A 56674-nucleotide genomic window follows, 5' to 3' on the forward strand; every position below is an offset into this window, starting at 1 on the left:
TTGGATGGTGGGAAAAACTTTAGACCCACAAATGGGGGGTTTGGTATTCATACTGATCATCCCGGTTACTACTCTTCTTTTTTCGATATTATTGTAACCGATGAGGGGTTTTATTTAGGTAATTCATCATCTTCGCGCTTAAAAAATGATAGCCTTGATGATCCATGGTGGCAAAAATTTTATTTTGATCCTACCGATTCTAATTATGTCCATGATGATATAGGTGACGAAGAAATACCTTCAAATAATTTAAAAACCCCCTCGGGGCAAACTCGTTTTGATTGCAGTGCCCCTTCTATTTACCCTATTTCACAGGCAGAAAAATGATGAATACTAACCCCATTGGTTAGCTCCTGATAAAAGATCATCATTAACTTAAAAATAAAACAGCATCATCTTAATAAGGACAACCCATGTTATTACATCGATTTAAATTTCCCTTACTGTTTATTTTGAGTGCCACCCTATTAACCGGCTGTTTATCATTAAAAGAAAAAGCAGCAATTAAAACGGAGCAAGATAGAGCCGAACAACAACGTTTAATTGACGAGGAAATTAAAAGTTATGGTCCTCCCACCGTCATTTACCGTATTGATGACCACCGCTTTTTTACCTTAGAAAAATATAATGAAAGGCGCAGTGGCTCGACTTATTACAACAATACTCAAAAAGGAATACATCAAGAATTAATTCGATCCTCGGCTTGTCGTTATCAAGGTCGCTTAATCTGGGCAACCAAACGCGACGATGCTTTTGCTTTTCCGGGGGTATTGAGTCGTGTAACCAGTCGTTGCGCAGGAACAAAAACAGGTTGCGTTAACGTTATTCTTGTCACCTTGGATGATGGGAAAAACTTTAGGCCCACAAATGGGGGGTTTGGTGGTAATACTGATCATCCCGGTTATTACTCTTCTTTTTTCGATATTATTGTAACCGATGAGGGTTTTTATTTAGGAAAATCAACAGCTTCTCGTTTAAAAAATGATAATCTTGATGATCCTTGGTGGCGAAAATTTTATTTTGATCCCACTGATTCAAATTATGTCCATAGCAGTCTCGGGGATAAAGAATCCCCCTCTTCTGCACTAAAAACTCCCTCGGGGCAAACTCGTTTTGATTGCAGTGCCCCTTCTATTTACCCTATTTCACAGGCAGAAAAGTTATGAGCAATAGTAAGCCAACCCGTTGGCTAAAACCCAAAGAATGCCTTGATGGTAGTCAAGAATGGCGTTCTATCACCCATGCTGCCAATATTGGAGCAGAAATCCATGCTAAACCCCACTTACCCGGAATTATCATTTTTGTTCACGGGGTGAACTCAGAAGGAGAGTGGTATGAAGATGCTGAACGCGAACTTTGTTCAGGGCTTAATGAACGGTTAAATTTAACTAATACAGATTATCAATTAAAACAAAATGAATATTATGAACCCAAATTTATTTTAGATGAAAAAAATTATGATAATAGTCATTATATTTATGAAGAGCCCATTCGAACATTAAAAAAGTTAGGTAATTCCCCGGTGATCCGTTTTTATTGGGGATACCGTGCAACGGATGAAGATTTAGGTCAATATTGTATTCCATTAAAAAATAAAGCAGGAGAAAGCTACCACCGCTTAGTCAGTGAAATACTTAACCCCGAATACAGTCATGAAGATAAAAGATATTGGACCCCCGAAGATATAAAAAAATACAATATCGTACAAGAATACAATTCTCTGCCTTATCGTAAAAGACGCCTCTTTATTAATGAAAAAATTAAACATAAAGGCCCTTTTTTCTGGGGTGGAGGGCCATTTCAAAATGGCTGCAATAATTTAGTCAGTTTATGGAGTAAGAGTGGCTTTAGCAATCTCGCGATGTTATGGACTGTGATCCCAACGCCAATCCCTTTTAATGTACAAACCTTTAACCCTGAATCAGACCGGTTATTAACAAAGTCTCCTCCTCGTCACTATTATGCTCATGCTGTAAAACGGCTAGCCAATTTAGTCAAGAAAATACGTGAATACAATTCCCATGATACCGTTACCATTATTTCACACAGCCAAGGCACGATGATAGCGTTAGCCGCAGCAGCAATTGAAGCTCCTGATAGCCTCTTTGTTTTAAATTCTCCCTATGCTACCGAAGATAAATTTTTAAATAGCTACTCTTATATTTACAGTGAAAATATTGATCAAGCACAGCGTGAAGCCACGCTAAAAGCAATCATTGATAAGATTGCAAAAAACAAAAATAGATTAAAGGGATCGCCTTGTGGATATTCAAGTCTAGTTGTCGGAGAAAGTGAAGATAAAAAAAGTTGGACTCCTGATGTAATTATATATAAAGGGAATAAGCTTGATATTAGAGATAACGAGAATAAAGAAAATAAAAAAAATATCGAAATAAATAAGGAAAAATTCACTAAAGGTGAATTTATTAAAGAAAGAGATAATCACGGGCGGTTCTATATTTATTGTAATCCACACGATCGCGTAATGGGTTCATCACCGTTAGAAAGTATTGGTTGGTGCCCGCTTCCTAATACTAAAGAAAGAGGACAAATACAGCATCATCCATTATTTGACCTTGAGCATCCACCCTATATCAGAATGCTGGCACGTAATACGCCTTGTGGTGGAAAACCTAACCCCAAAACCATATTTACTGATGCAAATAGACGATTCAGTGATGGTAATATTTTCTGGGACAGTAATACCAAAACATTAGAAGGCTTAGCGTGGCCTGAACCTTCAGCGAATATTTCACTAAATATTAATGCCCCAGAAGTACCTCACCCTATTACACCAGCCGAATTGGCAACCTTTGATGAAGATTTTACCGTAATAGAAAAAAAAGAGGATAAACCAACCCCTGAAATTAATATCAATGCTGATAATCAGAAACAAGAGATACCTTTAGGCCAAGGTTATGGGCAAATTCTTTATGATGATGGATTAGATATCTACACTCCCAAAGATGCCGAATATTACTTCTATAAAGATCTCTATACCTATCAACATCGTATTTGGGTTGAACTCACCCCAGAAGAGAAGAAAATACTCCAGAATAATCCACTATTAGATCCTCAAGAAAAAAATGCAACTACAAAATATGAAACCTTAGAAGAGATGAGAACACGTATTCGCGAATATAATCAACGCCCTACTGATCATGGTACATTACCAAGAAATTCACTGTTTCTTCGTCGTGTAGTCACTTATGATTTACCTATTGGTTATTGTGAAATAGGTAGAAGTCCAGAAAAAATGGATGAGTTAAGAAAATATGCGGATTGACTAAGTGGCTTAGATGGCTATATGGAGAAAGGTGTATTAGATATACCTGAAATGCCCGAAATAATAAAAAAGCCATAAAAGAAAAAATATTAATTATCTAAAAATCACTTTAAATAAATCAGCACAATTAAAAGGAATAAGCCATGTTATTGCATCGTATTAAGTTCTCATTACTGTTTATTTTTAGTGCCACACTATTAACCGGCTGTTTATCATTAAAAGAAAAAGCCGCGATTAAAGCAGAACAAGATAAGATTGAGCAACAACGTCAATTAGCCGAATTACGGAAAACCTTTAAACCGCCCGTGGTCATTTACCGTATTGACGACCACCGTTTTTTTACCCTTGAAGAATTTAATGAAAAACGAGAAGGCTATACTTTTTATAACAACACACAAACGCAAGCCCACTTTAAAGTGTATAACGGTTCGGCATGTAACTTTCGTGGCCGTTTAATTTGGGCTGCCACACAGGATGATTATATCGCTTTTCCTGCTACATCCAGTAATTGGCATGGTTGCGCAGGTCGGCGTGATGGTTGCCAAAGCTCGGTTTTACTCTATTCTAAAGGAAAATTAATGCCACTCATTACACCGCTTGGGAATAAGACGCTTAATCCTGTACATGAGACCACTTATTTTACTATTGTGGTAACGGATAGCTATTATTATATTGGGGGAAGTTTTAATTCTTCTACCCAAAATATTCCACTAGATATTTCATATTGGAAAAAAGAGCCCTATCCAACCCTTGAAGAGATAAAAAATCGAACATGGAAACCTCATACTCTAGAAGCTCCCCTCTCTGGAATAAGAACACCTTCAGGACAAACCCGATTTGATTGCAGTGATCCTTCCATTTCCCCGATGTCAAAGCTAGGTGACTATGGGCGAGATTATATAATTAAAAAATAATATTTATCATCATACCGAAATAAAATAACACCATGTAAATAAGGATTATTTATGTTAAATCTCATTTGCCTAGTATTATTATTTTTTCATGGATAAATTAAGAGAGGGAATATTATTCCATTAAAGAAGGCAATATTTAATTGATTAAACAAAATATTATAATTAACAATATCAAAAAATCTATTTAGAGAAAATAAAATGAAAAATATTATTCGACTCGGTGACCCCACATCACATGGAGGTAAAGTTATATCATCAAGTTCTACTCTTATTGTTGATGGGAAAAGTGCCACTCTTCTTTATGATACTGTTTCATGTCCTCTACACGGAGATAATCAAATTATTGAAAGTAGCTCACATTATAATGAGGATGGTAAAGGAATTGTATTTGATGGTTGTAAGACACAATGTGGTGCTATTATTTACTCAACTTCTAATGATATGGAAATATAAATGAAATATTGGACACCTCCTTATAATCCACCACATTGGGTAAATAAACCATTTCCATTATTAACTGTAAGTAGCACAATACTATTTATAAATTTAATTTATTTTTTTATATTGAAATTTATAATAAAAACAAATTTTAATAGTTATATCATAAGTCATGATGGTGTAATATTATCTTCAGTTATTTTTTTAATTTCTCTACTGTTATTATCTTCATACACTCTATTTTGGGAAATAAAGAAAACTCTTTATATTTACTGGTGTTTTTGGCAAGCCGATTTACTAACTAAATGGATAAAGTTAAAGCAAGATAAGTTATATTTAATCTATTCAAATATAATATCTAACAACTCATCAATCATTTCCAACTTCAATAACGAAAACACATTTGAAAAAACAAAATCAAACAATAAATTAATAGATTTAGAAAGAGAAAATATTGTTGGTGAGGAAAGAGTTTTTTATATAGTAAAACTTTTAACAAATAGTATCAAGGATATAAAAATTAGTAAAAATGAAAACCATTTAATTATAATAAATAGTTTATTTGAACAGAGTGACTTTATAAAAAACAAATTAGAATCATTTTTTGATAACTACCTAAATAATTATGAGATCATCTTTCAAAAAAAACCAGACTATAGCAAACAATTAAATTTAATTAGAAGCAAGAAAGTAACTACATTTATTTTCTCAATCAACAACTATTCATTATCTACTAATGAAGAAAATGAATTTGCAAGTTTAATTATACTATCTCATAACCAAGGAAAGGGATTTTTAAAATTATTTCAACCAATGCCATTTAATATGGATAATATAGATGAGAGCATCAAAACAATGACATTAATTCAACAACAAAGTAATAAGGATATAAAACAGGTCAATTTTATTGATATTGAAGAAGTAAATTCAAGCAATATCTTAATAAAGTTAAGAAACGAAAAAAGCTATCAATTATCCTTAGAAAGCTATCCACAAGGTTATTTTTTTAATGAATATATAGACAATTACAAAGAATTATCCATATATCATTTAGTAGCACTAATTTCCCTATCAAAATTCAGAAAAAATAGCCAGCTTTTATTTTATAAACTAGATGGCATCTACTACTGCCAAACAATAGGAACTAAAAAATCATATATTAAAAATCATTATGCAAACATACCAAAATCATCATTCCCAATAGGTACAGTTCTTGTGGGTTTTTTCACTTTTATTTCCATTGTTATTAAAAATAACATTGAAAATGTAGAGTTTGATAATGAAAGAATAATCATTATTTCAACTTCGTTTCTTTTTACTATTATAATAATTAGTGTGATTAAAAAAATTTACATTAATTTTTACTGGAAATTTTATTTTTTAAAAACGCTCAATAAAAAATGGAATTTATAATGAAATCAAAAATAACTCGATATATTTCAATATTTATCATTCTTTCAATAATTATATTAACTACAATTGTATTTTTATTTGTCATATTTAATAAAGTATCGATAACTGCAACACAATCTTACTTATTAGTTTTTTCAATTACACTCTCTTTAATTGTCCTTTTTTTTCTTTCTCGTTATTTAAAACCCAAGATTACTATAGATATTGACGATGAAAATAATGATAAAGAAAATATAACCAACAAAAAAAACAACACCTTAAATATAAAAGAAAATGGTTCTTTTATTTACAAAACTAAATTATCAATCCAACTCCTTATTGGCACCTCCTCTTCTATTGAAAAACTCGCTCCTAATCTAACGACTGAACGCTGGCAAGAAAACAACGGTACGTTGCTTATCTATGGTGGCGATATCCATCAACCTATTGATGAAAATTTAATTCAAGATTTAAAACAACTGCGTCGCCGCCGTCCGCTTGATGCGGTTATTTGGGTCTCTGAGAATAGTCTATCGCAACAACCATTGGGCCATTCTTTATTTAATCACTTAAACCCAGCCAATACAGACATCGCAAGCCGTTATTTCCACCAGCTCTTTCGTCAATTACGCTGGCAGGCGCCTATTTGGCTATGGAACGTCAGTAATAACGGTGAAATAACCGCAGATGAAACACCTACAGTACTTTATTCTGTGCCATTAAAAACCACTTCTGAAGAGCTGTCTACTGACTTAAAAAAATGCTTACCTGCACTTATTGAGCAAGGCACACAAGCCGTATTACATAATCAAACACACACTTATTTATTAGCTTTAGCCCGTTTTTTACAGCATGAAGGATGTGAAGAACTCGCCAATAATTTAGCGCCACTTTTATCGGGTTATCGCTCATTACCCTTTGCGGGCATGCTCTTTAGTACACCTGTTCGTGAGAATCTATCTTCATCTTCCACGACATCGTTAAATAACCAATGGACAGAGAATACACACTGGAAAGCGCTACTCTCTGCAAATAAACAACTTCCACCACAATTAAAAGCTTCACCGTTAGGTTTAAATTCAAAACGTATTTTGCAATATACCGTCGCAACGGCCATGACGTTGTGGGGCATTGGTATGGTGGTCTCTTACTTTATGAATCGCCAATTAATTACTCAAAGCCAGCAACAAGCGCAGTTGGCAACAGACAATCACCAGTCTGAACTTGCGCGTTTACAAGCCCAATATGGATTGCAACAAACATTAGGGTTATTGAGTTATCGCGAACAGACTGCGGTGCCATTTTGGTTACGCTTTGGCTTAAGTAGTAACAATCAATTGCTCCATCATTTATGGCCGGTTTATAGCCAGTCCATGTTGCCATTATTACGTGACTCGACCCAACAGCGCCTCGAAGCTTATCTTCAAAGCTTTGTGCAGCTTCCACCCGAAAGTGCTGAACGCATAGAAGGCGCGCAATCTGCTTATCAAATATTGAAAGCTTATTTAATGATGAGTGAGCCGTCTCGTATCGAACCCACTTTTTTTACTGAAAATGTACTCAATATTTGGCATCAAAATGAAGATCTAAAAGACGGTGAATGGCAAACATTAGGCACTGAGCTATTAACCTTCTATGCCTCTCAATTGCCGTATCATAATGAATGGACTATCAAACCTAATCGTACTTTAGTCGCCGGAAGTCGCACTATTCTTATACGACAAATTGGTCAACGTAATGGTGAATCTGCGCTTTACCAAAAAATCTTACAGCAAGCCCAACATAACTTTGCGGATATGACGCTAGATGATATGACGGGGGATACCGATGTCAGTTTCTTACTCAGCACCACTGAAACGATACCCGGTATTTTTACGCGTAAAGCCTGGGAAGAGTCGATTGAACCTGCGATTAAAAAAGCCGTTCATGAAAGACGAGAAGAAATAGATTGGGTATTGAGTGACACACAAAAAGAGGCCGATATTGATATCTCACCTGAAAAACTGCAACAAAATCTCACCGAGCGCTATTTTAATGATTTTTCGGGCAGTTGGTTAAGCTTTCTCAATGGGTTACAGTGGCGAGAAACACAGAGTTTATCTGATACAATTGATCAACTCACACTTATGAGCGATATCAGACAGTCCCCCATTATTGCACTGATGAATACGCTTTCTTATCAAGGTAAAACCGGTCGCCAGCAAGAAAAGCTCGCTGACTCTTTTGTGAATTCCGCCAAAGATTTATTAAACAAAGAGCAACAACCAGTAATTAGCCAAAAAGCAGCGTTCACAGGCCCTCTAGAGCCTGTTTTTGCACCGATACTGGCTTTTACTGATCCGCAATCTGCAGTACAAAATAGTGATGCATTAAGCTTACAAGCTTATCTTACACGTGTAACGCGAGTACGTTTAAAACTCCAACAAGTAGTTAATGCACCTGATCCCCAAGCGATGTCTCAAGCCTTAGCCCGCAGTGTTTTCGAAGGAAAAACGGTCGATTTATCCGAAACACAAGATTACGGAAGCTTAATCGCCGCAAGCTTTGGTCAAGAGTGGAATGGCTTTGGGCAAACACTACTGGTACAACCGATATCTCAAGCATGGCAACAGCTATTAGCGCCGACTGCGCAAGGTATCAATACCCAATGGCGAAATGCGGTTGTGAATGACTGGAATAGCGCCTTTGGTGGACGTTATCCACTCAAAAATACGCAAAGTGAAATCTCACTGCCTCTTATGGCGCAATATTTACGCCCTGATAATGGGCGTATTCAACGTTTTCTTGAGACTCACCTTAGCGGTGTTTTACATAAAGAAGGGACGCACTGGGTACCCGATACCACCAATGCCCAAGGCTTAACGTTTAATCCCGAGTTCTTAAAAGCCTTAGATAAACTAAGCTACTTAGGGGATGTGGTTTTTGCGAATGGTGAAGCGCGTCTTTACTTTGAATTACGCCCTGGGACATCTCCAAACATCATGCAAACCCATCTTATGATAGATAAACAGTCTCTTATCTATGATAACCAACAACCGCAATGGCAGCGCTTTGTTTGGCCAGCAGATACCGTTGCCTCTGGTGCATCGCTCAGTTGGATCACAACGAATACAGGCACACGTATTTATGGCGATTATCGTGGCGTCTGGGGCATTATCCGTTTATTGGAAGATGCCAATATCACCCCTTATGCCGGTAACACCAGCAGTTATTCTGTCAGTTGGAAAACCTTAAATGGACAGTCACTTAACTACACCTTAAGAACAGAAATGGGTGAGGGTCCAATTGCACTCTTACAACTCCGTAATTTTGTGTTACCAGAAAAAATTTTTTTGGATTAAATAAAAATCACATTCCCTAATATCTCAAAAGGAAATACGCTCACTATGTCCTTATTGGATACCTTAATCTCATCATGCTTTGCTGATGATACAAACAAAGCGCAACAACTTGCTCAACAACAAATCAGTTTATGGGATCGTTGGCTATTACCCATTACGCCTAATCAACCTGTTGGTGATGATCCCAGCTATGAAGATGACTTTGAGCGAATGAAAGAAGAAGTTAATAAACTCTCTGGTGCCGATACGGAGCTCATTTGTTTACTTGCTGAAAAGTTGCTACTTAATACCTGCAAAGATATGCGAGTTGTAACTTATTATATTTGGGCACGCTTGCACAAAGAAGGTGAACACGGACTTGCCGATTCTTTGGGGCTTTTGGCTGGATTACTTATTCGCTATCACGACACATTATTACCGAGCCGAGCCACTAGTCGGAAATCTGCTTTAGAGTGGTTATCTGGGCAACGTGTTTTAGATAGCTTATCGCTTTATCCCGAGGTCGATCATAATGAATTTTCTCGTATTATCGCCTTATTAGCCAACATTGAAACAGAGCTTGGAACATGGAATGAAACTGAAAAGCCACAATTTTCAGGATTATATCAAGCACTCGAAAAACGCCTAGCTCAATCAGGCGGGACAAATTCATTAGTCCCACAAAACATTAGTCGGACTGATCCAACTTACAACAGTTCCACTTCTCCTTCAATTTCACAGAGCACACCAATAGAGACCATACAGTCGGGTCGTGAATTATTAGAACAATCCAAAATGCTCGCTAATTATCTACGTAATCAATCTCATGGTTGGTTAGCAGGACATAGATTAATGAAAGTGGTGAGATGGGATACGATCCATCAACTTCCACCACAAGATCAGCAAGGTCGTACTCGCCTTTCACCACCAAGAACCGATGCAAGAGCACAACTTAAACGCCTCTATTTACAACAAAGCTGGGGGGAACTGGCGGAGCAAGCGGATAAGCTTTTTGCAGAAGGTGTTAACCATTTTTGGTTAGATGTGCAATGGTATCTCTATCAAGCACTTAGTAAATCCCCTGCGCCTTGGAATGCATGGTCTGATATTATAAAAAACGATTTAAAACAATTCCTTACCCGTCTTCCTGATTTAGAGAAACTCTCATGGGAAGATGGCACGCCATTTGCCGATGAAGTCACATTAAGTTGGATAAAACAACAGATTATGGAAGAAAACTTTGATGTCATGCAAGGGTTATCAACCAATGTTCCTAATCAATCTGAAGATCAATCAATACTGGCATTAGAAACCGAAGCTATCTTACAAGCTGATAATGAAGGTATAGACGTTGCATTAAAATGGCTACAACATCGCCCTGACATCAGCACTTCAAGACAAAAATGGTTATTAAATCTCATAATGGCACGAATAGCAGAACAATTCGCTCGCCACGATCTGGCATTAAATTTATTGCGCGAACTCGATAAAAAAGCACTTTCTATGTCGTTAACACAATGGGAACCCAACTATATTTTTGAAGTGAAGGCACGACAACTTCATCTTTTCCGAGCCAAAATTCAACGTAACACCTCAGATAAATCCCGCATAGAACAACAGATGGAACTATTACTCAGTGAATTAACCGCTATCGATCCCGTTCGCTCTGCAATTTTATATTCCTAATCTTTTACTCGAAAAATCAAGGTATCAAATTAATGGATGATTTAACCCTTCGCTATTTTGATGCAGAAATGCGCTATCTTAGAGAAGCCGCCAAAGAGTTCGCGCAAGCACATCCCGATAGAGCGGCAATGCTCGATTTGGATAAAGCCGGCACCCCCGATCCTTTTGTTGAGCGTTTATTTGAAGGTTTTGCTTTCTCAATGGGGCAATTAAGACAAAAAATTGATGATGATTTACCTGAGTTAACAGAAGGTCTTGTCAGTTTATTATGGCCTCATTATTTACAAATAATTCCATCATTATCCATTGTTGAATTAGCCCCTGACATTCAAAAAATGAAAATGACGGATAAAATACCTGCTCAATTTGAGGTTCTTTCCCGCCCTATCGGTCCTAAAAAAACGATTTGTCACTATCGAACAACACAAGATTTAACGCTTAATCCAATAAAAATTGCTGCTGTAAATTTAACTACCGAGCCAGATGGGCGTTCAGCTATTCGGTTAAAATTTAAATGCAGTGAAATGATTAATTGGCCTGAAGTGAGCCTTCATGAACTCTCGTTTTATTTATCTGGCGATATTCCAACAACTAATGCACTGCATTTAGCATTAACTAAACAAGTTGCCAAAACTTATCTAAAGCTCCCTCAGTCAAAAGATAGAATAGCAATCCCTCTCTATTTTTCACCAGGAGGATTTAAGAATACAGACACTCTTTGGCCTAAAGGAGACACCACATTTAGTGGCTATCAATTATTACTCGAATATTTTTCTTTCCGTGAAAAGTTTATGTTTGTTTCACTTAATGGATTAGATGATATCCATTTTCCTGAAGAAACATCTGAATTTGAATTAGATATTGTTCTCAATACATTGTGGGATAACTCTCTTACATTAAATGAGGAAAATATACGTTTACATTGCATCCCCGTTATCAACCTTTTTAATATAGAAGCCGATCCACTGACTGTTAATAGATTGGAAAGTGAATATTTATTACGACCTCGTCGTGTTCAAGATGGGCATACTGAAATCTATAGTGTTGATAGCGTATATGGTTCTCAGCGTACAAATGAAGCGGTTTATGTCCCCTTTACTAGCTTTCGTCATCGTGGTGGTATGTTACGGCATAATGCACCTGAACGTTATTATCACACCCGAGTGAAGCGTGGTGTTACAGGTCTTCATGATACTTGGCTTATACTAGGAGGGGAACAACAAGAGATTGATTTAACAACTCAAACAGAAACCCTGTCATTACAACTTACTGGCACGAATGGGCAATTACCTCGCAAAGCACTACAAAGTACCTTACTTGATAGAACAGAACAAACCTTACAGATCCCATTAACGGTATGTAATTTGTGCAAGCCAACACTTCCTCTTTATCCTCCTTCAGAAGATCGCTTCCACTGGCGAGTACTAAGCCATTTAGGCTCTAGCTTTCTTAACATGATGGATAATGCTGAAGTATTACAAGGCACTCTCGCACTTTATGATTGGCGAGATGATGATATGAACCATAGAAAACTCGATGCCATTATTCATGTAGAACATCATTTAATTGAACGCTTTGAGAAAGGTTTTTTACAGCGAGGTATTGATATCGAAGTCACGATTGATAGCAATGGTTTTAATGGTGAAGGTGATATTCATTTATTTGGAGAAATGCTTAATCGCTTTTTTGCACTTTATGCTGATGTTCATCTTTTTAATCAATTAACGCTGATTATTTTGCCAACAGGAAAACGAATTCAATGGAAAGAAAGCCACAATCCACAGCTACCTCGCTAATTCAGGCTTTAGGTGAAAAATTACCTTATGTGAATTTCTACCGCTTTTGCCAATTACTTGAAAAATCCAACCCCGAATTACCTGAATTAGGGAGTTCTCATGATCCGAAAACTGATCCTATTCGTTTTCGCCCACATCGTGGCATGGGTTTTCCTGCCACAGAGATCAAAGGAACTGACCCCCTAGACAAATATCGAAAAAGCACAATACCAAGCTTACATACTACTTTTTTGGGACTTTATGGTATTACATCACCACTGCCAACAGCTTACCTTGACGATATTGCACAATACCGCGATGGTACAGATTCACTCACTGACTTTTTAGATATTTTTAACCACCGTCTTACTACCCAATTTTATCGTATCTGGCGCAAATATTCTTATCCTGCGACTTTTGGAGAAGGTGGATCAGATAAAACATCGCAATATCTTTATGGCTTAATTGGTTTAGGCATTCCAGGTTGTGCTAATCATGTGCAATCACCTTTATCTCGCTTTTTGGCACTATTAGGGATCTTACGTTTACCAACACGTACAGCCGAAGGTATTAGTGCATTAGTAAAATTATTAGCACCATCAACAAAAGTCAGTATTGTACCTCACGATCCCCGAAGAATTGCACTCGACACTCTCACAATCATGTCGTGCACACAACCTGCAACATTAGAAAATAAACCTGTTTTAGGTCGTTATGCTATTGATGTAAATAGCCAAGTATTAATAAAGCTACACACCGAAAACAAGGAAGAAGCAAAAGGTTGGTTACCAGATGGCAACATTTATCAGGATTTTATGGCATTACTTCGTGTTTATTTGGGATCAAGAGTTAATGCGCGACTACGTTTAACATTACCCAGACATTTATTACCTGATGCAACATTAAGTACCTCTAAAAATCAAGGGGTACAATTAGGTAGAACCGCTGTTATGCGGCCTTACAGCCAGATTGAAAAAACTCGCCCTGCATCTTTTATCACCATTGGACTTGGTTTTTATCAATATCTAACCCACCGCACTCAACATTATAAAAGTGATGAATATGGCAATTATCAATTTTAAATCGCAAACATTTCTTTCTTCTACTCGCAGATTAGCACTGCTATTTATCGTAACGTTTGCAATCGCAGGCTGTGGTTTAACACAAACCATCAGTGATGGTACTGTCTCTTTAACAAAATCTATTTTTTATAAACAGATCAAAATATTGCATTTGGACTTTACCGCAAGAGAAGCACTTAATACTGATGATAATGGTTCATCACTTTCTGTCATTGTTCGAGTATTTCAACTAAAGTCAGCAGATACTTTTAATAATAGCGATTATCTTTCACTGTTTAATCAAAATGACGACGTTTTAAAATCCTCTTTATTAGCACAAAAAGATTTACGTATTCGCCCTGGTGAATCTATTTCTCTCGATATGCCAATGGAAAAAGAAACTGAATTTGTCGCTATTGCTACAATGTTTCATACACCTAATGAAGCTAAAAACAACTGGCGAATTGTTATTCCTAAAAACGAACTCGATCCTGATAAAGCACGTAAAATTGAACTTTCTGAAAATACACTAATATTACAACCTTTGGATAAAAAATAACGATGTCACAACCTTCTCTCTATGAAATGCTAACGGGTTATTTTTCAGGAGGATTACCTGTTGATTCTATATCAGAAGAAGATCAGGTTATTCTTTCTATTATGGATAATATTCGTCGAATATTAAATTCACGAGCAGGAACATTAAAACATCTACCTGATTATGGGTTACCTGATATGAGTAAAATAATTCAAGGACTACCTGGAAGTTCACATAAAGTAATGTCTATATTATCAACAACATTACTAAAATATGAACCGAGAATAAAGTCAGTTACACTAGGTATATTACCTGAAAATGAATTTGGAAAATTATGTTATTCTTTAGATATTGAATTACATGAAAGAGGACTTATTCGTTATGGTACTGAGTTCTCACCTGATGGAAGAATATTTCTTCATCATTTAAAAAAACAATCTTATTTGTCATAATGTTATTTCTTACCCTTATTCTTAATTTTTTTTTTTAGATTTGTTTTTATCTTATTAAGATCATCATTTACCTTGAGGAAAATATGAATTCTTACTTAGATTCACTTTCAATTGGAAGTGATCCTCGCGTATTTAATCAATTTATTGCTATTAAAGAAGAGCTTGATAAACGTTTTCATCCAGCTCGCCCAGATATTAATTGGCAATATGTCCATGAATTGTGTATCTCTTTATTTAATCAAAATGGTGTCGATCTTCAAACTGCATCTTGGTTTGTTGTATGTCGCCAGAATCAAACTGGGCTTGATGGTTTAAATGAAGGACTTTACCTTATTCATAAAATATTTATCCAACATTGGCAAACATTATGGCCTGTACAAACACATACGCGTATCAATATTCTTTCTTCCTTAAGTCAACAGCTAGTCTCTGGTATTCGTGGAACGGCTTTTGTTTATTCTGACTTGCCTATCCTTTATCAAATTGAAGAATTATTAAAAAGTATCAATAATCATCTTCAAATATTAGAAATTAAACATCTTGTTCAATTTGATTATCTAGAGAACTTAATTATTGCTCAAGCAAGACAATTAGAAAATGCAGACACATTAGATAGTAATTTTAATTCTCCCGAATTATCTTCTATTGTCAATAAAGAAGATGAGATTTCACCTCAAATTATCGATACTGATTTATCTGCATCCCTTAATGAAAAAGAAAGTATTACGTCACCAAAAACCTATATATCCTCATCCATTTCATTACAGTCTCCCATAAAAAAGACATCTCGGCAGGAGCTATGGCGGGGTATTTTAATTGGCACGCTAGCCAGTAGTTTATTATTTTTTATCTTATTTTATTTTTGGTTATCTGAATTAAAAAATAACAATCTAACAGATGCTTTTCCCTATATTCCAACCATTAACGCCGACGCTGGCTCTCTTATTAAACAACAAACAGTAAATGGTACAAATATAACAAAGACACTCAATTCAGAACAAATTGGTGTGATCAAAAAACGTTTAGATGAACTCACATTACTTTCGCCTACATGGACACAGAGTTATGGGCTCGAAGTCATCAGCTATTTAAACGATCAGTATGAAGATAATCCAGAGCTTTTAGCATTTACACAGTTTTGGAAAAACAATCTAAAAATCAATGCCACCACGGATGAACAACTCAATCAATGGTCTAAAGGTATGAGTGAACTTAATAGATTAAGCCAAAGATTAGATAGCTTTGATGGTAATCCTAAAAATTACATCACAGGCTCTGAATTAAAATCTATCATTTTCAAAGCCCGCCAACATTTCAATCAAGCTAAACCTTTAGAAGAAGAGTTACGCTTACTTGAGAAACAACCAACACAAAATTCAATTTCAGACTATGAATACCAACAAATAGATAATCATTTTAAACAACTATTGAATCGATATTCATTATTACGTTATGAATAATTAAACAATATACTTGATAAGGAATTTAGTACTTATTAGTACTATTAATTTATTAAATAGCTGTATTATATGTTTACTTTATAGGAGAACTACCTTTGTTAGCCTCATGGATTTAATTAAAATAATCTTAGACTACAAAGAAAAAGTCATTCCAAAATAGTTAATTTTAAATTAAATATACCTTACTTATATTCTGTTTCAATTAGCAATACTAATAAATATTAATTTTTAATAAACTAATTATAATAAAAATTATTAATTATTTATATTTCAAAGTGTTAAAATGAATATAAAAAAGTCATCCTATAATAAGATGGCTGTTTTGCTATTGGTTATTGAGTTTTGAGAAATATAATTTTAATTAACACAACTAAAAATGATCAATATACTTATCAAAACTCAATATCAACAAGTAATATACCAATGTTTTTTAAATAATTTTTTTCTTTCTAAATATAACTATTTCACTCGGTTGAGTTATCGAGTGCTTATCCTCAAATACCATGAAGTCTGTTTTCTTAGCTTCTAAGATAAGACTTTGAGGCGTAACACCAAGTATATAAGAAATGGTAATCAGCTGATCTACTGTTATTTTTATATGCCCATCCTCTAATTGGGAATAATGTAGCATGGTTATTCCCAACCTCTCAGACATTTCATTTTCTGTTATTTTCAATTGTCTTCTTAACATTTTTATTCTATTCCCAACTCTGGTGTTAATCATCCCTTCATTCCCCTTTTTTCATTACATCATTAGATGATTACATTGATAAAATGCCAAATTATAGTTAATAAACTATCAAACCATAAACTGAAAATACTTGACCATTAGCTAGTGAATAATCGTAACATTACTTATTTTTACTAATTTTGTTAATAAGGTTATTCCGATATTTTAAATTTAAAATAATTTACATTTCTATATATTATTTTAATATTCATCATATTTAGAGTAACACCATGGTATTAAATATTGACTTTATAATTAATAAACATTAATGAATTAGTTAATTTTTAGTTCTAATTTTATAGAAAAAGAGAAAGTTAATTTAAATAAAAATATAATTATTAAAAAGTGATAACGATAAAAATAATCTTAATTGGTTTTATTTAAAACAAAAAAATGTAATAAAATATTTTATTGTATATAACGTTAAATAACCTTAAATCATTTTTAATTAACAGTTTTATTACATTATCAAAAAGCTAAAAAACTATTAAATGTTAATATAATCTATCTAATTATTTGATTTAAGTAAAACTGCTTAAAACTGTTAATAAATAACTTTTGATAGTCACTGCCTATCAATAATCACACTTTGATCGTTTATATCGATCTCCTGTTTTTTTTACGTTATTATTTAAAAAAATAGGAGATATTGATATGAGCGAACTTAATACTATTGTTGGCCAACGAATAAAGCAGAAAAGAAAGCAACTAAAACTAACAGGAATTGAAATGGGACGACGCCTCGGTATTAGCCAGCAACATTACTCACGCTTAGAAAATGGGCATATAAAAATAACAGTAGATCAGCTGATTACCATTTCTTATATACTTGGTATATCACCACAAAGTTTATTACTTACCTCTGAAACAATGTCACCAATACTTAATGCATGGACAGAAAAAACATTATACTCGAGTGATGTCATTGTATTGAGAAATAAGAAAAGACGTCATCTTAAATAAGAAAATATAAAAATTTATAGTTTTATATTTAACTTAACTTTATAGAAAGAGAATATACACAACACATTGAAATTATTAAATTTATTCTTCTTTTAACAAGATAAATAAAATTATAACCTTAAGCGTAAGATTGTTTTTTATACTAATATTCCTATTAAAATAAGAATACGTTATTATAAAATCAATCGTTTGATTACTTAATTTATTTACAACACAAAAAACACAAATCATTAACAATGGTTTTTATTAATCTACTAATTCTTATTTACACCTATAAACACCAATATAAAAATACCATAGTATTTTTTATTAATTAATATTTAATATATGTAACATTAAAAAATTTATATATTATTTAATTTAAATTTGTAATGAATAAACCACTATTTTTTCTAGCTCTGATATAGTGGTAATTGGATAAAAATATTATTAATAATAATTTGGATTATTTATAGAAATATAAATGAAAGAATTTAATAGCGAAATGCTTATTTGATAGAAACAAGATAATAGTTTATAGCTTGATAAAATGCGCTCACTTAACAGAACATGTACGTAAAATTAATGACATTCTTAGTGATAACGACACAAATCCGTCCCACTTAAGAAAAGTAGAGAATTTCAGATGAATGTAACCTATTGATTTTAAATGGTACGCCCTACAGGATTCGAACCTGTGACCTACGGCTTAGAAGGGCGTTATATACTGATTTCATTGCGTTTTATATAATTTCATGAGATTTCATCTTTTTGATTTACAAGGATTTATATACCTTGCATGATTTCAGCTAGTTTCATATCATTTCTTCGTTACTTGACCCGTTACTTGACCCGCAAACAACCCGTAAATGGAAATTAGTTATGGCTAGCGTATTACTGACTGATAGTAAAATACGAGGACTGAAACCAAAGAAATCTGCGTATTATACTTGGCAAGCATCAGCGACTAGAGGCACTGGACGCCTTGGTGTAAAAACATATCCATCTGGAAGAAAAGTTTTCGTCTACCGCTACTTCAAAGATGGAAAAGAGAAATTTATATCGCTTGGTGATTACCCTAATTTATCACTAGCAGATGCTGCAGTAAAATCCGTAGCAGCAGCTACCGAATCATCATCCCCAGAGAGAATTAAATATGAACACGCCACAGTAAAACAGCTTTTTGATGATTACATTGAAGATCAAAAACGACAAGGCAAGCGTTCATATGATAAAACTCAAAACAGACTAAATCAGGTTCTAGATAGTAAGCATATTGATGCCTCTATGCCTGCAAAAGATGTGACTCCAGATCATATAAAAAGAATACTTTCTGAGTTTATCTCCCGAGGTGCTTTGGCAGGTTCGAACAAAGTAAGAGCAAATCTACATGCGGTATTCAACTTCGGTTTGTTTGCCGATAATGATCCAGCAAAAATAAACGAGCGCGTTATTTATGGATTGGAACGAAATCCTGTCACTGTGGTTCCTAGACAAAAAGGTGCAGATAAAGCGTTAGATAGATTTTTATCATGGGATGAGTTGAAGCTATTATTAGAGCTATTCAATAAGCCCACCATCGAATGCCCTATTAACTCAGATTATGCGCGTCTATTTCTATTTTGCGTTTATTCCGCAGGACAAAGGCCATGGGAAATTCTGGCCAATACTCGCGACAATTGGGATAAAAAGAACAATACATTAACGGTTCCACCTCATATTTCAAAAACAGGCGATTATCATGTCATTCCACTGGTACAGCCTGCTATTGATATTCTTAATATCCAAGAACTATTGTATCCAACATCAAATTATCTTTTCCCTGCTGATACTAAAGAAAGACACTTGCTAACGTCTGAATACGCTAAACAATTAAATAAATTTTGTAAGAAAAATGAGTTTGAGAAATTTACACCTAGAGATGTGAGAAGAACATTCAAAACATTGGCTGGAGAAATGGGAATAAGTTCTGAGTTAAGGGATATGGTGCAAAACCACAAAAGACCAGGAGTTTCTCAAAAGCATTATGATAGATATGATTATTTAAGAGAAAAACGAGAAACGCTTGATACATGGTGTGAAAAACTATCGTCTCTAAAAGAAGCATAGTATTTATATATCATTTAAATTCCTTATTGTCGGATAGATGTAACCCACAATAAGGAATGCTAAAAATGAGAATGGCTCTATATGCCTGTCATTGCCATAGAAATCAGTTATCAACATTGAACTCTACAAATAAAAGAACAAAAATTGAGCATTTTAGTACAAAGTAACGTACACTGAATCACGATATCCCTATAATGGGTGAAAGATATGAAAGCTTTTAATGTGATAAGAATGTTTCAAGACGCACTAGTAGAAGTTACCTGCCCAAGTTGTTCTTATGTTGCCAAACAAAACAAACATAAACTTAAGAAAAACCTAATCTTATTGTGTCCGAATTGCGGTTACATGTTTTATTTCAATAAAATATAAAACTAAACTCAATATGCCAGTTGTTGCCGTAGACGTTGAACGACAACAACCGGCACATTTGCGCGAGTATTTTGATGAACGATTAGCGTTTTATCGTGAGAGAAGCAAGAAACTGCCAGATGGTAATTCAGTGCAGTATTTGAAAACGGAGTAGCGCCGATGCTAGATGGAACCGACCGAGTTATGTAATCAATCAGTTATCCATTTCTGGTGTCTTATTGGTGTCCTGCTCTTATATCACTTAAAAATACCAGAGCTCAAATCAATAAAATGCTCTAATGACAACTTACCTTCAAACTTGTCTCCATATTCCCGATTCATTGTCTGCATGTCTAATTTGAATGATATATTCTTAAATTTACCTGATTTATTTATTGGAATTAATTTATTATCTAAAAAAAAACTTAATAACTTTTTTATGCCCTTCAATATCATCAATATTTAAGTAAAAACACGCAACTCCAGATTCAGCATTATTCGTATATTTACAATGCTCGACTACACTATTTAAAATTGCTTTTTGACATATTTTATCTGTGAATTCCGCATCATTAAAAAAATACATCCACTTACCAATTTTGTCGTTATTTGTGTTATTACTTTCATTTTTAGATGAAAAATAAACCCAAAAATCATTTTCTCTAATCTTCATAAAACACCTAACTTATACATGATAATATTTTAGTGTAGCATTCTAATTATTATATTAAACTTCCTCTTCTTTTTGTCTGCGTTCTTCTTCCGCTTTCTGCGCCTCTTCCATCTCACGCATTCTCACGTTATAGATGGATTGCTCTGGCATCTGTACACGGACAGAAATAAAACGTCCATCAGGGATATCAATCGGGTCGCCATCATTGAAGCCGTCAATATCATTACGGGCGAATTTAGGTGCGTTAGGATGAGTGCGGTGATACGTTTTAACGAGGATAGAGCCATCCTCCATAACTTTAGAGTCTACCCAAATAAGAGGCTGTTTATTGACATCAAGTGGAATTTCAATACCGCCATCGACACCGCCCCAACCTGCGTCTGAATTAAAACCTAGCACACCTTCGATAAGATATTCACCCTGTCCTACTCGAGCAACAGTTGCGCCATCTGATTCGTCGTTTGTAGTGAATGTGCCGTCGGGGTTGATGTTGATAATAGGGGAGGCTTTTTTTATGAATCCCTGTGGATCAACTGTTGTATTTTGTTCTCCATATGTTTTATACCACCGACTCCACTTATCCTCATATGTGTAATAGGTGCGAGATAGTGCCTCAGCAGTGTAGTAATCCATCCAATATTGTATGCATGATGACTGACCAGCGCCAAGCCAAACGGTTAAATTACCCGCTCGTTTCGTTGGGTGATTTAGACTCTTACCAGCGTCCACTGACGAAACCTGATTATACCAACCAAACCCTTTTAAGTTATTGAAGTCTACTACTTCTATATTTCTTGAAGTATTCATACCATAATCGCTAGTAAGCATCATCATACCGGGTTTTTTGGGGTGTAAAACTTCACCTGTCCATTTTTTACCATCCCAGTAATCTAAAAACGCCTGCCCTGCTCGCACCCCCATCATGTACGACTGGCCATCTTGCCTCGCATTAAATCTCGATGCATTGATGGCAGATTCAAATGATTGCTCGGATGTCACCGTCAAATCAGCCTTATTCTTAATATCCCCCTGCATCTTCTTAATGCTATCTAGCGTAACAATCTCACCGTTCGGCATTTCAATTTTTGTCTGCCCTGTTTCAGTCATCCACGTATTCATTGCATCAAGGAAATATTGCGTGTATGCATTTATTGCAACCATGGTTCTGGCTGCATCACTATTATTATCGGGCTCAGTAATATGAATTGAGAACGTGGTGTTAGTTGCTGTGGCTAATGCAGGTTGTGCTAATACTAATTCAGTGTCGGAATTAACGGATTTAATCATATACGGAATATTAGTATTTCCCGATTTAATTAAAATCGTCATTCCGATATTAATGGCTGGATTATTATTTTTAAATTTAGTGCCAGTTCCGCGGACAATAGCAGACCCTGACACTGTGTTAACAGTGCCTGTTGTGTATATCATAAGATTACTTTTCCGTTCAGTTAATTAAAATAACTTCATCACTATGTGGTAGTAAAAACACTCGACCTCTAATTAATACTCCATTAGATTCACCAGGGATATGTGGGATTCTAATACCTATTTCCACAATACTGTTACCCGGTGGAATTGTGATTGTTATATCGTTTGCAGCATAAAAACCAGCGACATTGCCAGTAACAAGTGGGTATATATGAGAGTTAAATTCAACTTCCTTGCCGTCCATAAAAACAGAAAACATAGCTCTTTCAATAGGGAATCCTGGTGCTCGATAGGCAATGACTGCGCGGTTTTCCACCTTATGAATTGCATTAATAGGAATTGTTTCATCTGCCGTTATTGTTCCATCCACCCATATCGTACAATATTGACTTCGTTGCTTAACTTTAAATATAGTGTGAATATTCCCATCATTCCAAATCTCTCTTAGGTAAATATTATCTCTATGTATTGAGATTATATTCCCCTCTAAGTTTTCAACATTTAATTTTCCTAGAATGTCACAACTTTCTTCAATAACAACATTTTTTAAACGTCCAGAAGTTGCCTCTATTTCTCCTCTCGCTTTTATATTCTGGAATTCAGCAAACCCATTTTTATTAATTATCCAGCTCGGCCTCCCATTTAAATAATTATTAGATTGAATCACATTCCCTATTTTTGCATTTGTAATCGAACCATCTTCGATAAATAAATCTCGAACAAAAAATTGCCCATTCTTGGCATACATGAATAATTCCATTTTGCCATTTGCAGGGTTATACCAAGCAAAGTTATTCGCGTTGTAACCAAAGAATGATTCGAGCTTGCCATTCTTAACTTGAGCACTAATCACTTGCCCTGCTGCGTTATATTTAACTTTGTCATGAACAATCGTGATGTTAATTGAGTGCGTGACAACGCCGTCGCCAGATTGACTAAATTCAGCCTGCATTTTTTGGTTAATCATGCCCTGCTGTTTGCCGAATTGCGCTTGTACCTGCTCTTCGGATTTAGCCATGGCTTTATTCGTTTCAGATATCGCTTCTTTATTTGTTGCAACATCAGCACGAATACGACCAACTTCTTTATCTGTATTACCTAACTTCTGGTTAGTATCGGCTAAATTTTGGTTAGTTGTTTTTAACTCTGTGCGGATCTCCGTAGTTGTTTGACCGAAAGCTTTATTTAGCTCAGTAATTGAAGTTTGAGTCTCTTTAATTGCAGATTTGTTATCACCAACCGCAGAGTAAATTTCTTTAACTTCCTGTGCCCATGCTTCTTCTTGAGTTGCGTTAGCTTGCCATAACTCACTAATGCCGGCTTGAGATTCAGCATGTTTTATTAGCAACTGCCTGAGGTTACGATAGCTCGTGTTACTAAGAATAATTGCTGTCTCAGCATTCCAATCAAGCTTTTTATCCAACTCTTTAAACGCGTCCGTTTCTCTAACTGTGTTATCTAAATCATCAAATATGTCGTCTGGCAATGAAACCGGAATACCTGAAGCTTCTACAAATACGGATTTGCCATAACTATTGATCGTTCGAATATAGAAATAATACGTGTGGCCAGCTTTTAAATTCTCCTGCGTCCAGAAGTTTCCTTGACCAACTTTGTTTGCTTTGTTGATCACTTCATTTTCAGAGAGATTAGTGAGTTTTTTTTCACTAAACCAAAACTCAAACGTATAACCAAAGACAGCACTATCGCCCTGTTTAGGTGATGCCGTTAAGCTGAACATGCCCGGCGTTATTTCAACACCAATCGGTGCGGGTGGTGCTTGAATAGCAAAATCACTAATGGCAGGAGCAGACATTGCACCAGCGACATTAATGGCTCTCACTTCGACACGATAAGTGCCTCGAGTTAAACCATTAATATCTACACGCTCTCCCGGTACCTGAATGGATTGAATGACTTTGCCGTTTTGGAGAATATTAACCGTGTTATAGCGAACATCAGATGCCACGTTCTGCCACGAGATATATCCTTGAACAATGTCAGTAACAGAAAGAGGAACAAAAGCCAGATTAATAGGTGCTGGTACGCCACCAGTGGGTAGTTTAGTGAATGGGGGTCTAACAAAGGGTTTACTGGCTAAGTCCTCATAGATATAAGGACCATCTTCTTCGAGAGTAATTTCTACCCCCTCTGATGGGTGAAATTTCCAGTCAGCAATGCGAAATTCTAAATCACTGATCCCCAATGAAGGTAACTCAAGCTTGATAACATCACCAGGGCGATACGCATAGCCATCTAAATTCATGCGTAATTGAATACGGCGACCGGCACGTTTTTTACGCAAATAAAGGTTGGCTAGTCGATTGGCTTGGTATGGGCTGGTTACAAAACGGTAGTCCATATTTTCTTTAATTTCTAAGCCGTCTTCTTCTATCCACTCCTCAATAACTACGGGTTCAAAATCAGTTTTGTTATATTGTTGCTCTGCATCAACGAAAGTACCATAAATCGCATTAGTTGCATCACGCAAAGAAAGTTCCGGTGTCACCGTTACCGTATCGATAATTTGTGATTCATCAATTGTGAGTAATGCAGGCCCATTATAAACCTGCATCAAAATACCGTGCTTACCTGCAATATAGGTCGGCTCACCAGCAATACATTTATGCATCATCTCTAATACGGAGGCAGGGCTTTCTTCAAGTTCATAAGCACCATTTAAGGTGTATCTAGGCTCACTTTTTCCATCGGGTGTTTGTACTGTTTCATCACAAACATCTGCTGCACTTTTAAATGCATCCCAATCAATATCGGAGTCTGGAACACCTAAATAGTGACGATAGTAATCTAGGATGACCAAAGCACCATTATTCGACCACGCTGTTTTTTCGGTACGGGGATCGTAAATTTCTTTTCCCCATAGTTCGCTTTTAACATTGGGTACACCATAAGGAAATTTTTCTTGATCGAAGCGTAATGTTAAACGTAACCATGCAAGCCCTCGACCTATCATGTCCTCTTTCCATGAGGGTGCATTTTTTAATAAATAAGGATCCGCCTCAGTTCTACCGTTATGAAACTCGTATTGTGCGTTGTTACCTAAATCTTCAATCTTGTCATCATTGAAATAAATTTGACCTAACTTATGGATAGGGTGTGATGCTATGGCTAACGCCATGTAGAGTTCTTCATTTTCGTCTTGTTCACCTTCCTCTTCTTCAGCAAAGAAAAGCAAACCTGACATCATTGTTTTACCTACAACTACCGTTTCCGGTGCAGAGGCTGAACGTAGCATCTGTTTACGTTCAGATTGGTCACGATAACCAGAACCAGGCACTTTATCTTTAAAGATAAACGCACTCGCCGCTTGAACAGCAATACCAGCAACAATCAATGCGGTACCCAAACCACCTGTAGCAATAACCCCTGCTATCATTAAGCCCGCAGAGACAACGCTTGTGACTGTCTTACCCATTTATTGTACTCTCCATGCTTTAATCGGTTTATTGCTCACAGCACGAACACCATCTGTTGAAACTGCCCATAGCTTGCCACCCCATAACACACCCAGCGTTTTCCCTTCATCTCCTTCAAACATCACAATGTCGCCACGGCTTGCGTTACTTGTTGGGATTTCATCAAAAAAACGACCAACCGCCTTCTCTAATGTCCCGAACTCTTTTTGTAATACTCTGAATGCACCTGTTTTTGTTTTGTAACGCCCACGAATGTTTTCACAAGGATCGAAATCGCAAACAGCGATGACGCAATTAGAAGCAAACAAACAACAGTCATGCTCACCCCATGCAAAAGGGCGATTTATGGCATTCTTTAAGGTTTCAGGTAGGCGAGTAGTCCATTGTGGGTGTCTCATGGTTTTCTCCAGACAATAAAAAAACCCGCCGAAGCGGGTATTTATATTCATTTTCTTTTACAGAGGATTTCTTTCTTTTTTACACTCTAAATTTAACTTTTCTACAGCTTGATCTATGGTATTTTTATTTTCTTTCGGCAAGAATGCTTGCAACATCCAAATCGTATACCCGTACTCGGTTTTATGTCCAGCTAGAATAATGTTCTTATTTTCCAAATCAAAATAATAAACATATTCAAATAATTTATCGTCTTCTTTTTTTCTAGTTGGTTCCCCGTATTTTAATTCAAGATTACTTAGCATTTTTTTAAAGTCTATATCATATATTTCTTTATCTTTTATGAAGTAATAATAGTCCACACCCATAAGGCCGTTAAAATTAATTACTTTATTTTCTGGCAAAAATATAAGTGTGTAGGTTTCATTTTTATTATTCAAACCATTGGGTAGACTTTCAGATTTAACTTTAATAAATGGACAGCTTTCTTGATTACTTAAAATTTCAATATCGTTTCCTATTTCTTTCTTAAGTTTATTTATAGACATACCCCATTCTAGGCCAAAGGGAGCGTTATATTTATTTTTATCTGATTCGGATTTATAACATGAAACTAAATTAGGTAAAATTAAAAGTATGGATAATAAAATAATAATATTTTTTTTCATTTAATCGACACCAAAAATCAGAGTTATTTATAAATAAACGCAGGTGCATTTTTCTTGCTACCCCAATAAATAGCCCGATCAGCCATCTGCGCCACATAACGAAATATCCTATCGCCATTTTTACGTTTAGACCATGATTCATCAGTAAATCTGTCGGGTAAACCATAAGACCATCGTTCAAATCGATTAGAAACGGTGACGGCTATTTCATTTTCTTCGCCTGTTGTCACGCCAATTGTGGATATTTGGCCAGCAAATAAAACCTCAGCAAGTGCAGGTTTCCCCTCTTCATTTAATGCAACTAACATCAACTGCGCATTTCTCCCACGAACTCGCTCATTCATCACCTCGCCAATTAATGAAGAATCGAAACCTGAGAGTTTCATGATAAGCTGTTGTGGGCTTGTGGTCATATTTTCTCCCACAGACTCAATTGCACCAAACTGGCCAACACCTTGGTAAATTTCACCTGCAATAATGATATTACCCACACCGGTATGTGCACGCACCACGCCTGATTTAAGATCTAAACGAGAGGCAACAACTAAATAATATCCCTCATTAATTGCCTTAACCATATCATTACTAAATGGATGATATTTCATGTTAATGCTTCCTCGAATGACAAAGAAGTGCTAGTAAGTATGCCCGGTTTACGTTGGAAATTACCCTGATCGTTACTAGTTAGTTTAAAAATACCGTATGGCGCTTCATTTTCTATCAAATCATTTACCGCCGGTGCATAACGTAATATAGGGGCAATAGGAATTGTTGCGTTTCCTTGTGCATCACTAATCACATTAGCCGTCACTCGCTTTAGTTCATCATTTACCGTGATATAATCACCAATGCGTAAAACAATGCTATTGGGTAACCAGTCTTTACTTTCTAATAATTTTCCAGATTGATTGGGTTGGCTAACTTTAGGTTTACCGCGTTGAGTTAAACCAGAACGCGCCCAATCACTAATTTTCACTCGACCACTTTCACCATCTAACTCGGCAACAAACGCCTCTAAAACCCTTGCTTGCTCATCGGTCAAATTATTAAATGACATACTGCAACGCCAACGCGAGCCGGGAAAGCGTACTGTCTGCACACTCCCCGTAAAAGTTGATGTAAAGGTTTTACTGTTACTCACGAGTTGCCAGCTTAATGAGGCTGGCACGATGGATTGTGGCCACAATAATATCGTTGCCATTTATCGTAGGTTCCTTCTTAATGTTCCATTGGTTTGAAAATCTCGCATAATGTCAGACTTCGCTTTTGAAGCGCCTTGCTCAGCTCCTATTCTTGCTGCTTCCTGCATAGCTTGATAAAGCGCTTCATCGCCATTACCTGTCACATGAAATGTTTGATGAATAATGGTATCGCCTGACGCAATAGAGTTGCTTCCGGTTGCTCTAACGCCTAAAGAGCCATCAGGTCCACGTTTTAAAGGCATGATCGCCTCGCTTCCAGCTTCCCCCATCAAGCCAAGATTAGGCGTACCGCCTTTTGCAAAGGCAAATAATGTCGGTGAACTCACCACCTGATTGCTATACTGGCTAAGGCTTGGTGAACTATAAACATCCCCTTTAGCGTTTGCTTTTACACCCACTTTACCCGCTTTAGCGCCACTTGCTGCACCGCTACTGCCACCAGCAAAACCACCCATTAATCCCGTCAATGCATTGGTAATTTGAGCCTGAATAGCAATACGAATAAGATCAGAAATGATTGAACTAGCTAATGATGAAGAAAATTCCTTAATGCCTTCTGAAAAAGATTTCGTTCCCATTAACATTCCGGTCATCATATTCGCGGTTCGTTGCTCAACAGCATCAACTAAATTCATTTGCATGCGTTGCCACATACCTTGGGAGGCATATAACTCTTTGCTTGATTGATATTGTGCTTCTTTTGACTTATTTGTAGCCGCAATAACTAACTGTTCATAACGTTCTTTGCTAACTAAACCATCTTCATAGTAAGCCTGATAAAGCGCTTTTTGTTCTTCCAGTTGATTTCTTAGTTGAATAACCGGATCTATTTCACCAAGGATACTGATATTAGGGAGAGAAATGCCTTTTGCTTGCTCTGATAAACGATATTTTGTCGTATCTTGTGCCATTTGGCGCCGTGCATATTGGTATTCTTTTTCAGTCAACAATTGCTGTTCAAAGAGTGATTTAAGCTCTTTCGTCATCTCCTGTTCATTTCGGATGGAGGCGCGCATAGGGGAGTATTTTTCTGCCAATTCTGCACGCTGTTTCATGTGGTTTTCAGCATTGAGCGTTTTTAATCGCTCATACTCTGCTTTTTGCATACCACCAGCTTTCAAATTTTCTTGAAGTTTGCGCATCGTCTCAGACTCACTCAACGATATACGCTCTAAGCTGGTTGCGTGCTCTTGCTCTATTTGCATACGTAATTGATGGTATTGATTCACTTTTTGTTTAGAGCCCGAAGTTAAATCATTACCACCGCCACCACTCCCCCCATCTCCTACTGGTTTGTCGTCTTTGGTGGGTTGACTAAAAACACCTTTTTCTATGGCTTCTTTTGTTCTTGTTTGTCGTTGATATTGAGTCTCTAAATCCTTATTTATATCTTCTAATTTTCCTAACGCACTTCGCCTATTTCGCAGTACCTCTTCAGGATCATCCCCAAAAGCACTGACCATAGCGTTACCAAACCAACCGCTATCTTTTATTTCTGACATCGAGGTTTGTCTATCTTCGGAATATCTAGCTAACTCACCATAGATTCGAGATTTCTCAGCTTCTAATAAAGAAATATTTTCTGCGATTTCATCAGCCTGTATTTCTAATTTGACTCGAGATAAACGCTGAAGCTCTTCTATTGTTTCAGCAACTGAGCCCCGTAAACCATCAACCTTCAACTTAGCTTCATCAGCTTTAGTTGCAAAATAATAAATGGCTGAACCCGCTAAAGCCAACACACCAACTGGCCCACCTAAGGCGGAAACAACACTTCGGAGTCCTAAGCTAGATGCTCGTAATGCCCTTTGGCTATATGAAAGTCGATTATTAGCTGCTGTAAGCTGATCGGTATATTTGGATCTTAACGCTAATGCTTCCGCTTCCTGCCTCACAAGACGATTTCGTTCACTCGCTAATCCTTGCATCTGTAAACCATGCCGATTCATTATGGCGCTCTGTTGAGTCAATGCCTGACCTTGCTGAGCAAGTTTATTAATGGTGGCATCAGCTGAAGCAATCCCTCTTCTGGCGGTTTCAGCCTGTTGCTTAGCATTACTTCTGACTGCTGCTTCATTTTTCACCCATTCTTTGGTTTGCTCTTGAAGCCCTCTAGTCATTCTGGCACCGATGACAGGTAAAACAGCGTAAGTTGCAATATTAGCTAAAGTTGAGAAGTTATTGTTTAGTGCATTTACAGCGGAAGTAACATTCTGAACACCTGTTCGTAAAGGACCATCGGCACTCGTTCCAACTTTGATAGCCAATCCCTCAAACGACCTTTCCATTACCTCCAAGTCAGCATTTAGATTTTGTGCCCTTTTCCCTGCTTGCTCATACGCTGTTTCGGTATCAGTAAGCGCCTTAGTTAAATCAACTAGCTGATCCCGATTTTTAACTAAAATGGTGCCTGCGCTGACATTGGCGCGACCAAATATCTTTGTCGATGCAGTAGTGGAATAGTTTTTCTTGTCGAGGTTTTCTAATGCCGTGGCCAAACCCACAACAGATGGACGCAAGTTTTTATCGGCTGAACGTTCTAATGCTAAAAAGACATTACGCAACATTGTTCCTGCCGTTTCGGCCTTGATCCCTTTTCCAGCTAAAACTTGAATAGACGCATTAAGTTGTTCAAATGAGATGCCGGCTTGAGAAGCAACGGTGCCACTTTTCACAATGGCTTGGGCTGTTTCGTTTATTTCAGATGCACCGTATTTCGCACCTGCTGCTAACACATTAATGTAACGCTCAGATGAGACAGCTGACTCACCAAACTGATTGAGACTTAAGGTAAGAGATTTCGCCGCATCGGCTAACTCAACACCTGAAGCTTGCGCCAAGGTAATCGATTTAGCCGTTACCTCTTCTAAGGCACCTGCTGTCTGCAGTAATGACGGTTTTGCTGACGCAATGAGTTTCATCGCATCCGCGACTTTTATTGCGCCAAATTCCGTTGTTCGCCCCATTTCTTGAGAGGCAATACTGTACTCTTTCATGCGCTCAATAGACGCACCAGTAATCGCACTCAGATCAGAAATTGCCTGACTATACTTGCGAGAAATATTTAAAATGCTACCAATGGATAAACTCACTCCACCTAACATTGCCAGCCTTCCTGCAACATTGGTCACCTGATGACTAATTGAGTAAAAACCATCCGCAACCGCTTTTGTTTCACGTTTTGCTTTATTAGAAAAACGCTCTGTTTCTCGCCCTGCATGATTTAATGCGCCGGATATATTGCTTCTAAAACTGGCGTCATTCAGCAATAGTCCAACCCGTAAATCGGCTAAATTAGTGGCCATAATTATCTTCCTATCATTTTCATTACGTCAGAACATTGCTGTTCAACAGATTTAGAGGTGGTTGTGGATTGATGTGGATTTTCAGGTGAGGGATTGTTTTTAGGTGGCACAACTACGCCTGCCTTTTCTGATTTAAGCGTAAAATAAGCCTGCCAGCCTAACAAGGTATTGGCAGGCAAATTAAGGACACGATAGGGATCAATTTCTCCCAATTCTTCAGAAAGTTGATAAGCAAAGTAGAGTAACGGGCTATCCGTTAGTTTTTTTTTGCCTCGTCTAACGTGCCAATGGAGTGTTGCTTCACGACGTTAATTGCCTCAATGAGGATCGCATTATCATGAACATTCACCAGCTCTTCAGGTTTGGGTAATAACGACTTATTGATTGGCTTACCTTCATCATCAACCAAGCAATTCAGCAACATACCTACGTTTCGTAATGACGCCTCACGTAATTTGCCATGTTGATTTAATTCAGAAACCTCAAGTTCCAAATTCATCAACTCGTTAGCCGTCATACGACGAATGTTTACCTTTACTCCACATAGAATATCGACTTCGATAATTTGAGGTTTCGCTGTAAGTAAAGAGGCTTTTAATCCTTTCATTAACCCTGATCTCCTGTTGATGTTGCAGAAGAAGTTCCCCATACAAGGTTATTTTGTTTACCTTTAACGGTGATCTGGATGGCTTCATTGGCTGGTGCTGAAATGTCATTCAATTCCCAGCCTGATAATGAAAGGATCATCGTTGCGGTACGTTTATTAGGAAGCTCACAGTAAAACTGCACCGTTTCACGCTTTTCTGCTGCATTCAAGAACGCAGCAAAGTTTTCATTTTCAGGGTCGTCAATAAAGCCTAACGACTTTTCAGGTCCTTCCGGTAAATCAGAAATAAATTGCTTGTTTTTATCAATGAGTGTCGTGACATCAACAAAGCTCCCTGATTGTCCTGTGGCACCTAATGCCTTACAGTTAACCAGTGGCTTCATTTGCTCAACGGTGTCACCCGCTTTACCAAATTTAACGACAGTACCAGCAGGTAGCATGGCGTATTCTGGCGATGTTTTTTGATCTGCCATTATTTTCACTCCTAAGTATATGAAGAAAGGGCATGGCGAATATGCTCAGTTAAGGTATTGAGCACCGCACGTTGGTTATAATCGAGGGCCGGGCGAATAAAAGGACGGGCAACTTGTTTGATAGTGCCAAACTCTTGAGCGCGAGCTTTCATATAATGAGGTTTTGTTGGTCCTACAGTAACCATAACAGCCCCACTCGTATTTTTTACTCGTGTCGTTTTGATGGTGATATTGTCTCGCATATGAGGCTCAGTGCTTTTCGCATCGAACCCCGCATGGGCTTCCATATCATTTTTCACGACTTGCATGGCTTCTCGTCCTGCTTCGCGTAATATCTTGGTTTTTAACTCAACTTCTAATTGCTGTAATTTTCGTCCTAATTCATCCAACCCTGTCACGCTAAGGTTAGTTATCACGTCGCATCCTCGGGATAAGTGATAATAAAATCACGATAAATACGGTAAATTTTACGGTTCTCCGTTTGCTCAATCATGTCCTGCAGAAAGTTGCCTCGCTGAACAGTTTGAACAGGGTAGTTGCCAATATAACCGTGTTGAATAGCCTCCCACTCACGACAGAGTGTCGATTCCAGTTTTAAGGCTTTTGGGTAGTCATCAGGTATTTGAATAACGATTTGAAAACGGGCTTGAACGAGTGTGGTGTGAGCTAATCCTGTATCTAATTTGGGGTCACTTATGCGTTGATAAATAACCCCTTCTAATTTATCGGAAGGGAGTTTTAACGGATAAGCTAATACCCCCGTAATGCGCTCCAAGTCAGCTTTAATATCAGCTTCTATCATGTTGTATATTCGCCTCCGTGGTAATAATGGTTCTATCAGCCTGATTTCGGTCAACAGCGCGAACGGTAAATAGTCGCCCCTGATAGCCCACCAGCCACCCCATATCAACATCAGAACGAGGGCGAATAGTGAAATGATAGGTTTCAATGACCTGATCTTGGTCTGCGGTACGAATCTTACGGTTCGACATCGATTCTGCTTTGGCCCATACCTCAGCCACTTTTTTTGGAACGACTTTTTCACTCCCTAAATCATCACGTTCAGTAACATAGTGAGAAAGAGAGATGCGTTTATTAAGTTCACCAGCTTTCATGTTTCCTCACAGGTTTATATGGCGATAAGGATCGAGTAATAACTTAAATCCTGCGGGTAACACGGCCGTTTCTCTATTTTCATAGAAATTTCCAACCGCTAGCATAAGAGCTAACTCAATATCATCAGTGATTAATAAACCGTCAGGATCTTCCTCTGGAATATCTTTTTCATAGAGATGTCGATTGATATACCCTTCAGCTCGTTGCTTTGCCGCCATCAGATAAGTTTTTAGCAACTCATCTTCTAATGTATTGCCCTCATCCAATCGACATTGCTGCTTTAATTTTTCTAGTGTGGGTAGTGGCATAAATCCCCCAATACCTGCGACCATCCTGATCGCAGGCACAAAAAAACCGCAATTAAGCGGTGACTGGTTTATCACTTGTTAATGCTTATTTCGTGCTACTGGCACCTTTACCCACTAATGCCTTAATAGCAGAAGTATCTTCAAGCACACAATCAAAGCGATGGAAAGCTAAAAACGCAGTTTGGTCATATTCTGCGTAACGTTCAACTAAACGCTTCAGGGTCATGTAGGTCACACGACGTAAAATGAATCGGTCAAAGTCACCGCAGAAGATGAATTTTTTACCGGCTTCCATTTTGTCGATAGCCTGATCAACAACATATTGCATACCTAAAATTTGAGCAGGTGCGACACCCGAAATAGACGGAAGCCATAAAGGGCGTTTTTGCGCATCTTCCATTAACTTTAGGTTTTTCAACGTATCATCATTAAAAGCAAGACGGAATTTAGGGCTATTACGGTACGCAGGGTCAATCGCATGTTCTAACTCGGTAATATCTTTCCAACTTAATGAGGCGCCGGCTACATCAACCGTATTTGTCACTGAGGTTTCTAAACCTGATGGCTGTACAGGTGATCCTTTTCCAGTGCCTTTAATCAAGTATTTAGCTTCACCACGACCAATGCGTTGAGCAATACGTGAAGCCAGATACGCTTGAATATCTACACCACTGTCTTGCAATAATTCATTGGAAACGCGGATAATTTTCGATGTTAACTTTTTAGCTCCTAAAATGGCCGTGCCAAACTCAACATCTTGTTCACCTGCTGCGGTGTTTTCGCCTAACAATTCCCCTTCTTCATCAGTACCATCGGATGTTGACCAGGTAATATCTTGACCGGTGGCAGTTGATAAAATTTGAGCCACACTTGCGATACCACCATAGGCTTTCATTTGATCAACAATTTTATTTAACATCTGAGTAGGAACGGTATAGCCACCTTTCTCATCGGGCGAAGTACCCTGTGCACGAAGTTCTTTGACCGCTTGGCGTTCTTCTGCAGTGAGCTCACCAAAACCACAGCGCAGGAAGCGGTCAAACGCTTGATTGCGACGCTCTGCTTGCTCTGTTTCAGGGTTATTCGGTTGTTGACCACGCTGTTCTTTCTCTTTGTCATCAACCAAGTCTTGATCTAATGAGCGTAGTTGCTCTTCACGCTGAATCTGAGCATCTAAATTTTCAAGTTCAGTTTGCGCTTTATTCCATTGAGTGCGTTGCTCTTCAGTCATCACACCATCACCCACTTTTTCGTGAATGGCGCGCATATCAATCGCAATAGTGTTACGTTTTTGTTTTAATTCATGAAGCTTCATAGTCATAGTATTACCTTATGCATTGAGTAAAGTCATAAGACGCTCACGCGCCAATTTTTGATTAATTGCTTTTTGGAGATCGCCACTGTCTCTGGCTTCTTTCCATGCATTCATTGAGCGAACCGCAGAGTCTGCATCTTGATACGCCGGATAAGTGACAGGGCTAACATCATAGAGTCGAGAAAATCGTGTTATTTCACGAATAACAACACCCTCATCATCTTGGTACCAATCTTCACCATCCCGCGCGACACGAAATGCAAAAGAACTTTGATTGATATCGCCACGTTGCATCGGTGCTAACACTAAATCACGAATGGTTTGTGTATCCGGTGCCGTTATATCGTAAACAAGCCCACGTTCATTGACACTAAGCGACAAAGTTCCTGCAGTTGTTCGCCCTAAAATATAATTCGGATCGTGATTAAATAACCCGCGAACATCATCATTGAGTACATCATCAAACGCCCCTGGTTTAATAATTTCACGAAATCCATAAATCAGTTCGGACCGGGAGTCGAAGACAGAGCCTAAACCCACGATATGTGTCGGTTTATTTTCTTCTCCCGCTTCCGCCCGAACCTCACCGACATAACATCGTGTTTCTTTTTCACTGCTCATCGTTATCCCCTTTCGATTCTTCTGTTTTTCCCCCTGCGAACTGAGTGGCATTGACGCTCACTAACATTTCATCAAGACCATCAACAGGATTCATATCCTCAAAGGCACGCGCCTCATTACGGCTCATCCAGCCATCTGTAATCGCAAAGTGGTAGAAATCAGCACGTTCTTTTGGTGTTCCACGTAGTAATCCCGCTAAATTAAATCGCACATAAAAGCCAGCCGTTCGCTCTTGTCGAGTAAACAAACGTCGGTTTAATTCCTGCTCCCAATTCACTACCCACGGCATGATGGTATGTCGTACAAACTGGATGGATTGCTCTGAGATGTTTGAGAAAGTAGCTTTTTCGAGGTCGTTAATCATATGAGCCGGCACATTGAAGATCCCTGCAATCATTGAGCGATTCAGTTTCAGCATATCAATCAATTGAGCATCAACAGGCGAAACCGTCAGCGCCTTGTAATCCAGATCCGCAGGTAAAAGCATGGTTTTATTTTCTTGGCTTCGTAGCATTCGGGAAGCTTTTTGCCACATATCTTTCAGTCGTTCCCATCCAGCTGTTTGTAACTCACCTTTTACTGAAACAATCCCCGCAGGACGAGCATTCCCCCCAAAGAAGGAACTGGTGTACTTCTGTCCGCTCATCCCCATACCGATAGTTTCAGCATGTTGAATGATGGGGCTGATCCCCATTCTTTGATTATTCCCCAACGCTCGAATATGGATCATGTCATCAGGACTAATGGCAAAATTACCTAATTCGTTATAAACGCCATACGTATATCGACCACCAGTATTAAGCAGTGTCGTTTCCCACGGCATACAAGCTTCTAAATTTGTCACCTCGCCTTTTCGGTTACGAATAACTTGCGTATAACCATTCCCCCAACCCAGCACATGACGCTCTTTTGTTTCACGCCATTTATAGCTGGTTTGCCACTCGTTAGGCTCATCATGAACTAAATAAAACAAAGGATGATCACGCGCAGTTTCTACCCTATTACCCGACTTTCGCATTACATGCAGTGGCATCTGGGCAATAGACGATGAAAGCACATAAATACAGGCATAGACTGCTGCTAATTTCATGGATGTTTCAGGACTCACATACACATCAGCCGTAAATAATCCGTCATTATCAATAGAGTCAGCCGTAATAGGTGTGTTAGGGTTCTCTAAACTGGGTGAGTCGTTGCGAAATAGAGCATCAATTAACACGTTTCCCCCTCATAGCTACCGCCAAGGCATAGGTTATTGCAATGCAACCACCGATAATCAGCGTGTTAGCAACACCATATTTTAGATAACACCCCGCCATAACCGCACCAACGCCAGCCAGTGCAGTGATATCAAGTAATAAGTTTTTCATAGGAATAAAAGGTCTTCGTTAGGATCTAAAGAGGAAAGGAAGTCACCACCACTGCCACCATTCACCAATAATCGACTCATGCCTGTAAATAGTGCAACAGGACCGTCTATTTTTGCCTCGGGTGTGGATTTATTAGGGAAAATATTGTCGTTTTTATCCGGTTTAACCGTGACGTTCGACATCATCCAGTTCATAACAGGGTGTTGACCATGATGAAACTTACCCGCATAAACCAGTGCTTCAATCTCTTTCATGGACTCAGAAAAGTTACGCACCGTTTGAGCTACTTCTACAAGGGGTAGCCCTTCTTCAGCCAGTGATAAACTAAATTGTGTCGCACTCCATGGGTCAAAACCCAGTTCGTTTAAGTTCTCGCCAGTCACCCATTCAATGATTTCTTCTTTAATTTGAGCATGATCAACAACTTCACCATCGGTTAACGTGAGATACCCCATATCGGCCCATTTGCGATAGAGTTCCGCCATTTGTTTAGAGCAACGCTCAAGCCGGTCTTCGGGTAACCAAAACTTAAAATCAGCATGAACATGACCGTTATCAGGTTGTTTCCATACTTTAGCTGCCGCACAAATATCAATTTTATTAGCAAGGTCAACACCGACCCATAACGGATAAGTTTGTAATTCCTGTTGTGATGCAAGTTCAGGAGCACTATCCCACTTCATCATATCCATCCATGAAGATTCAGCCGTGACCCAAATATTCATGTGTTTAGTGAAGAAGTTAATCCGTGCAGAAACCTGCTCTTTGGCTTTCTTGGCTAAACGGCGTAAATCATCCCAGCGCTTACAAACACCGAGACCCGGATTCGCTTTTTGCCACACAGTTTCATCAAAGGGATCATCGTCTTTATCTAAGGTGTAAATAATGGCGAAAAACGAATCATCATCGACTTGGCCACGAAGCACTTTAATACCGTAATCCCGCAGTTCGTAACAAATCCCCTCTTTATTAAAACCCGCTGTGGTGATCCCAAAAAGAAGAGACTGCAGGCGCGCACCGGTGGCAGTTTCTAATACGTCCCACACATCACGAGTTTTGTGTGCATGCAGTTCATCAACAATGCCACAGTGAATATTTAAACCATCAAGGTTATTGGCATCACTGGAAAGCGGTTCAAACTTAGAGGCGGTTCTTTCTTGATAGATAGCGAGTTTATTAAACTCAAATAAACGACCTAGTGTCGCTTTGGACTTCTTCAGCATGTTCTTCGCATCTTCAAACACGATACGAGCCTGATCACGCGTTGTAGCTGCTGAATAAACTTCGGCACCACCTTCACCATCAGCACCGGTCATATAAAGCCCAATACCTGATGACAATGTGGATTTTGCATTTTTACGTGCAACTTCGTTGTAAGCCGTGCGAAAACGACGAACAAAAACAACCTCACCGTCTTCATCTACAACTTTTTTACCCGTTTGTTCATCAATTAACGGAATAACAAAGCCAAAAATATTAATTAAAATAAAAACATGCCAAGGCATTAAATCAATGGGCTTACCGGCTAATGCCCCTTTGACATGAGGAATAAAACTGTAAAAATCGAGTATGTGCTGTGCGCGATCTTCAATGAAATAGATGCCACGCTCAAGCCCATGCTCTAAATCATTCAAAAACCGTTGGCACGCTAAACGTACCAGTTCGCACGCAACAATTTCTCCAGCAACCACCTGTTCGGCGTACTGAATTCCATCTGCTACGTTTGCCATTCATCATTTGCGCTTTTTCAAAAATGCCTCAAAAGGATCTTCTTCGGCGGGAGTGTTCATCGTGACTTTTGCTCGAGAAGCGGGAGTCATACCAAATTCACTTAACATGGCACGAATACGTTTCCATGCGTCTGCCTTCATTGCAGCGGATGGATGCGCCTTTATCATCAATCCACTTTCTGTATTGTTTTTGTAGGTATAGCCTTCTTCATCGAGAACATCACAATGGTGTCGATATTCAGTATAAGCTTCGACGAGTAACTCCAATGCCTTGGCATCCATCTGACTCATGACACCCATTGCATCAAGTTCTTCAGCAATACGCTTAAACCAATACTTACCTTGCTTAGTGAAATGTTTCGGAGTTGGGGGTACCCCTTTTGGCGGTTTTGGCTCTTTTTTATTAATCGGTCGTTTTGATGGGTTCCCCCTCACCAATTGCAGATGTGACGGGGTTTTAGGCGGTCCAGCCATAATAGAAATCTCCTATCAATAATCGCTTGGGGTTCCCCAAAAAAAGTTTTCTAACCTGCGGTGATGTGAAAAGAGGTAAGGGGGCGGTCCTAGGTGGCGAGAATGGTAGGGATTTGACCCGCCCCTCCTCCCTATACGTTATAATTTCAAGATGAAGATAAATATTTTTACAGGTTTATTTAATTAATATATATCAATAGGTTATATTTAATATTAGATTCTTTCTTTTGCGGTCTTAGTTCTATGGCATGGAATACATAACGACTGAAGGTTCTCTTCCGCATCGGTACCCCCATGCGCCTTAGCAATTATATGGTCAACTGTTTTGGCTTCGGTGGCTCGCCCTGATCTTAAGCATTCTTGACAGAGATACTTATCACGCTTGAGTATACGTGCTCGTAGCTTATCCCATTGGGTACCATAACCACGTTGATGACGAGACTTACCGCGCTGGTGGGTTTCCCATCCTAAGTTCTGATGGTCTTCACAGTAACCGTTACGTTCTGTTGTTGTCTTGGCGCATCCCTGTTTACGACATGCGCGAGGTATACGAGGTGGCATATAATCTCCTGTAATCTAAAGAGGCGAATAATCCTCATTGATTTTAAAGGCGGGATTTCTCACCTTTACTTCTGACTACACCACGTTCTGTTATTTATCTCGTTCGTAAGTTTAGCCCACGCATAACGTTCAATTTCTCTCGCCTGCATTAGCTGATTGATACCTGCATCCTGTCGATCAGCTCGCATACGTAAATCTGCTAGCTGAGCATTGATGTCATGCTCTGACTTATTACTGACAAGCACACCTTTGAATTCAGCAGAATTAATAAAGGCATCTTTAATAAAAAATTCACCAGAAGACTGAAAGAAGAATGGTGGGATTGATTTAGGCTTCACACCTACATCTTGCATTAGTTGCTTAATACGATTGAGTTGTTCTTCTAACTTATCTAACTCACTTGTATCCACTGAGACTTTTAATTGAATAGTGTTATCTGACATATCTATCTCCAATAAAAAAACCACCAGTTATTAACTGATGGCTATCTAAATAAACTCTATCAACGCCACTCAATAAATGACGTTTGTAGAATTAATTATGTCTCTCCATAGTCACGCCGTTTCTTCTCTCATAGCTGACGTTGCTACCCGTACTAGAACTGAGTGGATTCATTGTTTTTGATTCTCACTATGCGCTATCCGTCGAGAATAAAACAGGTCACTGCTAACATAGGAGACGGCGACAATGCGACGCATTAAAAAGCCCCGCTATTGCGAGGCTCGTTGTTGTTCAATTTCCCGTATTGCTTTCTTGTTGGCTAAATTTTGAGTTTATCAATCTCTTCATGATCTGGTCGACGATAATTCAGGATGTAACCTGGCATCTTCATAAACCTATTATTTTTGTCTTTTGCACTCACTACTACTGAATGGCAAACAGATGACGTGTCGAATGTTTCATCATATTCATACAATAAAGCCGCCATTTTATCTTGCCATTCAGTAGGCATTTCATGCATGAGAACTCTTGGCATGACTAGAAATGATGCATAAGACAATCCAAACCAATTCCACAATTCACTGCTATTTTTTGACTGTGTTGCCTTACTCATTTTAAACACTCCGTTCTAATGTAGATTTAAAGTACTTCTAGCTGACTCGATATCGCGGATAGCCTTCTTGTCTGAATTACATTGCTCAATAACCGATAACAGGGAGATATTTAACATTAACGATTCTCCCCATGTCATTTGTTTTGGTATATAGGGCAATAGACAATCAGTGGTTAGGTGTGCTGGTATCGCTATGTGCTCCACTGGCACGTATTCTTTCTGAATGGTCGTGCATCCTGATAAGAGCGTCATTAGGAATAGCAGTATTGGCACAATCATTATTGATAAGAACAGTTTTGATAACCGTTTTAACTTTTTCAGAATCCACGATTGACCTATTCCGCTCTTCGCTATTAAGTGATGAGACATTGTTGATAATCCTGAATGTTCGGTTGGCGTTTTCTGTGATTGAGTTTTGGCGTGAGAGTTGCTCGGTGAGCGATTGGTTTTCTTTGCTCAGTTCACCAACTTTTACAACTAAGTATTGGAGTAAAAAAACACAAATCACAGAGCCAATTAAAAGAACCCATTTACCAATACTCATAACAACAACCAAGCATCTTCAAACACTTTCAGACTGTATGGCTGATATCCAAGCTCAACACCAACAATCGCTGTGGCCAATGCAATAGCAACCGGTTTAGATGAAACATTAATAGGCTCATTTACGCTAACACCAATATCTTTAGCTGCTCGATTGATGTAGCCAACTGTGTTGTTTTCATTTGGTGGCGCATACCGATCGATAATCGACTCGACAGTGTTGAGTTCGTATTTCTTTTGGTATGTCTGCAGTAATTTATAAATTGCCCGAATACCATATTCAGGTGATACGAATTGGCAGAAGCTCGGATCTGTTTGCTGTGCGGATAACCCTTGCCATTTCGAACCGTGTCTAATGTTGCCTGGATTATTATTGCGCTCACCGCGTGCAGGTCTAGCCATTTTTACTAACCCCTCTAAATATTTGCATCACATTCCCACGACTAAGAATTATTAGTGCGCATAGCGTGATATTGATTCCGACTTCAAATGGATCTGCATGCGTGTAGTCATTCGTTAATATTCGTAACGGAATCGAACCTAGTAGAATAATGAGTACCCACGCTATAAATGACGGGATAAATTTATATTTAGCACCGTTACGGTCATAGTTAATGAGTCGAATAACAGCAAGCAGACATGAGAAAAAGTTGATGTAAATCCAAAACATTGAGATGGTCATCTTCCACCTCCTCTGAATTTATCTATCAGGTTGTTAATAAACTTATTTATTCCGTCAGTCATTGCACCCGGCTTTGATATTGAAACTAAAACACCCACCAGCCCTGCTGACGAAAACATTGCCCCTACTGATTTATCAACATCACGACCACCTGTTATATCGCTAAGAATACCCGACATAAAATCAGCGCCATAAATACCAATAAGGAAAGCAACCGCGAAATAAGTCCAACGCTTTAATAGACGAACATCATGAGCAGATAAAACAAAAATAACAGCTCCCGCAAACGCCCCAATAACAACGCCAGCATCCATACCAGCAAACAGGCCTACAATTGAAACGCCCGCTAGCGATGCTGTTGTAGTGCCCGTTAACGGCTCATTCATATGTGTAGTCCTGTTATTTGGTTAAAAAGGTGCAGACACACAGCTCTTGTGTGAAGTGTTTAATGTGTGATTGATACTGTGGTCGGCATGTATGAATGAGTGGTGGGCACAACTCCACCTAGTGTGCAATTATCGACATCTCTGCACGAGGCTTTCTATAATTAATGAAATACAGCTCGCCAATAAGCTTTATATTTAGATCGGGTAACGAAATAATGAAATGACCAAGCTAGATTTAATTGCTCTTTAGTCTTACCAGATAGCTTTATACATAAATTAATAAATAAATTTTTCATATTTTCTCCAATAAAAAAGGCCACCGAAATGACCTTACTGGCAAGCTTTTCTGCCTCTGGAAATAACCCGAACAGTATCACCTGTTACTGTCGTAATGTAAGCATGATCTGTACGCTTAATATCAAATGATGGGATGGCGTCTTTCTTTGTATGTTCAACCCGCGCCACAATATCTTTATTTTCTGATTCAGGATAAAACTCTAAGCGGTACATACCCCCTAAGCAGTGGACTTCTTCCACTTTACGTCCTTCACGTTCAGTAATTAATTTAAGTGCGTACATAATTTCGTTCCTTATTTTAGATAATAAAAAAGACCGCCTAGGCGATCTTTAATTAATTCATACATTTTTATTTATGATGTATGACATTCTCTACAACACCAATAACAACCATCAGCAGTTCTATACCCATTAGCCTTTGCTTGAGAAACAGCCTGAGCACAACTGGTAAAATAACCTAAATATTGCCGGTTTGACGCGTTAGGCATATGGTCGCAACCATCTTGATGAACCTCATAATCACCATGATTATCAGTAGATGTATGAACATAGTAATGATGATACATAAATACCTCTTATTGTTGTGTACACAAAGAGATAATATGTTAAATAGTTAAGTTGTTCTTACCATTAGATCACATATCAAGGAACTATCCGGAATTTCCGGATGGATGAGCTTATAATGATAACTTACAGGTTGCTATTCCCTCGAATTCGGGGGAATTAAATAAAGTGGATGTGGGTGCCAATCTCCACAGTCTCGGTATTCGATGCGCTCTACCGCATTCCCAAGTTTCCTATTTCCGAGCGTCAGGCTATTACTGGTGCTAACTGGCTTTAGCATTATCCAAATTATCAACCACACTCTCGTAATGGTCACGCCATACACTTAAGTTTCCACTATCAATTAAGTTAAGAACTAGTGCACTACAAATTGCCTCAACTTATTGTTTATCAAAATAAATACTTAATAGATATTGAAGTACAATTAACTGTTAAGGATCACTAACCTAAATTTCATTGTATAATAATTACTCTGTACAAAAATAAAGGTATTACAATGGCAAATAAAATATATCTACAAATAGACGATGAAATTGTCCAAGTACCTGACTGGAGCATTATAAAAAATAGAGAACATTATACTGAAGCACTTGACATAAAAGGAAAATCACTAGAGAAAATAATAGGTTACTATGAGCTTGATGAAAAAATATCTTGTGGTCTAAAAAATTGTAATACCCCTCATCTACGAGGGTATATTGTAAAAACCGATGCAGAAATAGAAACAAATATTGGTAATGCCTGTGGTAATAAATACTTTGATGTTATTTTTGGTGAAATGTCATCAGAGTTTTTAAATAAAGTTGAATATGAAAAATTAAAACAAAGTGCCCGGCTGGCTAAACCAGAAATATTCACTTTGTGGAAGAAAATAAATGAATTAACTGTGGGTCCAAAAAACATTTTATGGGCAATACGCTTATTTAAAGATATATCCGACCCTAATATAATTGGGAGGTCTGCTTATAATAGACTTCAAATTATGTATGGCAATAATGACAATAAGGTCTACTTAACCACGCTCACAACAGCTAAAGAAAAAGAGTTAGCAGAAGTTGCAGGCCGACGTATTGATGAAACCGTCGATATCGTTGTTGGGCAAATCAAGTATATAGATTTTTTATCGAAGGATGATAGTTTGGATTCTATCTTTTATTCTGAATTAAAAGCACCGGTATCGGAATTGGAATCCTGCGACCCCGAAAGAACATCAAGAACTAAGCTAAAGAAAATAATGGTAAAAATAAACGCCATAAATACAAATATAACTAGATTAAAAGATAAACTGGAAATAGCGAGACTATTTTTCACAAACGAAAATTTATCACAATTACTTAATTGGATGGAAAAAGATGAGAATGTAAGTAATGCTGATATAGAGCGGTATCAAACATTTTTGGAAAAACTATAATAAAAAAGCCCCGCAATAGCGAGGCTTTAAATCCGGTTACTGTGTTGCGTGTATAACTTCGCACAGCATATATGAAAACTATAACTTTATCGGCAAAATAGTCAAGCTTTATTCAGAATAATGATACTCTCTATCAAATCTATCGCACATTGGGCGATAGAGCATAAATTCAGCCACATTTAGCCATGCTTTAACTCTGTCCTGATATGTACGCAAGCAATAACGACCATCTTTCTCACAAAGCTCTAATGCTATCTCATGTTTTGATTTTTTATAAACATAGTGCTGCTTAAGAATATTCAGCAACCCAGCATCTGCATTCATTACTTCACAAATAACCTTATCCATTTCACCACCTTCAGTATCAGAGCAAAACCACATACTGCTAAGTGTTTTTTATCCTTAAACTCTTCTAGAAACATCAATAAAGTTTCTTTAGATAATCCCGATGTATGCATTCTATTTATTGCATCCCTTAAGGCTTTTTTTGTAATTGTTGGTTCTTCCAATAATTGATTAAACATACTTGTAGCGCTAGGAGCCTTACTAAAAGCAGCCCATCTTCCCCACATTTTCAAACGCCCACGGATCCACACACTTTCCAGTGTACGTAATTTTAAATGTTCTTCGCCTTTACCTACTGTCAATGGATAAATCATCTAATACCCCTCGTGCCGTACACACGTTAAATAAATGCACCGATACCTAGCGACCGGTTTAAGAAATGAAATAACAATTCGAGTTGATTGCCGTGAGTGGCTTCCCATAATTTCGGATCACGATGTAACTCGTCATGGTGAATGCGACACAATGGAATAGTGAATAAGTCGTGAGCCTTAGTACCCATACCACCCATGCCATGACCTATGATGTGGTGCGGATCATCAGCCTGTTGCCCACACACACAACACGGTTGAGTTTTCACCCATTGCAACCAGTTGGTATTTTCCCAACGTTGCATTTTAGGTTTAAGAAGAAATGACGCTGGTGGCTCCGGATCAACAGCAACTTTAATAATCGGCTTTATCGCATCTAAACGTTCATTCATTACGGATAATGCTGTCACGTTGCTTGGGATAATGTCAGCTTCAGGAAAACCACCATGAACTCTGCGTTCTTCTTGTTTATCTGACCAATTTAAAATCTGGCGCAATATCGCTTCGGGTAATTCATCAACCAAACTATGCATTACTGCAAATGAGAAAAAATCAGGAATAGTTAGCTGGTGGGCATCATCTAATCTCAAACGAAAACGAATTGTGTCTAACATCCAATTGATACGGTTTTTATAGGCCAGCTCAGCAACCCACCCTGCTGATGAGTTTCGAATATGATTATCGTGATACCAACAAGTGCGGATCACACCCGCCTCATGAAATGTTGTCACTAATTCATGGTGATGATAATTATCTTCATCGTTATCAATCTGACAGCATTGAATATGACGGATAACCCATGTATCCATTGGTGCCACTTTATCTATTGTGTGGATCACTTTTTTGTTATTGAGAAATTGAATGATGTGCTTATTGTTTAAAATCGGCTGTTCATCGCCCGTTAATGCGCCTGAGGGCAACACATCTAAGCTTTTTGGCACATCACTGATAATCACACGATGGTGCTTCTTAAATTGCTCGAGTAATTCAGCACCCGGTTTAAGTAATACAACGCCCAGTTCAGGTTGAATATAAGGCGTTAATAATAATTTCATGCGCTCACCTGCTTATTCAACATCACCATGCGGATCAACTCATCCGTTTTACTCTCAAAGAAATGCGGTTGGGTTTCGCGAGGATTATTAGGACTGGTCATGTTCTTCCCAAACTGACAACCCCTTGCTGTAACAGACCAAAACTCTTTCGTTTTGCTAGCAGTTTTCGTGCTTGGGCGTGATAGACGTTCAACAATGCCTAGTTCGGCTAATCGCTTATAGGCTTGCTGTGCTGAAATAGGTAGATTGTGTTTGTTGATCAGTGTTGATAATGCAACTGTTGGACGACTTGAACCATCCATAGAACCACTTGGTGCATCAATCGCATACACAGGCGCTAACTCGGGTAAGCCCGCCATGGTCTGTAATTTTTGATAAGCCCCTAACTTTGATGAATTCGAGAAATTTAAACTTTTAGACATTGATTCCAGTAGTATCACGCCAGCTTGGACCTTATCACTGAGTTTCTCATGGTGCTGTTGTGTCACTAAGGCATCAAATGTGCGGATCACTTTTAAATGAAAAGAAGCACTGATCCACATTGCGTAGGCATACACTAATTCTTTGCAAACATAGGTGCCCTGATTATATCCACCAGCGACTGTCACAATGGGCGCTCCTGTGATCTCAGGAGCGGTCGAAATTTCATCAATTAACTCTTTCGTTTGAGCCAATGAACTCCAGTTCGATGGTTGATGGCGCTTTTCACCACCCGATACTCGATGTAAATCATTTAAACAATAGCGACCGGCTACATCTCTACGAACCTGAAAACCATCAATAACAATTAATCCATTCATGCTATTTCTCTCCACGTTTTACTCGTGACCGTACATCACGTTATTAAATGAGCGGATAGTGATTTCTAACTTTCCACCCTTTACGACTTCCATTAACATCACATCCATATGTTTCACTTGCTGATCATCTTCCCAAACACCCGCATGTGTTAATGCATCAAACGGGGCTTTTAAAAAGTTATCAATATCTCTGCGCTGTTTTGTGGGCGGGTATAAGCGAACCAGGACAGAAACATTTTCTTTAATAGCTTTAGGTTTTCGTTTTAGTTGCTCATAGACAGAGGCGATCGTGTTAATTCGAAACTTACGCCCTTTTTCACTGATCAGCGTTCGGCCCTTAATATTTCTCCAATACGAGTTAACGCTAGGTGGAAAAGGCAATGTGAGCATAAGTTCAGGCATAAGTCCCCCATAAGCCAATTAGCAATGTCACTACAAACCAAAAACCAACGAACAAAATGTATTTAGTTAGCATTAGTGATTACCTCTTACTGAACTTACTAATGAATCGTAGGGCTCGGTTGGTAATTTCCCCATGAGTGCAAAATTAGAAGTGGCGTGTTTTACCCATCTGATAGTTGGCAAAGCGCATTTTTTAGCCTTCTGAATATTCAACTTTTCAATGTAGACTGACTCACCTGATTTACGTGATTCTGTTATTGCTGAATAAACTCTTTCTGCCTCTTTAGTTACTCTGTAGCGTAATGGACGCTCTTCACTAATTCTGACTAATACACCTAAAGTCCAAAGGTGTGCCAGTGCTCTTGATGCGCCAGCTAAATTAGTGTCCAAATCACGAGTGACAATGTCGCGATCTACTACTTCACCGACTTTGTACAACGCTAAGATTTGCTCTGTGATTTTCATGCGACACCTCTCGATACAAGCCATTTTGCTTGTTCAATAAATGTTTTGCCGATTTGCTCTAACTCACTGCGTTGAATGTAATCAATGGCTTTACCATTCCACGTTTTATCAAACACCACGATAGCGCCAGCAAAAAATGCCCCTGTTGGTACTTGATTTTCATCTGCAGGAACAAACCATTGAGGAACGTCAAAGCCAACACGACCGCGAATAAAACAAATATGGTCCGCTTCTTCACACCACCAGGTTTCGCTTGTGGCCACTTTCAACAAGAAAACATAACGCCCACCTTTTTCACGCATAGCCAACGCATGATTCATAATGTGGCGAACACCTGTGACAGCCTGTTTTTCATGATATGAACTACGTGAATAAGGAGGGTTGGCAAATGCTGAACCGCCAATTTCTTTGAGTTTTTCCGACCAATCTTGGGTAAGCGCATTATCCTCAACGGTGTAGAAATAAGGGCATTTGCTGTTTTGCGCATCAGTAAAGAGATCTAGCGTGAACGGCCCATAGAGTGAATTGATACCCCAATACAGATTTTCAGGTGTTCGCCATTGATCACCAATTTCTTTTAATTTGTGAGCAGATTGGCTTTTTAATGCCTGTAATTTCAGTGCGTAATCAATCATTGCTGAACCTCCTGTGACATTTCAGTCGCTTGTTTCCAAATGCTGTTCCATGCTTGACGACCAGAAAACTCACTCATACGACGAATGCCTGTCTTACCTGCTAATTCAAGCGCAATTTCTTCAATACGGTTTTGAGGTTTAGAGCGAGAACCAATCAAGCGTGAGAATGCGCTGTCACGTTCAACGGTATCAACTTGAACCTTTGGCTCATCCTTTGGTTTTTGACTACGAACGATCAGCTCATCAAAGTGTTTACGTAATTTACGAGGGCTTAAAATGTTTTGGTGCCAGAATGAATCTTTGTTGGCCCAGTCGAACAATCCACAAATTTGCTCATGAGTACGTCCATCGATTTGACGCATCAAACGAATATCGTTCGCCCAGTCATACCAAGTAGGCTCTAGCGCGGATGGATTCAGTTTTTTAACACGACCAAACATCCATTTCGCCGTTTTTAAATCACCTTCATCGCCCCATTTTTGGAAGTTAGTGCTGTAAATCACTGCTTCTGGATAACGAGTTAAAAAATCATTTTTTGGCTTGTCGCTGGATTCGCCAGAATTCTGCGACGAAAGGTCTTTAGTGATCTGTAAGTTTTTATCTGAGTTAAGATCTGTATAAAGATAGGATTCCTCACTTTCGACGTTTCCATGATTCTGCATTTCTGCGGTTTCCATTCCGCAGTTTCGACGTTCCGATCCCTCACTTTCGACGTTTCCATTCCTCATTTTCGACGTTTCAGAAATAGACGGGAAAATCATAGAGATAAGTTTATTACCATCTATCTTGTAGTGAGTAACTGGCGTGCCATTGACCTTTTTTGTTTTGGTTTCAATCACACCAGGGAAATACTTCTTACGTAATTTATCAACGAGGCGTCGAGCTTGCTCTTCACCAGAAAGCCCGTGAATTTCTTCTGCCAGCTCTTCATGGCTTTTATAGAACCAACCATCATCTGCACTAGATGAAACACCAGACCAGAAGACAAGTTGATTTAAAATTGCAGACAAGGCGTGAGCTTGCTGATCACCTTTGAAAAAATCCAAATAGGGAACAGGAATAACAATGACGTTTTTCTGCCCTGACATAGCTTGTACAACATCAAAAATAGTCGTCATAGCAACGCCTCACTTAACTCTGGTGTATTTCTCTTTAAATCGTTGCAAGGGTTCACATTGCGGATCGTCACAACCATCCAGCATAAAAATGACACGCTGTTTTTCTCTGTCATAACGAACAACATGAACAACAATACCTCGGTGATTTTTGTAGTAGCGATCAAGTTGGTTTGGGTTCTCATTGTTCATTGCCCGCCCTTAAACCATGTTTTGAATTGAAATCATCTACAAGCCAACGCATAAATTGGTAGTTTGTTTCTTCATAGCCTTCTGGTACTTTAATTTCATAGACAAAACGACCATCACGCATTGAAGCCCGTACTTGCGTACGGCATGCTAAGTTTGATAATCTACCCATGCTAATTTCTCTTCACACAATTGAAATTTGCAAACCGAAGCCAGCGACCGTACATCGTTGGCTTCACCCTTTCTGGATATAGCCATCTTTAATTTCTCTTTTGATGTAACGAAACAAATGCATTCATAAATGTGCGAATCTGCGAAATTAATCCATCCAACATCATTTTTATTTTCTGCTCTTCTTCGCTATCAATAACGCCGTCAGCTAAGCTGTCCTTCATCAATAACGCTAAACGCCCCTGCATTTCGTCAACACCACTACGCAGTACAAACAATTCCGTTTCATCCAGTTCCGCAGGACTAATTCTGTCAACGAGTAAACGATTTGATTCACGAGCGACAAATTCAGCAAATAAAACGGTCTTAGAAATATCTTGCATCGCTAACAACTCGTTTAAATCAAATGAGCGACAACCGTTTTTCTCATAAAGCTTGTTGTTGAATGACGTTAAAGACAGACCAAGTGCTCCAGCCATTGCCTCGCGTCCACCAGCTGTTGCCTCACACATTTCTTTCACTACCTGTTTTATTGATTGGTTACTCATTTCCTACCACCATTGATAAATTCTTGTAGTTAACTGCTTTAAACGGTTTTGTTATTGTTTAAATAAAGATCGGGGTTGTATTTAAGGACTCCCTTAGTTAACCGTTCTATTTTTAAAGCTTGTTTTTCAGGAACAATAATCGACCACTGGCAAACAGCACTATGAGATACACCAAGCGCAATAGCCGTTTTTACTGTTCCCCCAAAATGTTCTAAAACTAAATTTTTAAGCATTACACTCTCCATAAAGTAAGCATACTTACAATTTAATGTAGCAGGATACTAATGTCAATAAAATGTAAGATTACTTACGTGTAATGCGTGAATTTGAGGCTATTTATGGAAACAGTAGGAGAGAGAATAAAGCAACGTAGACGACAGTTAAAAATGACCCAAAAAGATATAGCTGAACGCGTTGGAATCTCAGCATCAGCGGTTACTCAATGGGAAAGTGACAACACTGGTTTATCTGCAGAAAGCTTATTAAAGCTATCATCTGTTTTGAGTTGCAATCCAAAATGGTTAATGTTTGGAGTAGGGCTTCCTGAGGATGATATTGAAATAAAAACGTCTATTTACAAGCCGATACCAATCATTAGCTGGGTGCAGGCTGGAGAATGGACTGAGACGTACTGCGAGTCAGATCCTGGTAATTACAAGTACATTGATACTAATTTAAAACTGTCAGATAAAGCATTTGCTTTAATAGTTAAGGGGCAGTCTATGACTACCTACAATGGAGAGTTAAGCATCCCTGAAGGTGCTGTGGTTATAGTTGAGCCTGATTATGGATATCTCGATGATATAAATGGGAAAATAGTCATAGCACAACAAAAAGGTAGCGATGAAGCCACTATCAAAAAACTTATTATTGATGGACCAAACAAATACTTAGCTCCTTTAAACCCCCAATTTAACCCTATTCAGATAAATGGTGACTGCATTATAGCAGGTAAAGTTAAGCAAGTTATTATAAATCTAGACTAATTCCCTCCCCTTTCATAAAAAAAAGAAAGAAATGTAAGGTAACTTATATTTTTTTCTTGACTTAAAATGTAAGTTTACTAATATCTATACTAAATGGTTATTGAGAATACTTATGACAACTGAACCTTCAATCTTACTCCCAAATAATTTAACGGGTGACGATGTAGTTAAATGGATGAGAGAAAAATTGCAGTCTATTGATCACTTATCTGAATTGTATGTAAGACGTGATGAGCTGGTGGCTCAATTGGAAGGCATTAAAAATGAAATAACGGAATACACAAATAAAAGTGCTATTCAGACCCAAAGAAAATGATTTTTATGTGTGAAGAGAACGTGTGAAGAGAAACAATGGCTGGCTGAGTCTTAAACCATTAACGGGGGTGTGGTGATAATGTTCTGCTCAGTCAGCCATTTTATCAAATCTAACAATAAGCAAGGGTACTGGCATTCATCCATGACAGTCCATATCAGGTATCTACTGTAGCTAGTGCCCTTTCTTATTGTGTGAAGTGAATAAACCGTGTGAGGAGAAATTAACATGTCACGCCCTTCGTTAAAAAATGTAATTGTGTATAAAGCACAACTACCAAGTGCAGAAGCGATGTCCGATCACCTAAGTAAAATCCCATTTACTGAAGTGTTAGAGTCACATTTTTGTAGTTATGGCTACATACCAAACCCAGTCACTAATGAATTAGTTACCCCTATTACAGACGGGTATTTGCTGACATTTCGTTTTGATCAAAAAATATTACCTAATGCCGTTATTAAAAAAGAAGTTAATGAGCGTATTAGTAAGTTAAAAGAGGATGGGATTGAATTTATTGAGCCTGATATTAAAAACACAGTCACCGCTGAATTTTTGAGAAAGGCGTTTGTAAAAACAATTACTACACTCGTTTTATATCATCCCAGCAAAGAATATTTATTAGTAGCTAGCTCTAATAAAAACATTGCCAATTCGGCTATAAGCACATTAATTAAGGCGTGTGGTTCAGTTAAAACAGAAACAATTCATATCGATGATGTATCACAAGGTCTAACTACTAGATTATTAAATACATTAAATAATGAAGAGGAAGCGGATTGTTTTGGAAAAAATTTCTACCTAGGTCAATTTTATTTACTTGAAAGAAAAATTGATAATAAAAAAGAAATTGTAAAATATGATGCTGATTTTAACTCCATAAGAGATGTTCTTTTTGACTCTTTAAACAATCAATTTAAAATTAATTTAATTCAGTTATATACAGATGATATACAGTTTAAACTTACTAGCGACTTCCACTTCAAAGGGATTAAACCAGTAAATAAAATTGAATTTGATGATAAAGATAGAGTTTATCGCTATCGGCATGAGTGTTCACTCATCATGTTCTATATGACAATTACCATCGACTTTTTAATTGACTTATTAAAATATAAAGAAAAATAATAATTAGCCAACATCAGGGAATTTTAATCTCGATTAATTCGAGAGGGATTTTTATTACCTAAAATTGTGTGGAGAGAATAATGTCTTATATTGCAACAGCAACAAATAAACATTTCTATTATCTCGATGTACGGATCGAAGATATAGACATTCAAGATATTGCGACAGGTTTAGCTAATGAATGTCGCTTTAATGGACAGATTGATAATTTCTATTCTGTTGCTCAGCATTCTGTATACGCAAGTTATTTAGTTGCACCTGAATTTGCTTTAGAGGCCCTGCTTCATGATGCCAGTGAAGCTTATATCAAAGACCTACCGTCACCACTTAAAAAGTTATTGCCTGAATATAAATTAATTGAATTGCGTGTGGAAAAGATGATCCGCAAAAAGTTTGGGTTACCTGAAAATATGTCTGATGAAGTCCATTTTGCAGATCTAATGATGTTAGCCACAGAAAAGCGTGATTTAGACATTGATACAGGTAGTAACTGGTTAATGCTTGAAGGTATTCCAGCTAGCGATTTTGCTGTCAACCCGCTAACCCCTCGACAAGCAAAATCCCTATTCTTACGCCGTTTTAATGAACTTTATAAGGAGGTTGAGAATGGCTAACGGATCAGTAAACAAAGTTATTCTCATCGGCCACTTGGGGCAAGACCCTGAAATCCGCTATATGCCATCAGGTGGCGCAGTTGCAAATCTCACACTAGCCACATCGGAATCGTGGCGTGATAAACAAACCGGTGAGATGAAGGAGAAAACCGAGTGGCATCGGGTGTGCATCTTCGGCAAATTAGCAGAAATTGCAGGTGAATATCTGAGAAAAGGAAGTCAGATATACATCGAAGGTTCTCTGCAAACCAGAAAATGGCAAGACCAAAGCGGGCAAGACCGATACACAACAGAAGTAGTGGTCAATATTGGTGGAACAATGCAGATGCTAGGCGGTAATCAGGCAGGAAGCCAGAAGCCACAGCAGTCAGCACAACAACCGCAAGCCCCGAAAAATGAGCCACCGATGGATTTCTCAGATGATATCCCGTTCTGACCACCCCGCCGTTTAACCAAAGGATATAACCATGAAAGCTACGGACAGCTTAATTTAACTCGCAGGGATGCAATGAAGAGGAATGAATAATGGCAATAGTTCAATTTTATATAGCGGGTGGTAGAGGTGAAGACCCGTCAGGAATTAGTGAAGATAACCTCTATGAATTACCAGATGATCATAACTTCAGTGCTGATGATAACCTCAATTCATGCATTGAAGCATGTGCAGAATATTATCACGATAACTGTGATGGATGGGAGGATCAGTGGCCGTTGTTATTCATGTTATGGATTGACGACCAATATCTTGGCACGTTTGAAGTTGAGCGTGATTTTGACCCAGTGTTTTCAGCAAATAAGGTCGAGTAATGAAAGATAGAATCAAGTTTAACAATGCCATGTTAGCGGCCGTCATGGATGATAGAAAGGTGCAGACACGTAGACCGATTGAGCCACAGCCAAAAGTGACCGAGGAAGAGTTACGCAAGCTTGGTGCATGGCAAGAAGGTTACACACTATCAGAGCAAGTATGCGCAGCATGGCGTCATGGATTTGTTGATGTTGATTGCCCGTATGGTGAAACTGGTGACATCATCAACGTTGCAGACAAGGACGGTAATATCAAAGGGAGAATTGAAATTACTGATGTTTGGGTTCAGCAAGTAAACGATATCAGCGAAAGTGATGCAGAAGCCGAGGGGTTTGACGGGAAACTAAATGCACATATTTCTGACTTTGCTGCGGTATGGATTGCAATATATGGAATTGATAGCTGGGTAAATAACGAATGGGCGTGGGTTATTGAGTTTAAAAGGATTTAATAATGGATAAATCAATAAACCAATTAAATCCTAATGATGTTATTAAAATTGGTAATAACTGGTATCGAATTAGGTATTTAAGATATTGGGGAAATGAAGCATCAATAGATCTACAAAAAGAAGAGGATCTATTATCTTATTATCATGACAAGACGTGTTTAAGATTATCGATAAATAAAGATTCAAATATTAAATTTGAGGTGAAGAGTGAAACCGATACTTGATATGTGTTGTGGCTCTCGTATGTTTTATTTTGATAAACAAGATGACCGTATTTTATTTAATGATATTAGAGCTGAAGAACATATTTTATGTGACGGAAGAATTTTAAATATAACACCAGATATTATTTCTGATTTTAAAAACCTTCCATTTTCTAATAATACATTTTACCAAGTGTTATTTGACCCACCTCATTTAATCAGGGTTGGTAAAAATAGCTGGATGTTTAAAAAATATGGTTCGTTAAATAAAGACTCATGGAGGGAAGATTTAAGTAAAGGGTTTAGTGAAGCATTTAGAGTACTTAGACCAGGAGGAACATTGCTATTCAAATGGAATGAAACCCAAATACCAGTTAAACAAATTTTAGCGCTAACAGACCAAAAACCAACAGCAGTACAGCGTGTAGGGAAAAATGATAAGACGCACTGGATCTCTTTTCTTAAGGAGATCAGTAAATAATTACCAACAGCATTAACTAATATCTATTTAAACTGTGTACGGACAGTGTGGAGAGAGATATGTCAGCATTAATAAAATATATAAAAATGAAAGAAATGGTTCAATTAACTGGCAAAAGTAAAACTACGTTATGGAGAATGTATGCAAAGAGAAAGGAGTTTCCAAAACCACAAAAAACAAAAGGCGGTACATTTTTAGGTTGGCCTGAACATGTCTATGAAGAGTGGGTTAGAAGCGAAAAACGGTAATGCTAACTTGACCCGTTACTTGACCCGCATCTCTCGCGGGTTTCTTTTTAAAATCGTATAACTCATTGATTTTAAATGGTACGCCCTACAGGATTCGAACCTGTGACCTACGGCTTAGAAGGCCGTTGCTCTATCCAACTGAGCTAAGGGCGCCTAGAAGAACTTTAGACGTTAGCAAGACTACTCGACTACTCTGATAACGGATGTGAATTATACGTTCAACATTCTGAGAGTCAACGATTTTTCAACGATATCAAACTATATGGTCAAAATATGGCAAGTATTCGACTGACAGATTGCTCTTGATCTGACAAAATAGACCAATACCGTAATT

Annotated in this window: 71 protein-coding genes and 2 tRNA genes; 28 read left to right on the forward strand and 45 right to left on the reverse strand. The window is 38.0% G+C overall.

Annotation, left to right across the window (positions count from 1 at the left end; genetic code table 11):
* From CUB63_RS13805 to CUB63_RS13865, 13 genes are all read left to right on the forward strand, one after another.
* The coding region (locus CUB63_RS13805) for a hypothetical protein (protein WP_157955985.1) at positions 1-327 on the forward strand (327 nt) is incomplete at its 5' end.
* Between the two features lie 86 nt (positions 328-413).
* The gene (locus tag CUB63_RS13810) at positions 414-1166 is read left to right on the forward strand and encodes a T6SS immunity protein Tli3 family protein (protein ID WP_109848286.1); all 753 of its coding nucleotides are present in this window, start codon (positions 414-416) and stop codon (positions 1164-1166) included.
* Positions 1163-3286 carry a T6SS effector phospholipase Tle3 domain-containing protein gene (locus CUB63_RS13815; protein ID WP_109848287.1) on the forward strand — a complete coding sequence of 708 codons (2124 nt, stop codon included), beginning with the start codon at positions 1163-1165 and terminating at the stop codon, positions 3284-3286. Before CUB63_RS13810 ends, CUB63_RS13815 begins: the two co-directional genes overlap by 4 nt.
* Before the next feature lie 143 nt (positions 3287-3429).
* On the forward strand, positions 3430-4200 hold the full coding sequence (locus CUB63_RS13820; protein WP_109848288.1) for a T6SS immunity protein Tli3 family protein: 771 nt from the start codon (positions 3430-3432) through the stop codon (positions 4198-4200).
* 198 nt (positions 4201-4398) lie between these two features.
* Complete coding sequence (locus CUB63_RS13825) at positions 4399-4653, forward strand: PAAR domain-containing protein (RefSeq protein ID WP_072063441.1); 255 nt, start codon at positions 4399-4401, stop codon at positions 4651-4653.
* On the forward strand, positions 4654-6051 hold the full coding sequence (locus CUB63_RS13830) for a hypothetical protein (protein WP_109848289.1): 1398 nt from the start codon (positions 4654-4656) through the stop codon (positions 6049-6051).
* Positions 6051-9371 (forward strand): ImcF-related family protein, encoded by a 3321-nt coding sequence (locus tag CUB63_RS13835; protein ID WP_109848290.1) that lies wholly within the window; start codon positions 6051-6053, stop codon positions 9369-9371. Before CUB63_RS13830 ends, CUB63_RS13835 begins: the two co-directional genes overlap by 1 nt.
* A 45-nt stretch (positions 9372-9416) precedes the next feature.
* Positions 9417-11036, forward strand: coding sequence for a type VI secretion system protein TssA (gene tssA / locus CUB63_RS13840; RefSeq protein WP_109848291.1), 1620 nt, complete (start codon positions 9417-9419; stop codon positions 11034-11036).
* 32 nt (positions 11037-11068) lie between these two features.
* A complete protein-coding gene (gene tssF, locus CUB63_RS13845) occupies positions 11069-12832 on the forward strand; it encodes a type VI secretion system baseplate subunit TssF (RefSeq protein WP_109848292.1) in 1764 nt (587 codons plus the stop codon).
* Entirely contained in the window at positions 12796-13893 is a 1098-nt protein-coding gene (gene tssG, locus CUB63_RS13850; RefSeq protein WP_109848293.1) for a type VI secretion system baseplate subunit TssG, read from the forward strand. The genes tssF and tssG overlap by 37 nt, the downstream gene beginning before the upstream one ends.
* Positions 13868-14431: a type VI secretion system lipoprotein TssJ gene (gene tssJ, locus CUB63_RS13855; RefSeq protein ID WP_109400158.1), complete on the forward strand. Its 564-nt coding sequence runs from the start codon at positions 13868-13870 to the stop codon at positions 14429-14431. Before tssG ends, tssJ begins: the two co-directional genes overlap by 26 nt.
* A gap of 2 nt (positions 14432-14433) precedes the next feature.
* A complete protein-coding gene (gene tssE / locus CUB63_RS13860) occupies positions 14434-14862 on the forward strand; it encodes a type VI secretion system baseplate subunit TssE (RefSeq protein ID WP_109848294.1) in 429 nt (142 codons plus the stop codon).
* Positions 14863-14945: 83 nt separating this feature from the next.
* On the forward strand, positions 14946-16322 hold the full coding sequence (locus tag CUB63_RS13865) for a VasL domain-containing protein (RefSeq protein WP_109848295.1): 1377 nt from the start codon (positions 14946-14948) through the stop codon (positions 16320-16322).
* Between the two features lie 430 nt (positions 16323-16752).
* On the opposite strand, the gene CUB63_RS13870 is transcribed toward CUB63_RS13865, so the two are convergent.
* A complete protein-coding gene (locus CUB63_RS13870; protein WP_109400161.1) occupies positions 16753-17046 on the reverse strand; it encodes a helix-turn-helix domain-containing protein in 294 nt (97 codons plus the stop codon).
* 660 nt (positions 17047-17706) lie between these two features.
* Here CUB63_RS13870 and CUB63_RS13875 point away from each other — a divergent pair.
* Positions 17707-18015: a helix-turn-helix domain-containing protein gene (locus CUB63_RS13875; RefSeq protein ID WP_006533899.1), complete on the forward strand. Its 309-nt coding sequence runs from the start codon at positions 17707-17709 to the stop codon at positions 18013-18015.
* 650 nt (positions 18016-18665) lie between these two features.
* On the opposite strand, the gene CUB63_RS13885 is transcribed toward CUB63_RS13875, so the two are convergent.
* A tRNA-Arg gene (locus CUB63_RS13885) sits at positions 18666-18736 on the reverse strand.
* A gap of 140 nt (positions 18737-18876) precedes the next feature.
* Here CUB63_RS13885 and CUB63_RS13890 point away from each other — a divergent pair.
* From CUB63_RS13890 to CUB63_RS13895, 3 genes are all read left to right on the forward strand, one after another.
* Positions 18877-20103, forward strand: a complete 1227-nt coding sequence (locus CUB63_RS13890; protein WP_109409634.1) for a tyrosine-type recombinase/integrase — start codon at positions 18877-18879, stop codon at positions 20101-20103.
* Positions 20104-20334: 231 nt separating this feature from the next.
* Positions 20335-20472, forward strand: coding sequence for a YnfU family zinc-binding protein (locus CUB63_RS18005; RefSeq protein ID WP_353853201.1), 138 nt, complete (start codon positions 20335-20337; stop codon positions 20470-20472).
* Entirely contained in the window at positions 20462-20626 is a 165-nt protein-coding gene (locus CUB63_RS13895; RefSeq protein WP_275657931.1) for a DNA polymerase III subunit theta, read from the forward strand. Before CUB63_RS18005 ends, CUB63_RS13895 begins: the two co-directional genes overlap by 11 nt.
* Positions 20627-20860: 234 nt before the next feature.
* Here the strand turns inward: CUB63_RS13895 and CUB63_RS17780 are convergent, their stop codons facing one another.
* The 30 genes from CUB63_RS17780 to CUB63_RS14045 form a co-directional block, all read right to left on the reverse strand.
* Positions 20861-21124 carry a hypothetical protein gene (locus CUB63_RS17780; RefSeq protein ID WP_232240020.1) on the reverse strand — a complete coding sequence of 88 codons (264 nt, stop codon included), beginning with the start codon at positions 21122-21124 and terminating at the stop codon, positions 20861-20863.
* 54 nt (positions 21125-21178) lie between these two features.
* Complete coding sequence (locus CUB63_RS13905; RefSeq protein WP_109848297.1) at positions 21179-22555, reverse strand: pyocin knob domain-containing protein; 1377 nt, start codon at positions 22553-22555, stop codon at positions 21179-21181.
* Between the two features lie 16 nt (positions 22556-22571).
* Positions 22572-25991 carry a phage tail tip fiber protein gene (locus CUB63_RS13910; RefSeq protein WP_109848298.1) on the reverse strand — a complete coding sequence of 1140 codons (3420 nt, stop codon included), beginning with the start codon at positions 25989-25991 and terminating at the stop codon, positions 22572-22574.
* Positions 25992-26390 carry a DUF6950 family protein gene (locus CUB63_RS13915; RefSeq protein WP_109848299.1) on the reverse strand — a complete coding sequence of 133 codons (399 nt, stop codon included), beginning with the start codon at positions 26388-26390 and terminating at the stop codon, positions 25992-25994.
* Between the two features lie 57 nt (positions 26391-26447).
* Positions 26448-27056, reverse strand: a complete 609-nt coding sequence (locus CUB63_RS13920; RefSeq protein ID WP_109848300.1) for a hypothetical protein — start codon at positions 27054-27056, stop codon at positions 26448-26450.
* A 23-nt stretch (positions 27057-27079) separates the two neighbouring features.
* Positions 27080-27661, reverse strand: coding sequence for a hypothetical protein (locus tag CUB63_RS13925; RefSeq protein WP_109848301.1), 582 nt, complete (start codon positions 27659-27661; stop codon positions 27080-27082).
* Complete coding sequence (locus tag CUB63_RS13930) at positions 27658-28257, reverse strand: hypothetical protein (protein WP_109848302.1); 600 nt, start codon at positions 28255-28257, stop codon at positions 27658-27660. Before CUB63_RS13930 ends, CUB63_RS13925 begins: the two co-directional genes overlap by 4 nt.
* Positions 28258-31563, reverse strand: coding sequence for a phage tail tape measure protein (locus tag CUB63_RS13935; protein WP_170110794.1), 3306 nt, complete (start codon positions 31561-31563; stop codon positions 28258-28260). It abuts the gene before it with no gap.
* A gap of 256 nt (positions 31564-31819) precedes the next feature.
* On the reverse strand, positions 31820-32170 hold the full coding sequence (locus CUB63_RS13945) for a phage tail protein (protein ID WP_109848304.1): 351 nt from the start codon (positions 32168-32170) through the stop codon (positions 31820-31822).
* Positions 32170-32643 carry a phage tail protein gene (locus tag CUB63_RS13950; protein WP_109848305.1) on the reverse strand — a complete coding sequence of 158 codons (474 nt, stop codon included), beginning with the start codon at positions 32641-32643 and terminating at the stop codon, positions 32170-32172. The genes CUB63_RS13945 and CUB63_RS13950 overlap by 1 nt, the downstream gene beginning before the upstream one ends.
* A gap of 11 nt (positions 32644-32654) precedes the next feature.
* Positions 32655-33056: an HK97-gp10 family putative phage morphogenesis protein gene (locus tag CUB63_RS13955; protein WP_170110799.1), complete on the reverse strand. Its 402-nt coding sequence runs from the start codon at positions 33054-33056 to the stop codon at positions 32655-32657.
* On the reverse strand, positions 33056-33445 hold the full coding sequence (locus CUB63_RS13960; protein WP_109848307.1) for a hypothetical protein: 390 nt from the start codon (positions 33443-33445) through the stop codon (positions 33056-33058). The genes CUB63_RS13955 and CUB63_RS13960 overlap by 1 nt, the downstream gene beginning before the upstream one ends.
* A complete protein-coding gene (locus tag CUB63_RS13965) occupies positions 33432-33758 on the reverse strand; it encodes a phage head closure protein (protein WP_109848308.1) in 327 nt (108 codons plus the stop codon). Before CUB63_RS13965 ends, CUB63_RS13960 begins: the two co-directional genes overlap by 14 nt.
* 6 nt (positions 33759-33764) lie before the next feature.
* On the reverse strand, positions 33765-34106 hold the full coding sequence (locus tag CUB63_RS13970; RefSeq protein ID WP_415752983.1) for a head-tail connector protein: 342 nt from the start codon (positions 34104-34106) through the stop codon (positions 33765-33767).
* A gap of 46 nt (positions 34107-34152) precedes the next feature.
* Entirely contained in the window at positions 34153-35382 is a 1230-nt protein-coding gene (locus CUB63_RS13975; RefSeq protein ID WP_109848393.1) for a phage major capsid protein, read from the reverse strand.
* A gap of 15 nt (positions 35383-35397) precedes the next feature.
* Positions 35398-36003, reverse strand: coding sequence for an HK97 family phage prohead protease (locus CUB63_RS13980; protein WP_006533922.1), 606 nt, complete (start codon positions 36001-36003; stop codon positions 35398-35400).
* Positions 35993-37222 carry a phage portal protein gene (locus CUB63_RS13985; protein WP_109848309.1) on the reverse strand — a complete coding sequence of 410 codons (1230 nt, stop codon included), beginning with the start codon at positions 37220-37222 and terminating at the stop codon, positions 35993-35995. The genes CUB63_RS13980 and CUB63_RS13985 overlap by 11 nt, the downstream gene beginning before the upstream one ends.
* Complete coding sequence (locus CUB63_RS17590) at positions 37212-37373, reverse strand: hypothetical protein (RefSeq protein ID WP_006533924.1); 162 nt, start codon at positions 37371-37373, stop codon at positions 37212-37214. Before CUB63_RS17590 ends, CUB63_RS13985 begins: the two co-directional genes overlap by 11 nt.
* Positions 37370-39103, reverse strand: a complete 1734-nt coding sequence (locus CUB63_RS13990) for a terminase large subunit (protein ID WP_109848310.1) — start codon at positions 39101-39103, stop codon at positions 37370-37372. Before CUB63_RS13990 ends, CUB63_RS17590 begins: the two co-directional genes overlap by 4 nt.
* Before the next feature lie 3 nt (positions 39104-39106).
* Positions 39107-39577: a phage terminase small subunit P27 family gene (locus CUB63_RS13995; RefSeq protein ID WP_099660116.1), complete on the reverse strand. Its 471-nt coding sequence runs from the start codon at positions 39575-39577 to the stop codon at positions 39107-39109.
* 213 nt (positions 39578-39790) lie between these two features.
* Positions 39791-40138: an HNH endonuclease gene (locus CUB63_RS14000; RefSeq protein WP_109372931.1), complete on the reverse strand. Its 348-nt coding sequence runs from the start codon at positions 40136-40138 to the stop codon at positions 39791-39793.
* Positions 40139-40203: 65 nt separating this feature from the next.
* Positions 40204-40581 (reverse strand): hypothetical protein, encoded by a 378-nt coding sequence (locus tag CUB63_RS14005; protein ID WP_109848311.1) that lies wholly within the window; start codon positions 40579-40581, stop codon positions 40204-40206.
* A 317-nt stretch (positions 40582-40898) separates the two neighbouring features.
* Positions 40899-41192 (reverse strand): hypothetical protein, encoded by a 294-nt coding sequence (locus CUB63_RS14010; protein WP_170110776.1) that lies wholly within the window; start codon positions 41190-41192, stop codon positions 40899-40901.
* Between the two features lie 15 nt (positions 41193-41207).
* Positions 41208-41471, reverse strand: coding sequence for an Rz1-like lysis system protein LysC (gene lysC / locus CUB63_RS18010; RefSeq protein WP_109848312.1), 264 nt, complete (start codon positions 41469-41471; stop codon positions 41208-41210).
* Positions 41359-41736 (reverse strand): hypothetical protein, encoded by a 378-nt coding sequence (locus tag CUB63_RS14020; protein WP_232240019.1) that lies wholly within the window; start codon positions 41734-41736, stop codon positions 41359-41361. Before CUB63_RS14020 ends, lysC begins: the two co-directional genes overlap by 113 nt.
* Positions 41733-42137: a structural protein gene (locus CUB63_RS14025; RefSeq protein WP_109848313.1), complete on the reverse strand. Its 405-nt coding sequence runs from the start codon at positions 42135-42137 to the stop codon at positions 41733-41735. The genes CUB63_RS14020 and CUB63_RS14025 overlap by 4 nt, the downstream gene beginning before the upstream one ends.
* On the reverse strand, positions 42130-42417 hold the full coding sequence (locus CUB63_RS14030; RefSeq protein WP_109848314.1) for a phage holin family protein: 288 nt from the start codon (positions 42415-42417) through the stop codon (positions 42130-42132). Before CUB63_RS14030 ends, CUB63_RS14025 begins: the two co-directional genes overlap by 8 nt.
* Positions 42414-42803 carry a putative holin gene (locus tag CUB63_RS14035; RefSeq protein ID WP_109848315.1) on the reverse strand — a complete coding sequence of 130 codons (390 nt, stop codon included), beginning with the start codon at positions 42801-42803 and terminating at the stop codon, positions 42414-42416. The genes CUB63_RS14030 and CUB63_RS14035 overlap by 4 nt, the downstream gene beginning before the upstream one ends.
* Before the next feature lie 330 nt (positions 42804-43133).
* Positions 43134-43382, reverse strand: coding sequence for a hypothetical protein (locus tag CUB63_RS14040; protein WP_109848316.1), 249 nt, complete (start codon positions 43380-43382; stop codon positions 43134-43136).
* A 71-nt stretch (positions 43383-43453) separates the two neighbouring features.
* Positions 43454-43666, reverse strand: a complete 213-nt coding sequence (locus tag CUB63_RS14045; RefSeq protein WP_041705231.1) for a hypothetical protein — start codon at positions 43664-43666, stop codon at positions 43454-43456.
* Between the two features lie 494 nt (positions 43667-44160).
* Between CUB63_RS14045 and CUB63_RS14050 the strand changes: the two genes are divergently transcribed.
* Entirely contained in the window at positions 44161-45075 is a 915-nt protein-coding gene (locus CUB63_RS14050) for a hypothetical protein (protein WP_109848317.1), read from the forward strand.
* A gap of 108 nt (positions 45076-45183) precedes the next feature.
* Here CUB63_RS14050 and CUB63_RS17785 read toward each other — a convergent pair whose 3' ends face one another.
* The 12 genes from CUB63_RS17785 to CUB63_RS14105 all read right to left on the reverse strand — a co-directional run bounded on the left by CUB63_RS17785 (position 45184) and on the right by CUB63_RS14105 (position 51344).
* The gene (locus tag CUB63_RS17785; protein WP_239996097.1) at positions 45184-45423 is read right to left on the reverse strand and encodes a DUF1133 family protein; all 240 of its coding nucleotides are present in this window, start codon (positions 45421-45423) and stop codon (positions 45184-45186) included.
* Positions 45399-45734: a DUF1133 family protein gene (locus CUB63_RS17790; protein ID WP_239996098.1), complete on the reverse strand. Its 336-nt coding sequence runs from the start codon at positions 45732-45734 to the stop codon at positions 45399-45401. The genes CUB63_RS17785 and CUB63_RS17790 overlap by 25 nt, the downstream gene beginning before the upstream one ends.
* 26 nt (positions 45735-45760) lie before the next feature.
* Positions 45761-46786 (reverse strand): DUF968 domain-containing protein, encoded by a 1026-nt coding sequence (locus CUB63_RS14060; RefSeq protein ID WP_109848318.1) that lies wholly within the window; start codon positions 46784-46786, stop codon positions 45761-45763.
* Positions 46783-47586, reverse strand: a complete 804-nt coding sequence (locus tag CUB63_RS14065) for a KilA-N domain-containing protein (protein WP_109848319.1) — start codon at positions 47584-47586, stop codon at positions 46783-46785. Before CUB63_RS14065 ends, CUB63_RS14060 begins: the two co-directional genes overlap by 4 nt.
* Before the next feature lie 18 nt (positions 47587-47604).
* Entirely contained in the window at positions 47605-47988 is a 384-nt protein-coding gene (locus CUB63_RS14070) for a RusA family crossover junction endodeoxyribonuclease (protein ID WP_109373182.1), read from the reverse strand.
* 72 nt (positions 47989-48060) lie between these two features.
* Positions 48061-48477: a hypothetical protein gene (locus CUB63_RS14075; RefSeq protein WP_239996099.1), complete on the reverse strand. Its 417-nt coding sequence runs from the start codon at positions 48475-48477 to the stop codon at positions 48061-48063.
* The gene (locus CUB63_RS14080) at positions 48450-49088 is read right to left on the reverse strand and encodes a phage N-6-adenine-methyltransferase (RefSeq protein WP_109848321.1); all 639 of its coding nucleotides are present in this window, start codon (positions 49086-49088) and stop codon (positions 48450-48452) included. Before CUB63_RS14080 ends, CUB63_RS14075 begins: the two co-directional genes overlap by 28 nt.
* Positions 49085-50206 (reverse strand): replication protein 15, encoded by a 1122-nt coding sequence (locus tag CUB63_RS14085; RefSeq protein WP_109848322.1) that lies wholly within the window; start codon positions 50204-50206, stop codon positions 49085-49087. Before CUB63_RS14085 ends, CUB63_RS14080 begins: the two co-directional genes overlap by 4 nt.
* Before the next feature lie 9 nt (positions 50207-50215).
* Positions 50216-50395, reverse strand: a complete 180-nt coding sequence (locus tag CUB63_RS14090) for a DUF4222 domain-containing protein (RefSeq protein WP_099660103.1) — start codon at positions 50393-50395, stop codon at positions 50216-50218.
* Complete coding sequence (locus CUB63_RS14095) at positions 50385-50564, reverse strand: hypothetical protein (protein ID WP_109848323.1); 180 nt, start codon at positions 50562-50564, stop codon at positions 50385-50387. Before CUB63_RS14095 ends, CUB63_RS14090 begins: the two co-directional genes overlap by 11 nt.
* 88 nt (positions 50565-50652) lie before the next feature.
* Entirely contained in the window at positions 50653-51111 is a 459-nt protein-coding gene (locus CUB63_RS14100) for a YmfL family putative regulatory protein (RefSeq protein ID WP_109848324.1), read from the reverse strand.
* 38 nt (positions 51112-51149) lie between these two features.
* Entirely contained in the window at positions 51150-51344 is a 195-nt protein-coding gene (locus CUB63_RS14105) for a Cro/CI family transcriptional regulator (protein ID WP_109397866.1), read from the reverse strand.
* Positions 51345-51449: 105 nt separating this feature from the next.
* Here CUB63_RS14105 and CUB63_RS14110 point away from each other — a divergent pair, with 105 nt between their 5' ends.
* The 10 genes from CUB63_RS14110 to CUB63_RS14155 all read left to right on the forward strand — a co-directional run bounded on the left by CUB63_RS14110 (position 51450) and on the right by CUB63_RS14155 (position 56340).
* Complete coding sequence (locus tag CUB63_RS14110; protein WP_109848325.1) at positions 51450-52097, forward strand: LexA family protein; 648 nt, start codon at positions 51450-51452, stop codon at positions 52095-52097.
* A gap of 112 nt (positions 52098-52209) precedes the next feature.
* A complete protein-coding gene (locus tag CUB63_RS14115; protein ID WP_109848326.1) occupies positions 52210-52413 on the forward strand; it encodes a hypothetical protein in 204 nt (67 codons plus the stop codon).
* Positions 52414-52638: 225 nt separating this feature from the next.
* Positions 52639-53535, forward strand: a complete 897-nt coding sequence (rdgC, locus tag CUB63_RS14120; protein ID WP_109848327.1) for a recombination-associated protein RdgC — start codon at positions 52639-52641, stop codon at positions 53533-53535.
* 80 nt (positions 53536-53615) lie between these two features.
* Positions 53616-54149, forward strand: coding sequence for a hypothetical protein (locus CUB63_RS14125; RefSeq protein WP_109848328.1), 534 nt, complete (start codon positions 53616-53618; stop codon positions 54147-54149).
* Positions 54142-54585 carry a single-stranded DNA-binding protein gene (locus CUB63_RS14130; RefSeq protein ID WP_109848329.1) on the forward strand — a complete coding sequence of 148 codons (444 nt, stop codon included), beginning with the start codon at positions 54142-54144 and terminating at the stop codon, positions 54583-54585. Before CUB63_RS14125 ends, CUB63_RS14130 begins: the two co-directional genes overlap by 8 nt.
* 89 nt (positions 54586-54674) lie before the next feature.
* On the forward strand, positions 54675-54956 hold the full coding sequence (locus CUB63_RS14135; RefSeq protein WP_109848330.1) for a hypothetical protein: 282 nt from the start codon (positions 54675-54677) through the stop codon (positions 54954-54956).
* Positions 54956-55408 (forward strand): ASCH domain-containing protein, encoded by a 453-nt coding sequence (locus tag CUB63_RS14140; RefSeq protein ID WP_006533962.1) that lies wholly within the window; start codon positions 54956-54958, stop codon positions 55406-55408. The genes CUB63_RS14135 and CUB63_RS14140 overlap by 1 nt, the downstream gene beginning before the upstream one ends.
* Positions 55409-55410: 2 nt before the next feature.
* A complete protein-coding gene (locus CUB63_RS14145; protein WP_006533963.1) occupies positions 55411-55632 on the forward strand; it encodes a hypothetical protein in 222 nt (73 codons plus the stop codon).
* 19 nt (positions 55633-55651) lie between these two features.
* Entirely contained in the window at positions 55652-56092 is a 441-nt protein-coding gene (locus CUB63_RS14150) for a class I SAM-dependent methyltransferase (protein ID WP_006533964.1), read from the forward strand.
* Between the two features lie 59 nt (positions 56093-56151).
* On the forward strand, positions 56152-56340 hold the full coding sequence (locus CUB63_RS14155) for a helix-turn-helix transcriptional regulator (protein ID WP_109848332.1): 189 nt from the start codon (positions 56152-56154) through the stop codon (positions 56338-56340).
* A 76-nt stretch (positions 56341-56416) separates the two neighbouring features.
* Here CUB63_RS14155 and CUB63_RS14160 read toward each other — a convergent pair.
* Positions 56417-56493: transfer RNA gene (locus tag CUB63_RS14160), tRNA-Arg, on the reverse strand.
* Positions 56494-56674: the final 181 nt, after the last annotated feature.

This window comes from Proteus penneri, assembly GCF_003144535.1.
In the GTDB taxonomy this organism is placed as follows: domain Bacteria; phylum Pseudomonadota; class Gammaproteobacteria; order Enterobacterales; family Enterobacteriaceae; genus Proteus; species Proteus penneri.

Coding starts and splice junctions, on each gene's coding strand:
- CUB63_RS13810 (WP_109848286.1), top strand. CDS start 414: ATGTTATTACATCGATTTAAATTTCCCTTACTGTTTATTTTGAGTGCC.
- CUB63_RS13815 (WP_109848287.1), top strand. CDS start 1,163: ATGAGCAATAGTAAGCCAACCCGTTGGCTAAAACCCAAAGAATGCCTT.
- CUB63_RS13820 (WP_109848288.1), top strand. CDS start 3,430: ATGTTATTGCATCGTATTAAGTTCTCATTACTGTTTATTTTTAGTGCC.
- CUB63_RS13825 (WP_072063441.1), top strand. CDS start 4,399: ATGAAAAATATTATTCGACTCGGTGACCCCACATCACATGGAGGTAAA.
- CUB63_RS13830 (WP_109848289.1), top strand. CDS start 4,654: ATGAAATATTGGACACCTCCTTATAATCCACCACATTGGGTAAATAAA.
- CUB63_RS13835 (WP_109848290.1), top strand. CDS start 6,051: ATGAAATCAAAAATAACTCGATATATTTCAATATTTATCATTCTTTCA.
- tssA (WP_109848291.1), top strand. CDS start 9,417: ATGTCCTTATTGGATACCTTAATCTCATCATGCTTTGCTGATGATACA.
- tssF (WP_109848292.1), top strand. CDS start 11,069: ATGGATGATTTAACCCTTCGCTATTTTGATGCAGAAATGCGCTATCTT.
- tssG (WP_109848293.1), top strand. CDS start 12,796: ATGGAAAGAAAGCCACAATCCACAGCTACCTCGCTAATTCAGGCTTTA.
- tssJ (WP_109400158.1), top strand. CDS start 13,868: ATGAATATGGCAATTATCAATTTTAAATCGCAAACATTTCTTTCTTCT.
- tssE (WP_109848294.1), top strand. CDS start 14,434: ATGTCACAACCTTCTCTCTATGAAATGCTAACGGGTTATTTTTCAGGA.
- CUB63_RS13865 (WP_109848295.1), top strand. CDS start 14,946: ATGAATTCTTACTTAGATTCACTTTCAATTGGAAGTGATCCTCGCGTA.
- CUB63_RS13870 (WP_109400161.1), bottom strand. CDS start 17,046: ATGATTAACACCAGAGTTGGGAATAGAATAAAAATGTTAAGAAGACAA.
- CUB63_RS13875 (WP_006533899.1), top strand. CDS start 17,707: ATGAGCGAACTTAATACTATTGTTGGCCAACGAATAAAGCAGAAAAGA.
- CUB63_RS13890 (WP_109409634.1), top strand. CDS start 18,877: ATGGCTAGCGTATTACTGACTGATAGTAAAATACGAGGACTGAAACCA.
- CUB63_RS18005 (WP_353853201.1), top strand. CDS start 20,335: ATGTTTCAAGACGCACTAGTAGAAGTTACCTGCCCAAGTTGTTCTTAT.
- CUB63_RS17780 (WP_232240020.1), bottom strand. CDS start 21,124: ATGAAGATTAGAGAAAATGATTTTTGGGTTTATTTTTCATCTAAAAAT.
- CUB63_RS13905 (WP_109848297.1), bottom strand. CDS start 22,555: ATGATATACACAACAGGCACTGTTAACACAGTGTCAGGGTCTGCTATT.
- CUB63_RS13910 (WP_109848298.1), bottom strand. CDS start 25,991: ATGGGTAAGACAGTCACAAGCGTTGTCTCTGCGGGCTTAATGATAGCA.
- CUB63_RS13915 (WP_109848299.1), bottom strand. CDS start 26,390: ATGAGACACCCACAATGGACTACTCGCCTACCTGAAACCTTAAAGAAT.
- CUB63_RS13920 (WP_109848300.1), bottom strand. CDS start 27,056: ATGAAAAAAAATATTATTATTTTATTATCCATACTTTTAATTTTACCT.
- CUB63_RS13925 (WP_109848301.1), bottom strand. CDS start 27,661: ATGAAATATCATCCATTTAGTAATGATATGGTTAAGGCAATTAATGAG.
- CUB63_RS13930 (WP_109848302.1), bottom strand. CDS start 28,257: ATGGCAACGATATTATTGTGGCCACAATCCATCGTGCCAGCCTCATTA.
- CUB63_RS13935 (WP_170110794.1), bottom strand. CDS start 31,563: ATGGCCACTAATTTAGCCGATTTACGGGTTGGACTATTGCTGAATGAC.
- CUB63_RS13945 (WP_109848304.1), bottom strand. CDS start 32,170: ATGAAAGGATTAAAAGCCTCTTTACTTACAGCGAAACCTCAAATTATC.
- CUB63_RS13950 (WP_109848305.1), bottom strand. CDS start 32,643: ATGGCAGATCAAAAAACATCGCCAGAATACGCCATGCTACCTGCTGGT.
- CUB63_RS13960 (WP_109848307.1), bottom strand. CDS start 33,445: ATGATAGAAGCTGATATTAAAGCTGACTTGGAGCGCATTACGGGGGTA.
- CUB63_RS13965 (WP_109848308.1), bottom strand. CDS start 33,758: ATGAAAGCTGGTGAACTTAATAAACGCATCTCTCTTTCTCACTATGTT.
- CUB63_RS13975 (WP_109848393.1), bottom strand. CDS start 35,382: ATGAAGCTTCATGAATTAAAACAAAAACGTAACACTATTGCGATTGAT.
- CUB63_RS13980 (WP_006533922.1), bottom strand. CDS start 36,003: ATGAGCAGTGAAAAAGAAACACGATGTTATGTCGGTGAGGTTCGGGCG.
- CUB63_RS17590 (WP_006533924.1), bottom strand. CDS start 37,373: ATGAAAAACTTATTACTTGATATCACTGCACTGGCTGGCGTTGGTGCG.
- CUB63_RS13990 (WP_109848310.1), bottom strand. CDS start 39,103: ATGGCAAACGTAGCAGATGGAATTCAGTACGCCGAACAGGTGGTTGCT.
- CUB63_RS13995 (WP_099660116.1), bottom strand. CDS start 39,577: ATGGCTGGACCGCCTAAAACCCCGTCACATCTGCAATTGGTGAGGGGG.
- CUB63_RS14000 (WP_109372931.1), bottom strand. CDS start 40,138: ATGCCACCTCGTATACCTCGCGCATGTCGTAAACAGGGATGCGCCAAG.
- CUB63_RS14005 (WP_109848311.1), bottom strand. CDS start 40,581: ATGTCAGATAACACTATTCAATTAAAAGTCTCAGTGGATACAAGTGAG.
- CUB63_RS14010 (WP_170110776.1), bottom strand. CDS start 41,192: ATGAGTAAGGCAACACAGTCAAAAAATAGCAGTGAATTGTGGAATTGG.
- lysC (WP_109848312.1), bottom strand. CDS start 41,471: ATGATTGTGCCAATACTGCTATTCCTAATGACGCTCTTATCAGGATGC.
- CUB63_RS14020 (WP_232240019.1), bottom strand. CDS start 41,736: ATGAGTATTGGTAAATGGGTTCTTTTAATTGGCTCTGTGATTTGTGTT.
- CUB63_RS14025 (WP_109848313.1), bottom strand. CDS start 42,137: ATGGCTAGACCTGCACGCGGTGAGCGCAATAATAATCCAGGCAACATT.
- CUB63_RS14030 (WP_109848314.1), bottom strand. CDS start 42,417: ATGACCATCTCAATGTTTTGGATTTACATCAACTTTTTCTCATGTCTG.
- CUB63_RS14035 (WP_109848315.1), bottom strand. CDS start 42,803: ATGAATGAGCCGTTAACGGGCACTACAACAGCATCGCTAGCGGGCGTT.
- CUB63_RS14040 (WP_109848316.1), bottom strand. CDS start 43,382: ATGTACGCACTTAAATTAATTACTGAACGTGAAGGACGTAAAGTGGAA.
- CUB63_RS14045 (WP_041705231.1), bottom strand. CDS start 43,666: ATGTATCATCATTACTATGTTCATACATCTACTGATAATCATGGTGAT.
- CUB63_RS14050 (WP_109848317.1), top strand. CDS start 44,161: ATGGCAAATAAAATATATCTACAAATAGACGATGAAATTGTCCAAGTA.
- CUB63_RS17785 (WP_239996097.1), bottom strand. CDS start 45,423: ATGGATAAGGTTATTTGTGAAGTAATGAATGCAGATGCTGGGTTGCTG.
- CUB63_RS17790 (WP_239996098.1), bottom strand. CDS start 45,734: ATGATTTATCCATTGACAGTAGGTAAAGGCGAAGAACATTTAAAATTA.
- CUB63_RS14060 (WP_109848318.1), bottom strand. CDS start 46,786: ATGAAATTATTATTAACGCCTTATATTCAACCTGAACTGGGCGTTGTA.
- CUB63_RS14065 (WP_109848319.1), bottom strand. CDS start 47,586: ATGAATGGATTAATTGTTATTGATGGTTTTCAGGTTCGTAGAGATGTA.
- CUB63_RS14070 (WP_109373182.1), bottom strand. CDS start 47,988: ATGCCTGAACTTATGCTCACATTGCCTTTTCCACCTAGCGTTAACTCG.
- CUB63_RS14075 (WP_239996099.1), bottom strand. CDS start 48,477: ATGGCTTGTATCGAGAGGTGTCGCATGAAAATCACAGAGCAAATCTTA.
- CUB63_RS14080 (WP_109848321.1), bottom strand. CDS start 49,088: ATGATTGATTACGCACTGAAATTACAGGCATTAAAAAGCCAATCTGCT.
- CUB63_RS14085 (WP_109848322.1), bottom strand. CDS start 50,206: ATGACGACTATTTTTGATGTTGTACAAGCTATGTCAGGGCAGAAAAAC.
- CUB63_RS14090 (WP_099660103.1), bottom strand. CDS start 50,395: ATGAACAATGAGAACCCAAACCAACTTGATCGCTACTACAAAAATCAC.
- CUB63_RS14095 (WP_109848323.1), bottom strand. CDS start 50,564: ATGGGTAGATTATCAAACTTAGCATGCCGTACGCAAGTACGGGCTTCA.
- CUB63_RS14100 (WP_109848324.1), bottom strand. CDS start 51,111: ATGAGTAACCAATCAATAAAACAGGTAGTGAAAGAAATGTGTGAGGCA.
- CUB63_RS14105 (WP_109397866.1), bottom strand. CDS start 51,344: ATGCTTAAAAATTTAGTTTTAGAACATTTTGGGGGAACAGTAAAAACG.
- CUB63_RS14110 (WP_109848325.1), top strand. CDS start 51,450: ATGGAAACAGTAGGAGAGAGAATAAAGCAACGTAGACGACAGTTAAAA.
- CUB63_RS14115 (WP_109848326.1), top strand. CDS start 52,210: ATGACAACTGAACCTTCAATCTTACTCCCAAATAATTTAACGGGTGAC.
- rdgC (WP_109848327.1), top strand. CDS start 52,639: ATGTCACGCCCTTCGTTAAAAAATGTAATTGTGTATAAAGCACAACTA.
- CUB63_RS14125 (WP_109848328.1), top strand. CDS start 53,616: ATGTCTTATATTGCAACAGCAACAAATAAACATTTCTATTATCTCGAT.
- CUB63_RS14130 (WP_109848329.1), top strand. CDS start 54,142: ATGGCTAACGGATCAGTAAACAAAGTTATTCTCATCGGCCACTTGGGG.
- CUB63_RS14135 (WP_109848330.1), top strand. CDS start 54,675: ATGGCAATAGTTCAATTTTATATAGCGGGTGGTAGAGGTGAAGACCCG.
- CUB63_RS14140 (WP_006533962.1), top strand. CDS start 54,956: ATGAAAGATAGAATCAAGTTTAACAATGCCATGTTAGCGGCCGTCATG.
- CUB63_RS14145 (WP_006533963.1), top strand. CDS start 55,411: ATGGATAAATCAATAAACCAATTAAATCCTAATGATGTTATTAAAATT.
- CUB63_RS14150 (WP_006533964.1), top strand. CDS start 55,652: ATGTTTTATTTTGATAAACAAGATGACCGTATTTTATTTAATGATATT.
- CUB63_RS14155 (WP_109848332.1), top strand. CDS start 56,152: ATGTCAGCATTAATAAAATATATAAAAATGAAAGAAATGGTTCAATTA.